Genomic DNA, 57,671 nt, shown 5'->3' on the forward strand with positions numbered 1-57,671 from the left:
TCAGCGTCTGCATCCGCCGAAGCCGAGGCAGAAGCCGAAGCATCTACGTTAGCTTCAGCATCCGGGTCAGCAGCAGCGTCTGCATCAGCATCAGCATCCGGGTCAGCGTCGTCATCTTCTGTGACGCTCAGAGTGTCTGTCGCGGAAGCAGTTGGATCAGTATCGTCGGTTCCGGTGACGGTCAGGTCTCCGGCCTCCGTACCCTCAGGCACAGTCCACTCGGTGCTGAAGTTGCCTTCGGAATCGGTCTCGACGCCCTCGAGAGTGTCAATGATGTTGCCCTCGGAATCAGTGATCTCAACAGTGACAGTCGAGTCAGGGGTATAACCCTCACCACTGATAGTCGTCGACTCGCCAGCAGCTACCTCGTTTGGATCCACCGTGAGGGAAGGATCAAGTGCCACAGCCGTACCACGTACGGTCGAGGAAGCAAGATTCACCTGCGCAAGGGGGCCTGCGGGAAGCAAGCTGATCTGCAATGCGCGGACGGTCGACGAATCTTCACCAAGGTCACCAACCTCGGGCTGCACATTGACAGTCAACGCAACAACCTGGTTCACGATCTCGAGCAGCGGGCCGACGATCTCAGTAGCTAATGGTTCCGTAATGCCGTCGATTGTGCTCTCAAGTTCGACTAGCTCTTCAAGAGTGTCGCCCACAATCCCACCGACCAGGTTCAACACCAGATCACCGAGCTCCCCAACGTTGTTGAGTCCGAGTGCACTCAGCAGTGTGCCGATTGCACCCGATGAGTCCACAACCAAGCTGTCTTCAGCCGTACCGTCAAGCAAGGCGCCAATGGAGGTGTCCAAGGTCACTGTGACACTACCTGCGAGGATGATGTCAAGACTCGTTGTCACACTAATTGAAGTCGCCGAAACCGTATCTTCGATGTTGGTGAGGATTTCAGTCACGACGTCGGTCACCGCCTGGGTGATGCCGTCAGCGATAGCTGCCAGCACCGGGCCGCTAAGCAGCTCCGAGTTTGCGGGCATGTCGTTGAGGTTCGGCAAATCGGGATTGGCCGCAAGGAGCGTCTCCAGATCAACCGTGACTGCACCTGTCGCAAGATCGACCGTGACTCCGCTGCTTTCGCCTACGACATCCGCTGGCAGCAGCGCTGAAAGATTGGGCGGAGTGAAATCGACGTCGGCGTTGAAGTTCAGAAGTCCCAAGTTAAGCTGAGCTGCCAAGGCGTCCGAGATTGCGCCTGACAGTCCATTCAGGTCGCCCTGCAATGCGTCCACGGTGGAGAGAAGATCCGTGTACACATCACCAATAGCAGGACTCTGCAAATTAAGCGTCGCGCCGGCGATCTGGTAATCAGTAGTTGGCGTGCCACCGTCGATCTGCTCGATGCTTGATGACAAAGCGCCAGTCTCGAGACTCAGATCACTAATCAGGTTCTCAGTGGCGCCATCGGTGACTTGAGTCAACAGCTCACTGAGATCAACACTGGCGTCAGCGGGAAACTCTTCAGAGCCACCGACTGATATGCCGCCCTGGTCACTCACTGCACCTGAAGCAGCGCGCGCGAAGCCGTCATCCTGAGCCTCGCCATACTGGTTGACAGCACCCAACTGGATGACACCATTCGGACCGAACAACTGGAGCGAATCGCCGAGATTCACACCAATTGCGTTGAGCACCTCAGCGCCCAGCGGATTCGTCACGATCGGGTGGTCACCGCTGGGGTTTTCTGCGAATGCACCGTTGATTTCAGCGATGCCGTCGAGATCGATTCCGGCAGCCTCGCCGCCCAAGAACTTGCCAAGGGCTTCGGATACATCGTCCGGCGCAGCGTTGGCCGGAGCGGAACCGCCCAAGGCTAGGCCTGCTGCTACTACGGTTGCCCCCATCACTGAAGCGCATCGCTTCAGCATGCCTTGGGGTGGTGGATTTCTTCTTCGTTTCCTTTTAGGCGCGTCTAATGTCTTCCCCATGGAAGAGCTTCCCCCTGTGTACTGTCGTGTCTTGCGGAGCCCCAACCGGGAATCGATCCCGGGACCTCAGTCTTACCAAGACTGCGCTCTACCACTGAGCTATTGGGGCAACGGCAGTAAACAGTAACACTGCTGCCGACACTCCCTCAAATTCAAAGGTGCTCGCCGGGAAAGCAGCCCCCGTTTTCTCATCGACAGAGGAGCAGAACCTTACAGCGCACGCACCTGGGGCGGTGGTACGGTCCGTATACCGGCCTGCCGCTGACCTGCGGCGTAACGGACCCGTCGGCGAGACTTTCAGGAGTTCTGATGCCACAGTTCCACTACGAAACCTATCTGCCATTCTCCCGGGAGGATGTCTTTACCTGGTACACCCGGGCCGGAGCGCTGACGCGGCTTCATCCGGCGTTCGCTGGATCAGTCCGTCAGGAACCCCCGAACGGGCCGGTCAACGGCTCAGGCTCCGTCATCACACTCAACCTCCCGGGCCTGCTTGGCACAAGCGCCACCGCAGCCGCCAAGACACTCAGCTCCATGTTGCCGTTCGCTGTCCCGAGCAGCATGAAGTGGACATCCCGCCATGAGGACTTTGAGCAGGGTCGGAGTTTCAGCGACGTGATGGTCTCCGGCCCTATGCGTAGTTGGCGCCACTACCGCGAGTTTATTGACGATGGCTCTGGCACAATGCTCCGCGAAACCGTCACCTACGAATTCCCCGCGTTGTCTCACCTCCCCCAGGCAGTCACCAAACAACTGCACCGGGTGTTCGAGAACGAACTACTCCGTGTATTCGATTTCCGGACCCGACAAACCACCGAAGACTTGGCCTTCCACCAGGCACACGGCACCTTGGAAAGCCAACAGCACGACGCCGCAGCCAACAGTGCACAGATGCGAGACTTCCCTCGCGTCGTGGCAGTGTCCGGGGCCTCCGGCATGGTCGGCCCACAGGTATGCGCCCTCCTCGGCGGCGCCGGCATCAAGGTTCGTCACCTTGTGCGACGCGATCTCAGCAGCCCCAACACCAGCGCAAGGCGCAACAGTGAGGACATCGCCTGGGACCCCGAGAATCAAAAAATCGACGACGCCGCACTGGCAGAGGTTGACGCTGTTATCCACCTGGCAGGGCACCCATTGGCATCACGATTCACCGCGGAACACAAGCGAAAAGTTCGTGACTCCCGAATCAAGGGCACGACGCTCATCGCGGATTCTCTGGCACGCGCTGAGGAGACCAACCCGCGGGGCCGGACCCTCATCAGCAGTTCAGCGATCGGTTGGTATGGGGCCACCTCCGCTGACCGGGCTCACGGCCACGAGGTGCTCCACGAAGATATTGGAGTCGGCACCGACTTCCTGGCCGGTGTCTGCGACGCCTGGGAGAACGCCGCACGCCGGGCTGAAGATGCAGGTGTTCGGGTGGCCATGCTCCGCACCGGCATTGTTCAGTCGCCATCCGGCGGTGCCCTGCAACAATTGCTGCCGATCTTCGCGGCCGGGGCCGGTGGGCCACTAGGTGAGGACCAGGTGCAGAGTTGGATCAGTCTCGATGATCTTGCATCGCTGACAGTGCATCTGCTGCTGAACTCCGAAGCTCGAGGGCCGGTCAATGGTGTCGCACCAAACCCGGTGACCGCACACGATTATGCGAAGACACTCGGCAACGTGCTGCGCCGACCTTCGGCAATCCCCGTACCCGCCTTCGGCCCCAAACTGCTGCTTGGGGCTGAAGGCGCCCAAGAGATTGTGTTCGCTGATCAGCATGTTAGTGCTGAGAAGGCACTGCACCTGGGATACGGGTTCCGGCACCCCGACCTGGAGACAGCTCTGCGCCACATCCTCGGCCGCCATTAATCACCGAAAAGCGGTGGGGCTCAGAATTCGACGTGACCCTTGTCCCCCATGCTCGGAGTGCTGTCTGTTACGGCTGAGGCCACCAGTTTCACAAGAGCAACGGCCTTGCCTGGCCCTTCCCAGTACTGGGCGGTTTCCGGATCCACGCTTATCAGCCAAGCCTCTGAATCGTCAGCACCCTTGGCGAAATAGGCCTTGGCACCCAGATCCTCAAGCTCTTGCTTCTTTTGCGCATCATCCACCACTTCAGCCGTACCGGCGACCGATATCCAGGTCTTGTCGGCGACGAAAGCAAGGTTCACATGACCATCCCCGAGGACGTCATCGACCTTCTCCGACTCGGCTGGGCTGAAGAACCACAGACGGTGGTGCTCATCGATATGTGAGACTGACATAGGCCGTGACACCAGTCTTTGTGATGAGTCCACTGTGGTGAACATACAAGTACCGATGTCGTCGATGCGGGCAATAAGGTCTTTAGCGCTGAGTTCAGTCATTCTGCAGTGTAGACAGAGTGAACTGGACAGCAGCTCGAGACTCGCCTCTGAGATCCTTGACGAGACCCCAGAGACGAGACTCGGAACAAGGGCCTAGCGGTCGCGCCAGCGCGGCTTCTTGGTGGCTTTCTTAGCAGGCCTGTCCGCATCAAACCCGCTGCGTTTTTTGCCGGCGTCGAATCGTTTGCCTGCGCTTGGGGCACCTTGAGACCCGGAATCACGCTCGAGCCGAATGAGCTCTCCACCGATCCGTGTCTTCGACAGGGCGGCCCACTGATCTTTAGTCAGGGTCTCCGGCAGCTCCACGAGAGAGTGCGTGGGGCGAATGTCGATGCTCCCGATCTCGCGAGCAGATAGACCAGCTTCATTGGCGATGGCACCGACAATATGTCCTGGAGCGACCCCAGCCTGACGACCCACTGCAATCTTGTACATCGCATTTCCTGGACCAGCCACTGAAGGGGAGCCCTTCTGGCGAGGACCGCGATCGCGAGCCCCACTGTCACGGGGACCCCGGTCACGGGAGGCTCCACGGTCTTCGCGTTCGAAGCTCTGCGAAGCTGCGCGGGCCAGGTCGTCTTCTGCCTTCTCATCCAGCAGCAACGGGCGACCATCGTGCACCACAGCGACTAGGGCCGCAGCGACGTCTTCAGCTGGAGTGTTGTGCTCATTGACGTAACTGGTGACCAGGTCGCGGTAATCCTCAAGGTCTTCAGTGGCGAGGGTCTGCGTGATCCGCTCAGAGAAACGATCCAAACGGGAGGCGTTGACATCAGCAACCGTGGGCAGGTTCATCTGCTCGACTGTCTGGCGTGTGGCCTTCTCAATGGACCGCAGCATACGCCGCTCTCGGGGTGTGACGAACAGGATCGCTTCACCGGAGCGTCCCGCTCGGCCTGTCCTGCCGATACGGTGCACATAGGACTCAGTATCCAGCGGGATGTCGTAGTTGAAGACGTGGCTGATCCGGTCCACATCGAGACCACGTGCTGCAACATCTGTTGCCACCAGGAGGTCGATGCGGCCGTCCTTGAGTGATTCAACAGTCTTCTCCCGCAGGTTCTGGGGGATGTCACCGTTGATCGCTGTAGCCCGGAAACCACGGGCGGTGAGCTTGTGCGCGACCTCTTCCGTAGCAGAGCGTGTCCGGACGAACACGATTGCGGCCTCGTGGGGTTCGGTCTCAAGAATCCGCACCAAAGCTTCTGGTTTGGCGTGATGCTTGATGAAGACGTACCGCTGGCGCGTGTTCGCACTCGTGGTCGTCTTGTTCTTGACCGAGACTTCGATGGGATCGTTGAGGTAGTCCTCAGAGATCCGACGGATCGCCTTTGGCATGGTGGCCGAGAACAGCGCTACCTGCTTAGTGTCAGGGGTCTGGGCGAGGATCTTGTCGACTTCCTCGGCGAATCCCATGCGAAGCATCTCATCTGCCTCATCAAGGATCAGGTGCTTAACCTCACTGAGGTCCAAGGAACCCTTCGACATGTGGTCGATGACGCGGCCCGGTGTACCAACAATGACGTTGGCACCCCGGCGAAGTCCCTGCAGCTGCGGGCCGTATGGAGCGCCGCCGTAGATGGGCAGAACAGATATGCCCTCAAGCTGCGCCGCGTAGGTGGAGAACGCTTCAGCGACCTGAATAGCCAACTCGCGGGTGGGGGCCAGAACCAGAGTATTGGGCAGGAACCCAAGGTCGCCGGCCTCATGATCTGCCGCCATATGAGTCAGCGCTGGCAGCGCGAAGGCGGCTGTCTTACCGGTGCCCGTCTGGGCAAGCCCGACGACGTCCCGGCCAGCGACCAAGTGAGGGATGGTTTCTGCCTGGATGGGAGACGGAGTTTCGTATCCCATCTTCTCGATCGTGCTCAGGACCTTCGGCGATAATCCGAGGTCGCTGAACGCTAACTGGTTGGGCTGAGGTGTTTCGGTCACGGTGACTCCTTGTCACAGTTGTGCGGCTTGATCCCCGCGTTGTGCCTCAGAGTGCATGATTCTTCAGACCACTTGTGCTCGAACTGCTGGCGCTCGGCGCAGCAGTGCATGGGCACAGCAGGATTCATCATGTGATATCACGCTGGACATTTCACGGGGACGGACCACGAGGGTTTTCCGGAATCGACCCGTGACGAAAACAACGCTCAACTGGACCTACCGACCGGGGACCGGGCGAGCCAGGAGTCTGCACAGATAAACGGGATTATCCGGAGAGTGCTTAGATAGTCTACGCCATATGAGGCTCATGTACCGCATCGGGCTCAGCAGTGCCGGGTGGCGGGCATTGTGCGGGCCACCCGGCACTGCAACTGTGAACTCCTCTGGCACGAGGATGACCGTCACCTCATATGAGGCATATCAGTCTGAAGGTCTAGCGGCGCTGAGACATTTCCCGACGCAGGTTTTCCAGCTCCGTGGTGGTGGCTGCAGTGTTCTGCGCGGTGCGGATCATCGACACGTAGAGCTCCAACGTCAAACGGATCAGAATGAGGTAGAACGGCGCGGCAACCAAGACCAGCAGTAGGGTGAGCAGCCCTCCAGCGGCGGACTCAGTCATGGTAATAAACGCCGCAATGATGCCTACCAGAGCCAGCACACCAATCAGCACCAGTGCAACACCGTAGATGACCGCTGCGAATTTGACGGTGACAAAGCTCTTGAAACTGAAATCGAAGAGTGCCTTGAAGAACCCTGCTGCGTTTGGCCCCTGATCCCGCGGCGCTTGGTATCCACCGAACTCAGGCGGCTGGTGCTGCTGAGGCTGCTCAGGGTATGGGGGCTGGTGGGGCTGGTCCCCGTTCGGGGGTGTAGGTGGCTGTGTCATGGTCTCTCCATCATCATTCAAATGCGACTGTCCGCAGCACAGCAGTGCCACTAACCTTCACCCTACACAGTCGGTGCCGCCCGCCTCCAGCGCCTCATCCACGCCGATTCGGCACCATCGCGCGGACGCAACGTGCTCGTTCACTGTCTAGACGTTTGGGGTTTCCTCACCGATGGTGGTGGAGGGACCATGGCCGGTGTTGACCAGAGTATCTGCGGGCAGTTCGAGAAGCTGAGTGCGGATGGACTCAACGATGGTGTCGAAGCTGCTGTAGGAACGCCCGGTAGCCCCTGGTCCACCCTGGAAGAGCGTGTCTCCGGAAAACAGCACGGGGCTCTCTCCCAAATCTTCAGAGTAGAAACAGGTGGAACCGGGTGAGTGCCCAGGTGTGTGAATCGCGCGCAGAGTGGCGCCGGCGACGCTGAAGGTATCTCCGTCGGCAATCTCAACATCAGGAGCTGAATCCTGATGCACCTGATTCCACAGCATCCGGTCCTCAGGGTTGAGATGGATGGAGCCCCCCATTTTTTCCTTGACGTCCAGTACCTGGCGGATGTGGTCGTCATGCCCGTGGGTGAGCAGGATTGCTGCGACGTTCCTGCCGTTGACGGCTGAGACCACGGCGTCGACGTTGTGTGCGGGGTCGATCACGATCACCTCATGGTCATCGCCGACGATCCAGACGTTGTTGTCCACATCCCAAGTCCCACCGTCCAGAGAGAAGGTGCCGGAGGTTTCAAGGTGTTCGATTCGTGCATTCATAGGTGCTCCTACTTCTCGTGGCTGTCCGCTGATCTCATGCTGTGAGCTCGACGACCGTGCGCAGCACGTCTCCTCGGTTCATAGTGTCGAAGGCTTCTTGAACCTTGTCCAGGGTAGTGCGCTCTGTGACGAAAGCATCGAGGTCCAGCCTGCCCTGCTGGTAGAGATTCACCAGCATCGGAAAGTCTCTAGAAGGCAGGCAGTCGCCGTACCAGGAGGATTTCAGTGCTCCTCCACGTCCGAAGAGGTCGATCATCGGCAGTTCAATAGTCAGGGATGGGTCAGGAACACCAACGAGGACAACTCGTCCAGCCAGGTCTCGGGCGTAGAACGCCTGCCTATAGGTTTCGGGCCGGCCGACGGCGTCAATCACGACATCTGCCCCGAAACCGCCGGTGTGCTCACGAATGGCTTCCACTGGATCGCTCTGCTGGGAGTTGATTGTATGCGTGGCACCAAGTTTCTCTGCCTGCTCCAATTTACGGTCATCGATGTCCACTGCGATGATCGTGGTAGCTCCGGCGAGTTTGGCACCGACCACTGCTGCCGTGCCCACACCTCCCACCCCGATGACTGCCACGGACTCCCCGCGTTTGACGGCAGCAGTGTTGAGCACCGATCCGATGCCGGCCATGATCCCACAGCCCAGCAGGCCAACTGCCGCATTGGCTGTCTCTGGTATGTCATCGATGACTGTGCACTGCCCTGCTGCCACAAGCGTCTTCTCAGCGAAGGCTCCGATGCCCAAAGCCGCTTCAAGCTCAGTGCCGTCGGTGAGGGTCATCTTCTGCGTAGCGTTGTGAGTGTCAAAACAGTACTTCTGTTCGCCCTTCCGGCAGGCCCGGCATTCACCGCAGACAGCGCGCCAGTTGAGAATCACTTTGTCTCCGACCGCTACAGAGGTGACTCCCTGTCCGATCTGAGAGACCCTACCGGTGGCCTCATGCCCAAGGAGGTAGGGAAAGTTGTCTCCCACCTCACCTTGCTGAAAGTGCTGGTCGGTCTGGCAGACCCCGCACGTCAACACATCAACAACGACTTCACCCGGCCCGGGGTCGGGAATGATGATCTGCTCAATGGCAGCGGGGGCGTTTTTGTCTTTGACAACCACAGCGTCGACGGTGAGAGGCATGGAGCGCTCCTTCTTGGGGGGGGTGTGCAGGTGCGACAGAACAGACTTATGATGTTGACAATTCGAGTCCGATGTCACGCTCCACGTGACGTTCGTCTTCGCGGGCTTCTTCGGCGCAGGGTTCGAATCGGATGAATATTGCTTTGAACCCTGGCGTGTTGGACTCCCTGGCCACCAGATCCCGGTGCACCAGGGCGTTGGCCTCCGGGTAGTACGCGGCGGCGCAGCCTTGGACTGTGGGGTAGGCGACCAGACGGAAGCGTTCAGCCCGGCGCTCCTCATCCCGGAAGACAGAGACCACATCGACCAGGTCCCGGTCAGCGAAACCTGTGGCCTGAAGATCTTGCGGGTGAATCAGAATGACCCTCCGGCCCCCAGATATTCCGCGGTACCGGTCATCAAGTCCGTAGAACGTGGTGTTGTACTGATCGTGGGAGCGCATAGTCTGCAGCACCAGGTGACCGGGTGGCGGAGTCAAGTACTCAAGATCCCTGACTGTGAAGTGGGCGAGCCCGTCATCAGTGGCGAAGGCCCGGTGGTCCCGGGGAGGGTTCGGCAGTACAAATCCGTATTTGTCACGGACACGTTCGTTGAAATTCTCCGTCCCGGAAACCACTCGGGAGCAGTGGTCACGGATGACGTCATAGTCTTCGGCCATCGCTTGCCAATCCACCGGGTGATCATCGCCCAGAATCGACTGGGCCATGCGGGCAACAATGACCGGCTCGGCAAGCAGGTGGTCCGAAACAGGTTCTAGCCGCCCCTGCGTGCTGCTGATCACCGACATCGAGTTCTCCACTGACAGGAACTGAGCACCACCGGGATGCTTATCATCTCGATCAGTGCGCCCGAGAGTCGGCAGGATTAGGGAGGTCCTGCCGTGCATCACATGTGAACGGTTGGGTTTGGTGGAGATATGGACGGTCAGACCGGTGCGCTTGAGTCCCTGCGCCATCAGCGCGGTGTCGGAGTTGGCCATGGCGAGGTTGCCGCCCAGGGAGACGAAAACGTCAATTTCACCTTCGGCCATTGCCTTCATGGTGTTGGTGGAGTCGTGGCCGTGGTGTCGGGGAGAGGTGATGCCGAATTCGGCATCGAGCCGGTTGAGGAAGCCTTCGGTGGGTTTCTCCCAGATGCCGAACGTGCGGTCACCTTGCACATTGGAGTGTCCACGGACGGGGCAGGCCCCCGCACCGGGCTTACCGAAGTTCCCCTGCAATAGGAGGAGATTGACGATCTCTTTGATGGTGTCCACCGAGTGCGGCTGCTGGGTGATGCCCAACGCCCAGCAGAAGATCGTTGCTTTTGAGGAGGCCAGGGTCTCGGCCGTGGCCTCGATCTGGGACCGGCTCAGGCCAGTAGCCAGTTCGGTTTCTTCCCAGTCGAGGTTTGCGCGGGCAGCGCGGTAGCCCTCGAAGCCCTGAGTGGAGGACTCGATGAAGGCGGAATCGACGACGCTGCCAGGGTTGGACTCTTCTTCCTTCAGCAGCAAGTGCCCCAGTGCCTGGAAGAGTGCTTGATCTCCGCCCACGCGGATTTGCAGATACTCGTCACTGATCCGTTCCCCTCCCCCCATGAGCCCCTTGGGAGTTTGGGGGTCCTTGAACTTCAGGAGCCCAGCCTCAGGAAGCGGGTTGACTGCGATGACCTTCCCGCCGTTCTTCCGGCACTCAGCCAGGGAGCCGAGCATGCGCGGGTGGTTGGTTCCGGGGTTCTGTCCCACCACAAAGATCAGCTCTGCGTTCTCGATGTCTTCCAGGGAGACGGTGCCCTTGCCGATGCCGATCGTGGGCGTCATCGCGGTGCCTGAAGATTCATGGCACATATTGGAACAGTCCGGGAGATTATTGGTGCCTAAGCTCCGTGCCAAGAGTTGGTACATAAAGGCCGTCTCATTGGCGGTGCGGCCTGAGGTGTAGAACGCACACCGGTCAGGCTCTGTGGCGCGGACGTGCTCACCGATGAGGTCGAAGGCGGCGCTCCAGGAGATGGGCGAGTAGTGCTCTTCGCCTTCCCGAATGATCATGGGTTCAGTGATCCTTCCGGACTGTCCGAGCCAGTACTCGGTCCGTGTCTCAAGCTCACTGATGGGATGTTGCGCCCACCATTCGGGGGTCACGACACGCTGAGTGTTTTCTTCTGCAAGTGCCTTGACGCCATTTTCGCAGAATTCGACTTTCTTGCGGTCACCGGTGATGGACTCGGGCCAGGCGCATCCAGGACAGTCGACGCCGCCGGGCTGGTTAACCCGGTACATGGAGCGCAGCGTCCGGCTGACTCCGCCCTGTTCCAACCCGCGGTCGAAGGAGACCTTGACTGCTTTGAGCCCGGCGGCGGACACCTTGGGTTGTCCGACTTGCAGTGTTGTTTCGTCGATATCGCCGAACTCGACTCGGCGTCCCCGTGCTTTAGACATGGCCTGCGGATCCTTGTTCTCTCATTCGACGCTGAATGTGTCCTGAGCGGTTAATTCTAGTCTGCCCTCGACCCGATGGTCATGGGTGTAGACGTTAGCGCTCTTTCCGCGGGAGAAGCCGACCAGCGTCAAGCCGGCTCGTTCGGCAAGGTCAACTGCCAGAGAGGACGGAGCTCCAACGGCGCTGAGCATTTCAATCCCAGCCAGGGCTGCTTTCTGCACGAGCTCGAAAGATGCCCGGCCTGAGACCTGGAGCACCGTACCTGTGAGCGGCAGGCGGTTTTCCATAAGTCCCCACCCGACGACTTTGTCCACAGCGTTGTGGCGGCCCACATCTTCGCGCAGACAGATCAGGTGCCCTTCAGCGTCGAAGAGTCCTGCCGCGTGGACTCCCCCGGTCTTGTCGAAGATCTTTTGTTGGTCTCGCAGAGTGTCAGGAAGCTTCAGCATGGTCTCGGCGCTGATGCTCAGCTGGGGACCGCGCTCTGGGGCAGGGGGGAGCGTCTTCTCTACTGCGTCGATTGAGGTGGTGCCGCATATGCCACATGCCGACGTGGTGAGAACATTCCGTTTTTCACTGATCGAAGGCCTCATCACAAACGGGTCCAGGTCACAGTCGATGACGTTGTAGGTCTGGTTGCCGAATTCATCGGCACCGGCACAGTACCGCAGGCCGCGCAGTTCTTCTGAGCGCCCAATCAATCCTTCAGCCACCAGGAACCCAGCGACAAGTTCGAAGTCGTGGCCGGGTGTGCGCATGGTGACGGTAAACGCCTCACCCGCAAGCCTGAGCTCCAAGGGCTCCTCAACTGCGAGCAGGTCAACCTTGCTGCGGGAGGTGACACCGGGCTGGCGGGGCTGAGTGGAATCCTGCGCATTGTCAGACTCGCGGAGGATCCGTGTGATCCGCTTGCGCTGGGTGATGCGGCCCATGGGGTGACTCCTCCCGTATCGTTATCAACTGCTGGTGCGGGCCCAGCCGCCAGGTCGGTAGGGGCTTCCCGGCACTGGCAGGCATTCCACATGTTCACCAGTAGCCAGACCACCGGCCGGGATGACGGCGAATGCGTCAGCCTCCGCTAATCCCCTCATCATATGAGAGCTGGCGTGGGGCAAGGGTTGCACAGTTTCCTGGGTGACCTGCACTGGTACCAGTCGCACTCCGGTGCGGGGCCCCTGGAGCGTACTGCCTGCACTGCACGTGTGCGAGGTGAGGGTCGGTGTGACCGCTCTGAGCGCCCTGATCAGGGGATCTCCCAGGACGGTGAGCGCCGCGAAGCCGGCTAGTGGATTTCCCGGCAGCCCGAGGATGTACGTGCCGTTGCAGTGCGCCAATAGGCCCGGGTGTCCGGGGCGCATCGCCACGGAGCCGACGAGGATCTGGGCTCCTATGCGGGTCAGCGCCGGGCGCAGGACATCCGCGGGCGAACCGGCTGTGCCCCCTGTGGTGATGATGATGTCAGGAGCGTCTTCTTCCATCAGATCCACGAGGGCGGCGGCGTCGTCGTCGATGCGGTCCATGCCTACTAGTTCGGCACCCATGGCTCCGACCATCGCAGGAAGCGCGAGGCCGAAAACGTCACGCACCTCCCCCGGCGCGGGAATCCCCGAGGTGATGACCTCACTGCCGGTGAGAATCAGCCGGACTCTTGGGGGCGGTACTACGGCCAGTTCGTCATAGCCGGCGACCGCTGCAGTAGCTGCCCGGGTGGCGGTCAGGATTCGACCCGGTTCACAGAGCACCTCTCCGGTGCGGGCCTCTGCAGCCTGGGGCCTGATATTGCGGTTCGGCTCCAGGTCAGGGGTCTCCGGGTCTGCACGAAGCTGCGCCCCCTGCTCGTCGCCGTGCTCGATGTAGCCATGTTCCGAGCGCAGCACTGAGTGGGACCCTACTGGGACGGGAGTTCCGGTGACTACGGCGACAGCCTCTCCGGCAGCGAGCGGATCCAGCACAGTTCCGGGACGCTCCGCGCTGTCACTCCTGAGCCTCCACCGCGGCTGTTCCGTGGTGGTGACGGCCCAGCCATCCATAGCTGAGGTCGCAACATGCGGAATGTTGAGCTGCGCAGTCACCGGTTCGCTCAGTACACAGCCGATTCCTTCCGCCAACGGGCGCCGTACCGCGGGCAGCGCTTGAGCAGAAGCCGCGATGCCTCTGGCCTGATCAAAGGGGACGGGGGAGGTCACTTGGAAGTCGCCTTCAGCCGGTACTGGGTCACTCTGAGGTCTGGGAGCGTTGCACCAGCAGCTGGCGTGTGATCTGTGTGGCGGCGGTGAACGCCTTCTTGTAGTCCGCTTGTCCAGAGGCTTCGGCCAGGCCGGTGACGTAGCCGATCACGAACGTGGTCACCGGCGCAGCGGGTCGGACCACAGTGTGGGCCGCTTCTCCGGCGAGTGTGAGGAGTTCCTCGATGTCGATGTCAGTGTCTTCGATCTCAAGATGGCGTATGAGCTCTTTGACCCACTGTTCGATCGGTTCGTGGATGGACTGCTCGGTGTACTGGGGACTATCGGCGTCTGACATAGTGCTCCTCGCGGGGCTTGTTTCTGACGTCACAGGACGGTTCTGACCAGGTTCTCACAGAACCCTGGTGTCTAGGTCCTGTCTGTGGGCGGCTCAACGGGCAGGGCGACCCCGAGGTGCCGGGCGTCATCGGTGGTATCGACATCTTGGCCAAGGCCTTCCGGCAGAAGGGGGTGCGCAGTCGGGGCGGCGCCGATCAGCCAGCGCAGCGACCGACCGGTCTCTTCTCCGGGCGCCAGTTGGGCCACACGGCGGCTGAGCCAGGCGCGGTCTACGGCGGAGCTGAGCATCTGGAACTGGCCCCTCTGGTCTCGTGGGACTACGGCATCTTCTCCGGTGTCGTGCAGGGCAGGAAGCCAGTCCAGCAGCCAGTCGAGCAGCGGCCCGGGGTCCACCGTGTCCACTGACAGCAGCAGAAACACTTCGGCTGGTTGGGCGGGGCCCGACTGGATCAGGGCTCGCACTCCGGCACAGACGGCCGCTGCGGGTCCAGACAGTGGTGGGTCCTCACGGGTCAGGAGGATCTGTCCCGGAATGTGCCCGCGCAGATGCTCGGAACCGACGACGACGCCTGGTATTTCCCGCTCGAGGAGCGCATCGGTCCAGTGCGCGATCAGGGTTCGACCCTCCCGTTTGAGGAGGGCTTTCTCCAGTCCTCCGAGCCGGCTTCCGGCTCCGCCGGCCAGCAGCACCGCTTGCGCGCGCATCATCTCAACCGCAGGGCGCCAGCCACCTTAGAGGCCGGCCAGCGACTGTTCCAGATCGTCAATCAAGTCGGCGACATCTTCGATTCCCACTGAGAGGCGCAGCAGGTTCTCGGGCACTGCGAGCTCCGTACCGCGCACTGAGGCGTGGGTCATCTCATGCGGGTAGTTCATGAGAGATTCGACGCCGCCGAGAGACTCAGCCAGGATGAAGTATTTGGTAGCCTCGGCGACTTTGCGGGCTGCTGGTTCACCTCCTGCAAGTTGGATGGAGACCATCCCGCCGAAACTGCGCATCTGTGCGGCGGCGAGTTCGTGACCGGGGTGGGATGCCAGACCCGGGTACAGGACCCGCTCGATGGCTGGGTGTCCTTCGAAGTGCTCTGCGATGGTCTGTGCGTTGGCGCAGTGCCGGTCCATACGCACTCCTAGAGTCTTGAGGCCCCGGGTGGTGAGGTAGGCATCCAGGGGTCCAGATACTGCACCGACAGCGAACTGCTGGAAAGCGATTTTCTCAGCCAGGTCATCAGCTGCAGCGGTGGAGCCCAACACAGCGGCACCTCCCACCACATCCGAGTGACCGCCGATGTACTTGGTGGTGGAGTGCACCACCACGTCGGCTCCTAACCGCAGAGGCTGCTGGAGGTATGGGGTGGCAAACGTATTGTCCACAACCAGCAGCGCAGAGTTGGCATGTGCCATCTCTGCCAGCGCTGCGATGTCTGTTACAGCCATCAGCGGGTTGGAGGGGGTCTCTACCCAGAGGAGAGTGGCGTCGTCGTCCTCAAGTTCGGATGCCACACGGTCATGGTCGCTGAGGTCCAGTGGTGTATTGGACACGCCCCATGCGGAGTGGATCTTGTCAAAGAGCCTGAAGGTTCCGCCGTAGGCGTCATTGCCCATCACGATCCGCTGTCCCGGGCGCATCAGCCCGCGGATGATCGCATCCTCTGCTGCCAGGCCTGAGCCGAAACTGAAGGCGTGCTTGCCGCCTTCGAGCGCAGCCAACTGAGTCTGAAGTGCGGTGCGGGTGGGGTTGCCTGCCCGGCCGTAGTCATAACCGTTGCGCAGGTTACCGATGCCGTCGGGGGCATAGGTGGTGGAGAAGTGAATCGGCGGAACCACTGCGCCGAAGACTTGGTCCACCTCCTGGCCGGTGTGAATGGCGTGGGTGGAGAATCCAGGGGTGGCCTTGTGCTCACTCATCGATGGTGCTTTCCTCTCTTTTGGCGCCTGAAAGGTGTGCCAGCAGGTCATTGCGGGTGAGGACGCCGACGATATCTCCACGGTCGGCGACCAGCAGAGTGGGATTGGCGCGGAGTTTGGTCAAAATATGCGGAATCGGTTCAGTGATTCCGACCAGTGGGAGGTTGTCATTGAGGTGGTCCGAGACCAGGTCATCCGGTCCGGCGTGGCCTTCGATCACGTCCTCGGACAAGTGGGCCACATCTACCACTCCGTACACTTCACCGATCCGGGCGGCCCCGCCCGGCCGGTCGATGACCGGCACAATGTCGACGCCGTAGCGGTTCATCACGCTCACCGCTTCGCGGAGTGTGGTGTCTCGGGTGATGGAGATGACCTCTGGAAGCGCATCGGAGAACAAGTCTCGTTTGGCGCGCAGCAGGGCCGCTGCTGTGGTCGAATGATCAATCCCGGCGTTGGGGGCAGCCTTCGCTGAGCTGTCGCTGGCGATCTCACCGTCACGGACCGCTGCACTGATCTCCTCAGTGGACTTCACACTGATCTCTGTTCCAGTGGAGGTGGAGACCACTTCACCGAATCCGTGATCAATCATCCACTGATCGTTGAAGATCTTGGCCAGATAACCCCGTCCAGAGTCTGGTAAAACGGCGACGACGACGTCGTCGGGTCCAAGATCCTTGGCCACTCGCAACGCAGCGGTGACGGCCAGTCCTGAGGAACCGCCCACGAGCAGCCCTTCTTCGGTGGCGAGTCTGCGGCACATGGAGAAGGATTCGGCGTCGGTCACCGCGTGTTTCTCGTCAGGGATTGCGGGGTCGTAATTGGGCACCCAGATATCCTCGCCCACACCCTCCACAAAATACGGGCGGCCTTCTCCGCCGGAGTAGACCGAACCGTCGGGATCAGCGACCACTACCCGGACAGGGCCGGAGGCGCGGTCTGCGGAAACCTCTTTGAGGTAGCGGCCCGTGCCGGTGACGGTGCCACCGGTGCCTGCGCCGACGACAAAGTGAGTCAGCTTGCCCTCGGTATCAGCCCAAATCTCCGGTCCGGTGGACTCGTAGTGGCTGGCGGGCGCTCCGGGATTGGAAAACTGGTCTGGCTTGAAGCCGCCTTCGATCTCGCGAGCCAACTGGTCAGAGATGCCGTAGTAGCTCAGTGGGGATTCACCACCCACACCTGAGGGCCCGACCACCACATCGGCTCCGTATGCGCGGAGTACGTCACGCTTCTCCTTGGCCACTTTGGGTACCGTCACGAAAACCGCTCGGTAGCCCTTCTGCTGGGCTACAAGCGCCAGACCCACGCCGGTGTTTCCGGAGGTGGGTTCAACCACCACACCCCCAGGGCCCAGTTCGCCAGACTTTTCAGCATCTTCGATCATCTTCAGGGCGATCCGGTCCTTAATGGACCCGCCCGGATTGAGGTATTCGAGCTTCACCAGAACAGTGGCTTCGATACCTTCAGTGACGTTGTTCAGGCGCACTAAAGGGGTGCGTCCGATCAGGTCGACGACAGACTCGGCGTATCTCATGACCTTCAGCGTACCGGCGAGCTTCCCAGCGCCCCAGCCCTGCGACTTGTAACGCAATATCACGGTCACTGCGGCCCTCGACGAACCAGCTGAGCGTCACCGAGTTGCTCGAGCCCACACTGTGCCATCCTGGAGCGATGACAAGCGCGGCAGCACACCCCCGGTTGGTGGTGGATTCGGAGGTGCACATCGACCTCTACGAGCCCTTTGATCTGCCGCGGACCCTGGGCGTCCTGCAGCGCGGCTACGCCGACCCGGCCATCCGTGTAGACCCCGGCGCGTTCAGCGGTGGGCCCCGGGGAACCCCGGGGGCTGGTGCCTGGATGGCTCTGCGGCAGTACGACGCCGCCGGCCGACACCTGGGTGCCGTGACTCTGCGGTGTGACCAGCTGGACACCTCGCGGCTGCGAGTTTATGCCGTCAGTGAGAGCGAGAAAGCCCTCAATTCTGCACTGGAGATGGTTCCAGCACTGCTCGGGGCGGAGGATGACTGGAGTGAGTTCGAGCTTTTGCTCGAGGCACTGGGAGGCCACATCTCCGCCACTCTGGCGCAGGTGCGCCGCCGACATCCGGGAGTCCGGCTACCCGCCACGGGGGCACTGTTCGACCAGCTCGTGACCGCGACGCTGGAGCAGAAGGTAACTCACCGTGAGGCTCGGCATGGGTGGCGGCAGCTCCTGCGGCGGCATGGCGATCGGGCACCAACATCAGCGTCTTTTGGGACCCCGGACTGGCTCCGGCTGCCCCTCACCGGTGTACAGCTGAAACGCGTGCCAAGCTGGGAATGGCACAGAATGTGGGTTCAACCGCCCATGTCACGGACGATTCAGCGCCTGGCGGACCGGGCGAGCAGCATTCACCGTTTGGGCGCTTCAACCCCGCTCGAGACCACGAGGATCGGTGAATTGGCTGAGCAGCTCACCGCGATTTCTGGTGTTGGCCAGTGGACCACCGCCGAAGCGCTGCAGCGATCCCATGGATCGGCTGATCTTCCGGCCGTCGGGGACTACCATCTGGCGCACTTCGTGGGCGAGGCGTTGACTGGCAAGCGGACTGACGATGCGGGGATGCTGGACCTGCTGGAATCATTCCGCCCGCATCGCCAGCGCGTGATCCGACTGCTTAAGTTGTCAGGTTTTCGGGGCGAGCGCTTCGGTCCGCGGCTTGCGCCGGAGGATCACCGGGCGCGTTAGCCTTCCTGGGAGGCGTCGCCGTCGTCCTGCTCAGCGACCTGCTTATGGACTTCCTCCATGTCCAAGTCCTTGACGGCAGTCACCACCTGGGTGAGCTGCTCGGCGTTGAGCGCCCCTGGCTGGGAAAACACGAGGACTTTCTCACGAAAGGCCATCAGCGTAGGAATGGAGCTGATCTTCGCGGCCGCGGCGAGCTCTCGTTCCGCCTCGGTATCTACTTTGCCGAAGGTAATATCCGGGTGCTGCTCCGAGACCTGCTCGTAGACGGGCGCAAACTGCTTGCACGGCCCGCACCAGTCGGCCCAGAAGTCGATAAAGAGAATGTCGGAGTCCTCCAGCGTCTGCTGGAACACCTCTGAGGTCAGTTCAGTGGTAGCCATGGCCGCCACGATACGGCACTCACCCGTATGTGGGGAGTGCTGAAGAGGCTTTAAGCAGCCGGCGAAGGATGGAATACGTCAGCGGCCCGGAGTCTTCACTGAAGACTTCCGGGCCGCTGAGCGCTTGCGCTGCGAACGCTCAAGTGGCGGGTGAGGGATTCGAACCCACGTAGGCTGTGCCAGCTGATTTACAGTCAGCCCCCTTTGGCCGCTCGGGTAACCCGCCGTGAACAGCGCACCCATGCGCAAGCACCGGTCAACTTTACCGCACCATACCCGCAATTCTCGAATTGAGGCGAGGAGTAGGATGACAGGCAGAATTCCCACCAGAATCGGAGACCGTTGACATGTCTGAACTCGATGCCGAAAAGCTTGCGGGCCGGCTTACGGACCGGGCTCCGGCAGGAATCGCTGACCAGATCGGCCAATTGATTGAGGCCAAGGTCCTACCGGTGGACTCTCGCCTTCCGACTGTTCGTGACCTGGCCCAGGAGCTGGGCGTCAGTGTCGGAACAATTGCGCAGGCCTGGAGTCATTTGCGTGAGCAGGGCTTGGTGGAGACGCGCCGCCGCGGCGGTACGAGGGTCCTCCCCCGGGCTCGCCGCCGCGCAGAGGACTTCGCCGGACCCGGGGCGCCGCTCAAGCGCCTGGGCATTATGAGCTTTGGTGTGAGTGCCGCTGATCCTGCATCCGCCCTGGAGGCCACACTGCGCATCATTGCTCACGCCGAAGACCTAGGGGTCGACACCGCGGTGCTCTCGTCTGCTGACGGCGAGCATGGCATTTCTTCCCCTGTGGCGGTGCTTGCTGCAGCTACACAGCGCACTGTGCGGATCGGGTTGGGCACCACGAACCGAGTTCCAATAGGACAGGGGGAGACTGGGCTCTCGGTGGACTTGGCGACAGTAGACCTGCTCTCCGGGGGCCGCCTGATAGGGATGGATCAGCAGGTGCACCTGTTGCGCACCGCGATCCCTACCGATACCGCCAGTCGCGAGCAGGAGGCTCGGTACCGAGAGGTCGCTGCGGCACTGCCAGAACATGCGCTGATCGGCACCAGTGATGAGATCGCGGATGCTCTGTTGGCTGATCCAGACTATGTCGGTGCGGAGGAAGCCACGTTCGTGCTTCCGCGGAGTCTCGATGAAGCCGACTGCACACAAATCCTCAACGATGTCTCCACCAGGCTCGGTCCGGCGCTCGGGTGGTCCCCCTCCCCGCACTGAGCACAGTGCCTCACCGCACCGGCACAGCAACGCCCACGGTCATTCAGAAGAGTCTCTCCGTGGCGAGCCTGGCTCCGGCAGCAAGTGCCTCAAGCTTGGCATCAGCGATAAGTGGGTGGATGCGCCCTCCTAGACCACAGTCCGTCGAGGCGATGACATTCTCCGCACCCACACGTTCAGCGAACCTGACGATGCGCTGGGCCACCAGCTCCGGGTGCTCCACCACGTTGGTGGCGTGAGAGACGACACCGGGCACAATCACTTTGCCCTCAGGCAGCGTCACCCTGTCCCAGACAGTGAACTCGTGTTCATGGCGAACGTTGGCGGCCTCGAACGAGTAGTACTTCGCGTTAATCTGCAGCATCAGGTCTACGATGTGTCGGAATTCGATATCAGTAGTGTGTGGGCCGTGCCAGGACCCCCAACACAGGTGGAATCGAATCTGATCTTGCGGCAGGTCCCGCAGGGCGTAGTTCAAGGCGTCAATGCGTAGCTGCGTAAAAGCCCGGTAGTCCTCCACGGCCGGTTCCGGGGCGATCTGATCCCAGTTTTCCGCGATGGACGGGTCATCGATCTGCAGAATCAGACCAGCTTCGATCACCGCCTTGTACTCTTCGCGGAGCAGATCCGCCCAGGCGTAGATGTGAGCTTCTTCATCACCGTAGTACCGGTCGGCGACCCTAGCTCCGGAACCTGGTGACAAGGACGTGATGAATCCAGTCTCCAGCCCGGCTGCGTCCAATGCCGTGCGGAGGTTCCGCACGTCGGACGCGATCTGGGCATGGCCCTTGTACTTGAGCGGGCCGGTGGTCGCAGGAAACGGGGTAGCTGTGGATCCGGTGCCTATGCCGGTTGCCGGATCATGATAGGCCTCACGGAACCGGACCCAATCGCGACGGTGCGGGAAGCTGGTGAGTCTCACATTGCGCGGTGAAGACTCCACCGGTGGCTGGGTGAAGATGTCCTCGCCTGTGACCTCCAGGCCTTCTGCGCGTTGGAAGATATAGGACCACCAGGCGCCGTAGTCCACCGCTGAACTCATCGCTTTGCCGAACTCGCCGTCTCCCGGCACAGTGATACCTTGAGCCTTCTGCCGGGCGACCAGATCTTTGACCGCCTCGGCAAGCAAGTGCTCAAACTCCTCGGTGCGTTTCAGGGTCAGCCCATCTTCTTCGAATTCGCGGGCAGCGTTGGCTTGAATGAGCTCAGTGGTCCGCGGAAGTGATCCCGCATGTGAGACAAGAATCTGGTGTCGGGAATCCTGGATGACGGCAGGCATGCGGCTGCGTCCTTTCAAAAAGTCGCGCTCTGCCGTGGAATCCTGCGGCCTCGTTGTCTGGGAGGCTGCGAACCCCTCGACACAGCTTCAGGGTGCGTGGTCGGGTCCGCAGCGTTGCCGGCCGAATCGGATTACTCCGGGGGCCTGGCGCGAGGCTTCGCATGCGCGCTGCTACACAGCAGTTTACACAATTCGACCCAGCAAATGCTTTATGTTCAAAATCTGGCGTTGCTGAGGCATCGTAGTCTGTACTACACATCAATTCGCCGATAGAAGGAGCGACCATGACTAAAGAATCGACGTTCGACATCGTGTCCAAAGTGGATACCCAGGAGGTGGCCAATGCACTGAACCAGGCGTCGAAGGAGATCGCTCAGAGATACGACTTCAAGGGCACCGGGGCCTCCGTTGAGCAGAGCGGCGAACTGATCGTCGTCACAGCCAATGCTGAAGAGCGGGTCAAGGCCGCTAATGACGTGCTGGAGAGCAAGCTCATCAAGCGGGGTATCTCACTGAAGTCCTACGAGCCCTCGGAGCCGAAGCAGTCAGGCAAAACCTACCGGATCGAAGGCCAGATCAAAGAGGGAATCGACCAGGCGACGGCGAAGAAGATCACCAAGATGATCCGCGACGAAGGGCCAAAGTCAGTCAAAGCCCAGATTCAGGGCGATGAGCTGCGGGTCTCGTCCAAATCCCGTGACGATCTGCAGGCAGTCATCACCATGTTGAAGGACTTTGAGGACACCGACCTTCAGTTCATCAATATGCGGTAAGCACTGAGTCAGAGGAGGAAGATGAGCGCCAGCGGTAGGGCGATAAATACCCCCACCACCCAGCCGAAGGCGGCGAGAGTCCGCTCAGCAGCCAATGCAGAGAGCCATTCGGCGCCCTTGATCGGAATCTCCCGAATCCCTGGAATTCCGTAGATCACGGCCGTGCCGAGCACGTTGAAGAACAGGTGGACGAGGGCGGCGGTGAGGGCGATGGTGCCCAACGCTCCGTCGAAGGCGAAAGCGGCTACAAGGGCCGTGATTGTGGTGCCGATATTCGCACCCAAGGCGAAGGGGTACAGCTGGCGCAGACTCAGGGCGCCGGAGCCTGCCAGAGGCACCATCAGAGCCGTGGTGGTGGAGGAAGACTGGACCATCACCGTCACAACCGCACCGGAACCGATGGAGGTGATCGGCCCCCGGCCAATGGCGGTGTTGAGCACCCGCTGTGCTCGACCCACCAACAGCGCCTTGAGCTTGCGGCCTATCAGGTTGATGACTGTCAGGATCAACACGATCGCGACGACGATCATCGCCACCCCGGCCCATACCCCGGGCAACCATTCCAGGCTCCCGGTGATCAACTTGGCCAGCGGCGTCGTCGCTGTCTTCACCACTGATCCGATGCCACCGAAGATCGTAGCGGCGAGCCCACCGTCTGAACCGGACAGCACTGACGCTGAGGCCGTGGCTAGGCGTTCCAGCAGACCGAATGCGATCTCTAATGGCAGGAAGATCGCAACTGCCAGCAGATTGAAGAAATCGTGCACCGTTGCGGCGGCGAAACCACGCCGGAACTGTTCCTTATCCCGAATCATGCCCAGACTTACCAGGGTGTTCGTCAGGGTGGTGCCGATGTTCGCGCCCAAGATGATGGGAACCGCGATCCCCAACGGCAGGCCGCCAGCGACGAGGCCGACGGTCACCGAGGTAGTGGTGGAGGACGACTGGCTCAGTGCGGTCGCGACGATGCCAATCATGAGACCGACAACGGGGTTGGCAGCGAACTCGAAGAGTGAGGCAGCGCGATCCCCGGCAGCGAGCGAGAAGCCGGAGCCGATCACATTGACTGCGGTGATGAGGACATACACGCAGGCGACGACGATCAGCCAATTCAGGACAGTGACAGTCCTGGTGGAGAATCGGTGATGGAGACCTGCGGGAAGTCGGGGAGTAACGGCCGTGCCAGCAGTTGCGCCGGTGGTAAACGTTTCGTGCTTCTCCGGTGCTGGCAGTACAGCCATCAGCTCTCCGTTCGTGCATGGTGAGGGAGTCCCCTCGACGGTACTGGAGCGATCCAGTTGCTCTGTCCCCTGAAGGCTGACAGCCGAAAGTGAATTTCAGGTAAACAAACTGGGAACTTCACTCAAAAGATCCAGACAGTGACGAATGTCTCGCCGGAACACACAGACATAGAATGACGTTGATCCAGGTGAACGAAGTCACCCACGGCGCTTTACGACGGAGGTCAAGGATGCATCATCATCACGGACGGCTGCGCACTGCAGGACTGCTGGCGTTCCTGTTCGCCATGGTGCTTATGGTGGGCGCCATCGTGGCCTATTCCATGCAGAGCCCAGCGGTGCTGTTCATCTTTGCGGGCATCGGCCTGATCTCCGTTGCGTACTCGTACTGGAACTCCGACAAGATCGCCCTCAGGGCGATGCGCGCCTACCCCGTGACCCGCGAACAAGCCCCTGCGCTCTACGAGATGGTGGAAGAGCTCGCTCATCGGGCGCAGGAACCCGTGCCGCGCATCTTCATCTCCCCACAGCCGACGCCCAACGCATTCGCCACCGGGCGCAACCCGGAACGGGGCGTGGTCTGTTACACCGAAGGCATCTTGAATCTGCTCACCCCCCGGGAACTGCGCGCCGTCACCGGACACGAGCTGATGCACATCTATAACCGCGACATCCTCATCTCATCTGTCGCGGCGGCCGTGGCTGGCTTCCTCACCACCATCACTCAGTTCTTCATTCTCTTCGGGGGCGCTCGCGGCCGTGGAGGCGGTGGCGGTAACCCGCTGGCTCTTGTCGGCGGCCTGTTGGCAGTCATCCTGATGCCCATTGCGGCGAGCCTGATCCGTTCAGCCATCAGCCGTACCCGAGAGTACGACGCTGATGCCGATGGGGCCGAGCTCTCAGGCGACCCACTGGCACTGGCCTCAGCGCTGGACAAGCTGCAGAACGGCATTTCCAGGGTTCCGCTGAAGGAGGACCCGAAGCATGATGCTCACGCGCATATGATGATCGCCAATCCGTTTGGGCCCCGAGCGCGCCAGATGTTCTCCACCCACCCTCCGATGGATGACAGGATCGCGCGGCTCAAAGAGATGGCCGGTCAGCGCTGAGCGCGGCTGATCCTCACCATATCTGCGCGGGGGACGACCTTGACCCGCTCACGCTGGACCTCACCTGACTCGGAGGCTTCCGCGCCCAGGGAAAGTTCGTGCTCATCGAGTTTCAGCCATCCTTCCCAGGTGGTGTACTCCACGCCACGGGACTCCAGCAGCTCGATGATCGAATCCTCGTCAGGATTCTGTGCCTGAGGCAGCCGGCCAACATCTTCCAGCAGGCAGCCGATGGTCTCCAAGGCGTCCCCCTTGGTGTGTCCAATAAGCCCCACCGGACCACGCTTGATCCAGCCGGTGGCGTATGTGCCGGGCACGTGCCGGCCCTCCTCGTCGAGAACTCGGCCCGCTTCGTTCAGCAACACACCGCGCTTGGAATCGAAGGGGATGCCATTGATCTCTGACCCGAAGTAGCCGATGGCGCGGTAGACGGCCTGCACCGGATAGTCCTGATATTCACCGGTCCCGGTGACGTTGCCGCTCCCGTCCAGCTCCATTCGCTCGAAGCGGATCCCCGCAACTTTCCCGGTGCCTTCACCGTTGCTGTCCTGCCCTTCAAGGATCTTCACCGGCTGGTGCAAGAAATGCAGATGAAGTTTGCGGGAGGATTCCTCCGTCCGCTCTTCCTGCTCGATAAGCCAGTTCGCGAGAGTGTTCACCATAGTCTTGATCTGATTACTGGACTTGATGGCCTCATCGGAGGCCTCGTCAAAGTCGAAATCCTCTTCGTAGAGGACGATGTCCACATCCTCGGAGTGGGAGAGCTCGCGCAACTCCAGCGGGGTGAATTTCACCTGGGCCGGACCACGCCTGCCAAAGATATGCACATCAGTGACCGGGGAAGCTGCCAGTCCCTGGTAGACGTTCTCCGGGATCTCGGTGGAGAGCAGGTCGTGGGGCTGCTTAGAGAGCACACGTGCCACGTCCAGTGCCACGTTGCCGTTGCCGATGACCGCCACCTGCTCAGCATCCAGAGGCCAGTCACGTGGGTAGTCGGGGTGTCCGTCATACCAGGAAACAAAGTCTGCGGCGCCGAAGGACCCCTCCAGCTCCACCCCTGGGATGTCCATCTCCACGTCCTTGATGGCACCGGTGGCGAAAATGACGGCGTCGTAATGTGCTCTGAGGTCTTCGATGCTGACGTCTGAGCCGATGTCCACATTTCCCAAGAGCCGAACATCACCGCGGTCCATCACCTTGTGCAGGGCTTTGATGATGCCCTTGATCCGCGGGTGATCGGGTGCCACGCCGTAGCGGATAAGCCCAAACGGCGCGGGGTACCGGTCAAACAGGTCGATGGAGAAACGCATGTTGTGCTTCTTCTGGGCCTTAGCCAAGATGTCCGATGCGTAGACCCCGGCGGGACCTGCACCGACGACGGCGACACGTGTGGGCCGGGAGTTGAGAGTCTCAGACACGGTACGGCGGGTTTCCTTTCGATGTACGCAACGAGCGCGCGAATTTACCTCATGACAGTATGCCCTATATGGGTCGTACACCCATATGTCATATCTGGGTTCGCCACTGGGCCTTCCAGTACACCCTCCCTAGTCAACACACCGGGTTGCCGGAGTTCTTCCCGTGGCCCATAAGATGACAACACAGCGATCCGGAAACCGGTTGGCGCACAGCGGAAGGTGGGAAACGAACGAACAATGGCGGAGATGTTCCTAGACAAGTTCAAGGCCCTAGTCCCCCGGTATCTTGATGCTGAGTGGACCCCTGGCGAAGGGTACAGCCGCAGCGAACTCGCAGAGCTGCTGTCGGACTCAGAGTTGCCTGACCGAACGAAGCTTCCGCTCATTCTGGAAGAGCTCTACCTAGCTCTGGGTCAGTGCGATGAGATTCTGGAGGCTTACCACTTCATTTTCGATCCGGACGAGCTGGTCACCGAAGAGGGTTACCTGCTGTTCTTGGAAGATGAGGATGAGCGCTGGGTATGGGGAGTTGAGACCTCTGATCTGAAAGTCCCGGATCCGCTGATCCACCGTCGCAACAACGACAAGCACGAATGGACGCCAGAAGGAGCCACCGTCAGTGAGTTCCTCTTTGACCTGCTTGAGTTCTCCTTCGAGGAGGACTGAGCGTGGCTGAACAGCCCTTTCGATACACGTCGGAACACACTTCCCTCAAGGACACATACGACGACGCGGTGGTCCACTGGGACTCCCACGCGCCAGAGGGCTACGTCTGCCCCTTCTGCCAGTTCGCAGAGGGGGATGTTTCCGACCCGGGGAACCGTTGCGAGTTGAGCGACCTGGTGTATCAGGACGCAGATCTTATGGTCTTCATCGCCTGTGACGGATTCGGCCCCCACGCGGGTCATGCCATGATCATTCCAACCGCCCACCGTGAGGCGCTCTACGACCTCGAGGACGACCTCCTAGCCAAGATCAGCATTTTTTCCCGGCATGTGGCGCTCGCCATCAAACTCGCCTGGGATCCTGAGGGCACCTCCGTCCGGCAGCACAATGAGCCGGCGGGAAACCAACACGTATGGCACTACCACCTACACGTCTTTCCCCGGTATGGCGACGATCTGCTCTACCGGCAGATCCGGCATCCCCTGGAGATCGGCTACCGGGCGCAACTGGCACGGGAACTCAAGCCCGCCCTAGAGAAGGTCCTGGAGCAGAGCTAGCCGTCGCGGTCAACGACGGCGTCTGCGAAACTCAGCAGCGCCGCCTTCACCGTGGACTCCGGCAGGGCCGAGATTGCGTCCTTCGCCTTCTGTGACCAGCTCCGAGCAACCTCCCACGCCTCCTCAGTCACCGGATGCGCCACAACAGCCTGGACTGCCTCAGCCAACTCAGCGTCCCCCGCCAAGTCTCGCTCGACCAGCGCCAAAGCGGCCCGGGCGGCGTCGTCGTTGCTCTGGGCTGCCCGGCGCAGCAGCAGCACCGGAAGGGTGGGCACCTGCTCGCGAAGGTCAGTGCCGGGGGCTTTACCTGACGATGCACCGTCAGCAGTGAGGTCAATGACGTCATCAGCCAACTGGAACGCAATCCCTACGGCCTCGCCATAGGTCTGCAGCATGTGGGACAGTTCTGGGTCCGTGCGCCCGTAGTACGCGCCCAGCTGAGCGGCGGCCGCGACCAGAGACCCAGTCTTGTTGGCGATCACACCTAGGTAATGATCGTAGGGGTCCTCGCCTTCGCGCGGGCCCACCGTTTCTCGCAGCTGCCCCATGACCAAACGTTCAAACGTCTCCGCCTGGATCCGTGACCCGTCGTCGCCAAGCTCGGTCATCAGCTGTGAGGCCCGCGCAAGAATGAGGTCTCCGGTGAGGATCGCCACAGAATTGCCCCAGACGACATGCGCACTCGGGGCCCCACGGCGCAGGGGTGCGGAGTCCATCACGTCGTCGTGGTACAGAGTGGCCAGGTGAGTCATCTCCATCACCATGGCCGCCCGGAGCACCCGATCATCCACGCCATCACCCAGGAGGGAGGTCAGGATGGTCAGGAGGGGCCGAATCCGCTTGCCCCCGGCCTCAGCCAGGTAGCGCGCAGCGGAGTTGGCCAACTCATCAGTGCTGGACAGGGCCGCCAGGAGCTGCTCTTCCATGGCAACAAGCGATTCCGTGACCTGCTGCGTGAGCTGCTCATCATCCGCGAGCACATCGAATCCAGCGGGCAGCTCGATACTCATTGGGGCGGTCTGTTCTCCCGGAAGGTCAGCGGTGTGCACCGGCTGGTCGGCTGCTGCAGCGCCGAGGCTCGCACCTGAAGCTCGTGATTCGGTCATTGGACTTAAGCCTAGCCCTTCCGGTCGGCGGCGCCCTCACCAGGGAGCTCCGCGCTGTCGGAAATGCGGGCATCACTCTGGTGGGGTTTGAAAGCGCGGTGGATGGCCACGATCCCGCCACTGAGATTGCGGTACTCCACCTGGGACCATCCTGCGTCGTCAAGCAGTGCAGCTAGTGCATCCTGGTTGGGCCAGGCACGGATGGACTCAGCCAAGTAGACATAGGCCTCCGGGTTGGAGGATACGGCGCGGGCCACCGGCGGCAAGGCCCGCATGAGGTACTCGTTGTAGATGACGTTGAACGGTTTGTACGTGGGGTCGGAGAACTCCATGATCGCCAAGCGTCCCCCCGGTTTCGCCACGCGGAGCATTTCGCTCAGCGCAACAGAAGTATCGGAAATATTACGCAACCCAAAGCTGATGGTGACCGCATCGAAACTGTCATCGGCGAAGGGCAGGTTCATCCCGTCCCCTGCCACGAACGTCAGTTCTGGGTGCCGTCGCTTACCCACCTGCAGCATGCCGAGTGAGAAGTCACAGGCGACCGCGGTCGCTCCGGCCCGGTGAAACGGCACAGTCGACACCCCGGTGCCTGCCGCCAGATCCAACACGTACTCTCCGGGCTGGACCGCTAGAGCCGCAGTGAGCTGCGTCCGCCATCTCCTGTCCTGCCCCAGGGAGATCACGTCATTAGTGATGTCATAACGTTCAGCGACCTGATCAAACATGGAGGCGACGTCATGTGGCCTCTTTTCTAGGTCGGCTCGGTTCCCTTCGCGGCGATTCACCTCAGTATTCTCCCATGACCCGGGGCACGGCGTTCCCCGGGTGGGCCGCGTAAGATGGGTGAGCCATGATCTCAGCGCCACCCACCCTCCACATCACTGCGCGGGAGGTGGACCTTCGCGGCGGACTGGTGGCACTGCTTTCCCACCTCAACCCCTCGGGAACGTGGATCCGCGGCGGTGAGGGCATGATCGGTCTTGGTATCGCAGCAAGCACAACCGCTACCGGCCCAGGGCGCTTTGATGCCCTAGCCATGTTTTGGGATTCGCTGATCGCGTCGAGGAAACACCTGGACAACCGCCACGGCCCTGTGGCGTTGGTCTCAGTAGCGTTCTCTAAGGACTCTGAATCCGCTTCCCGCCTGCTGGTACCTGAAGTACTCATCCGCCGGGAAGGTGGGAAAACCACACTTCTGATCATCAGCGACACCCCACAGCAGGAGTCCCAGGTCCTGGATCGGCACGGTCTGCGGCTCGAACCCAACGGTCTGCTCCACGCCGCAGGTAGCCTCCCTGCGGCGGACCTGCCGGAGACGCGCCTGCTGCCAGGCGTCCAATCCGAGCGCCAGTACCTGAGCGCCATCGCCGCTGGACTCACGGCAATCCACGACGGGACCGTGGACAAGCTTGTACTGGCCCGCGATGTTCTGGTCACCGCTGAAGCACCCATAGCCACAGGCACGCTGCTGTCCCGGCTGGCCACCGAGTATCCCCAGACGTGGACCTACTGTCTGGGTGCGGGGCCCGACGCTCCACAGACACTGCTCGGCGCCACCCCGGAAATGCTGGTCCGGCTGCGCGGGAGCCACCTGTCTTCGCGAGTGCTGGCGGGGACCATCGACCGGGCCCAACGCACCTCAACCCTGTTACGCGACGCCAAGCAGCACCGCGAGCATGACTTAGCAGTGACCTCTCTGCTCGAACAGCTCCGCCCGATCACCGAAACTCTGCAGTCACCGTCCGAACCCAGCGTTCTGCAGCTGCCCAATGTGTATCACCTGGCCAGCGATATCACGGGCACATTGGCAGAAGACTCTGCTGGGCGCCTCCCCAGTCCCTTGAAGGTGGCCGAAGCTGCGCATCCCACCGCCGCGGTATGCGGAACACCGACGACGACGGCCGCGGACCTCATTGCCCAGTTGGAGGGTGTGGACCGTGGACCCTATGCCGGACCAGTGGGTTGGATGGATGGGGAGGGCAATGCTGATTTCGGCATAGCGCTGCGCGGTGGTGTGTTCGAAGGGGACGTCACACCGGCAGGCGGACACAGCATGCGCATCTTCGCCGGCTGCGGAGTGGTGGCCGGATCCGAACCCGAGTCAGAGCTTGCCGAAACCAAAATCAAACTCAAACCGATGCTCTGGGCCCTGGGAATCGACGCCTGAGCGGAGGGCTTTCCTTCTCCGGTCCCCCGGTGCTCAGTGTGATGGTGCCAAGGCCTGGATCAGTTTGGCGTGAAGGTCTCTGAGCCGGGTGCGATCCGTGCGCAGCTCAATGATGCGGATTCCCACCCGATCATCCGGATAGGCCAGTGCCCGGCCAAGCTCCTCCAAATCTTCGGCAAAGAAGTACTCGTGCTGGAAGGCATCCGCGAGCGCCTCGATATCCACGGTCTGCGGAGTGCCGAAGAGCCTTTCGACGGTCTGGCCTTGTCCCGCACGGCGGCCCACTTCACCGTGTTCCAATTGATCGAAGATAGCCCCGCCGGCGTCGTTGATCACCACAATGTCCAGATGGGGCGCCTGCTCCGTGGAGGGAATCAGCAACGCGTTGGTGTCGTGCAGAAAGGTGAGGTCACCCACCATGGCGGTAACGCGTTGCCCCGCTGCCAGTGCCACACCTGAGGCTGCCGAGACATTGCCGTCAATCCCGGAGACACCACGCAGTGCGTAGACGGGCCGTGATGTGACAGAGCTGCCGGTCACACCGGGCAGCGATCGGGTCAGGGCAGCGGCCAGGTCAACATCTCTGACAACAGAGGATGACCCCAGCAGAAGTGGTGTCCTGACCGTCTCAGCCACGAACTGCGCCGCGCGCACCGAACTGAGGCCTCCGGCGGCGTCGTCGTCCTCACGGAGCACGGTGTCGATGATGCTCTGAGCCTTCAGCCCGGCATCCTCCCAAGCACGGGACCAGGCGGCCCCGGGCCGTCCGGCAAAGTCTGCAAGCTCCTGGCGTTCGGTGATGACTCGGCGAGCAAGCCGGGAATCATGCCAGGGGCTGGCCCGAGGCTCGTACTGAACAACCTCCACGTCGTCCCTCGCAATGAGCTTCTGCACCGGCCGGGTGAGTGTGGGACGCCCGGCAACGACCACCCTCTCAACGGCGGCGGTGAGCTCCGCGGCGCGAGAACCCGGAGGGGACTGCAGCAACAGCCGATACCCCTGTACGGGCGTCAGGTCAGTCCAGCGGGCCCCTGATGTGGGTTCCGCGAGCATTGGGTGGCCCAGCCGACTGGCGAACTCAACGGCTTCCGACGGCGCCTGGTCCCCCATGACGAACAGGACACGGCCCGGTTCCTCCAGCGCTGGATCGCCTCCTGCGACCGCGTCACCAAGGTTTTCTGCCCCGGCGGTTTCGGCAGGCCAGGGGAGGTTCTGCGAGGTTCCGGCTCCAGCGGTCGCCGCGCGGTAAAGGCGTGCGCGTTCGCCGGACGGAATGACGCCTTTGCGCGCCCAACGCTGCGTGCCCGCTGCGCTGGGCGATTCGGCGGGAATCAGGGGGTCGGTGAAACCTATGTTCAGGTGGACCGGACCGGCGGCTGATCGGGAGCTGACGGTGGTGGCGGCGCGCAGCAGGAGAGCAACCTGCGTCTCGGCGGCGAGCATGTCGTCGCGGGAGACCGGTTCTAGGCGCAGGCTTCCATCGTCGATTTCAGCCTGCTCAAGGTGGAGCTCATCGCGCACCCTGCCGGCGAACATTCCCTGCTGCCAGACGGTCTGGTTCGCGCCGGATCCGTGCAACTGCTCAGGCCGGTCTGCGGTGATCACTACCAGCGGCACCCCGGACATATCAGCCTCCATCACAGCAGGCAGCAGGTTGCCGGCGGCTGTCCCTGACGTGGTGACCACTCCCGCCGGTTCCCCGGTGGAGAGGGCGATCCCCAAGGCTGTGAATGCTGCTGAGCGCTCATCTGTGCGAACGTGCAGCGTGAGCGCTCCGAGTTGTTCGGCCTCCGCCAGAGCATAGGCCAGCGGGGCTGAGCGTGAACCGGGGGCCAGCACCACATGCCTCATGTTCAGAGCCATGCCGCGGAGCACTCGTCGGGCCAGCCTGAGCGATTCGGCGTCGTGGGAATCATCGAACTCCCGGAACGGACCCCTCTCAGCTGCCATGGAGTACATCGTAGGCGGCTGCGAGCCGGTCGAACCACCACGCCTCGCGCGGCCCGGTCACCCGGTGCTGCTGGATCAGGGCTGGCACCGGGTCCGGTGAACGGACAACGACGCCGCCGGCAGCGTCCGCTGCCACGGGCACCCGGATCACACCGCCGTGTGGAACGAGCGGTTCCGCGACCACTTCCCCGTCAAAGAGACTGACTGTCCCCAGGCCGCAGGCGTACGGTAAGGCGGGCAACTGTGCCGCCAGAGCCAGCCCTGCGGTGAGACCAATTGAGCTGTCCAGCGCCGAGGAAACCACTGCGGGCAACCCGGATCGGTTCACAATGTCGAGAACTCGTTCGACTCCACCCAGCGGAGGGACTTTGACCACCAGGAGGTCTGCGGCACCCAGCGCGGCCACCCGGAACGGGTCATCAGCCTTACGGACGGCTTCATCGGCGGCGATCCGGACCGGCAACCCCCGCCCCTGCAACTGTTCACGAAGATCCGCCAACGGTTCAATCCCCGCGACCGGTTGTTCTGCGTATTCGAACATCTCCCCGGCGATCTCCACGATGACTGACAGCTGGGTGAGCGCCTCCGAAATGCTCCAAGCGCCGTTGGCGTCTATCCGGATTCCGGCATGGGGCAGCAGCCGGCACACTTCAGTCACGCGGGCGGCGTCGTCCCCATCGGTCTGGCCGGGTTCAGCAACCTTGATCTTCACCGCTGGGATGGAGTCTAGGATGCCGTATCTTTTCAGCACACCTTCCACGTCAGCGGGGTCCACTGCGGGGACCGTAGCATTGATGGGCACTTCCGCGCGCACCGGAGCTCCCAGCCCCGCCCATGCCGCGTGGACTGCAGCCTGCAACCAGTGTGAGGACTCTTCTGGACCGTATTCGGGGAAGGGGCCGAACTCAGCCCAACCGGCTGGGCCGCCGATCAGCATGACTTCGCGCCGGGTTTGACCCCTGAACCGGGTCCGCATGGGCAGAGAGACAATGACGGCGGCGTCGAGCAGTTCCGCGCGCTCCGGAAGTTGGTGTTGTTCCACGACTTCAAGTCTATGGTCGCAAGTTCACAGGGTGAGCTGGGAGAATAGCTCCATGCCTTCATCCTCCTCCGCGCTGCGCGCGCCCGCGCGGCGCACCGGACTGTGGATCGCCGCACTCGTGGTCACAGGAGTGCTGTTTCTCGTCGTCTACGAATACTTTGTCCGCACCGAATCTGGACAGTTCCTTGACAACGTGATGCGGATGACCGCCGACCACTTCGACCACCCGTTGCCGTATCTGAACCCGCAGAACCGGTGGATCGGCGTCTTCATCATGGCGCCGCCGGCCATGCTCTTCGCCGGCATCGTACTTGCCGGGCGGAAGTACCTGGCGGGCATCATCGCAGTGGGGACTGTGCTGGCTTCCAATATCTCCACCCAGGTCCTGAAGTACGGAATGCTGGACCGACCGGATTTGACGGACAACCCCACCTATTGGATAAACAATTCTCTGCCGAGCGGCCACGCCACCATGGCTGCCTCAATCGTCGTCGCTGTGTTCCTGGTAGCCAGCCCGAAGGCCCGGCCAGCTATCGGTGTCCTTGGTGCGCTCTGGGGCGGCGGCTGGGGTGCCTACCTGTTCATTGAAGCCTGGCACCGGCCCTCCGATATGATCGCCGCCTACCTGGTGGTGGCGGCCTGGGGGCTGGTCGGCGGCTGGCTGATCTTCCGCGCCGCACCGCGGGACAACACGGTGATCGCGGACGCTGAGCCTGAAGTTGCCGCGGCAGCAGGGGTGAGCTGGTTCCTGGGAATCGTCCTGACGCTCAGCGGAGGGCTGTGTCTGGTCTTCGCTGGAGGATGGGCCGGGCTCGAGCGCTCTGTGACAGAGCCCACTCTCTGGGCGTGGGCCGCGGGTACTCTGCTCTCGTTCGGACCAGCGATGCTCACAGCAGCGGTAGGGATCAACTTCTTCAGCGCGGAGACCGGCCGACGGATGCGCGGGGCGGATGTGCCTCCTCTGCAAGGAACCCGCGTGGTCTACCAGATCCCGCCAGAGCTTCGACCGCTCTACGACCGCGTATGACGGCCGCTCCTGCGCTGTCGCCCGAGCCGGTCCACCAGACACTGACCTCCTGGTACCAGCAGGCTGCGCGCGAACTCCCTTGGCGCCGCGAAGACTGTTCCCCCTGGGGCGTACTGGTGTCCGAAACCATGCTTCAGCAGACGCCCGTGTCCCGGGTGCTACCGCGGTGGGAGGAGTGGATGCGCCGCTGGCCGGAACCGGTGGACACCGCTGGGGCACCACTTGCAGAACTCCTCACCGTGTGGGACCGGCTGGGCTACCCGCGGCGCGCGCTGCGCCTTCAGCAGGCGGCTCAGGCCATTGTGGAGTTCCACGACGGAGAGGTCCCACAGACGGCGGATCAGCTGCGCGCTCTGCCAGGGGTGGGTGAGTACACCGCGGCCGCCGTGGCCTGCTTCGCCTTCGGGCAGCCAGAGGTGGTGGTCGACACCAACATTCGGCGTGTGCATGCACGGATTTTTTCCGGTCAAGCGCTTCCTGGGAAGACGTTCACCGCCGAACAGCGCCGACTTGCCCGCGATGTGTTTCCCAACCCTGAGGCCGATGGCGGCCAGCTGGCCTGCACGTGGAATATTGCGGCGATGGAACTCGGGGCGCTGATCTGCACAGCACGCTCCCCCGCATGCTCGGAGTGTCCGGCAGCGCAGCTGTGTGCATGGCGGATCGCGGGTTCACCACCCCCCACGGAGGAGCAGAAGACCCGGGGCCAAAGCTGGGCCGGGACAGACCGCCAGGTGCGCGGAGCCATTATGGCCGCACTGCGGACCGGTGGGGCCCCTGAACGCGAAGAACTGCTCAGCGACCTCCAACTGCCGGCAGCGGACCTGGATCAGCGGCGCCGGTGCCTGGAGTCCCTGGTCGCTGACGGGCTTGCCGAGGAGCTCCAGGGTCGGGTCGCGCTGCCCGGGGCTCATCCATCATGTTGAGTGTCTCGGAATGTGGGGAATACCCCCTATTCGGGGCCCAGTTTCCCCTATTCCGAGACGCTCATTGGTGCGGGAACCGTGCTGCGACACTGTTTTGCGGATCTAGACTTCTGGTGTGAGGACAATTCTTGAGCACCTGCGGCGGGCGCTGAAGACCACGCGCCGGGTGGTCGTTGACCGCACTCGGGCCGGTGGTATCCGTTCCCGTCGCTCGGTGCTACCCGCACTGCAGATGACGGTCGCTGGCGTCGGCGCCTATGTGATCTCTGAGCAAGTGCTGGGGCATGAGACGCCACTGTTTGCTGCAGTGGCCGCTCTGATTGCCATGGGGTTCACCAAAGAACCCCGGCTGCGCAAAGTCCTCGAAGTCGCCATCGGTTGCACCTTGGGCGTGCTGCTGGCTGACATGCTGGTGCTCGGCCTCGGGACGGGCATCCTGACGGCGGTTCTTGCCGTGTTCACAGCGGTGATGCTCGCCCGGTTCCTTGACTCTGGTTCCGTATTCGCCATGCAGATGGGCCTGCAGGCGCTACTTGTGGTCATGGTCCCCGTACCGGCTGATGCCGCTTTGGGTCCCTTCACTCGTTCGGTGGACGCGGTCGTCGGCGGGACCATTGCACTCCTCATCACATTGTTGACTCCTAAGGACCCGCGCGGTGAACCCGTGCGCGAGCTGAGGAGCGTGGCAGACCAGTTCACTCTTTCGCTGCGGGAGACAGCGGCCGCACTGCGCTCCTCCGATTCGCGGCAAGCGTGGCATGCGCTGATTCGGGCCCGTGGGTTGCAGTCGCAGGTTGACGAGACCTCGAGTGCGCTCTCAGCGGCTAAGGAGCTGACCCGCTACTCCCCCGCCCACCGGCGCCACCGGCATTACATCCGCCGGATCGAACACACCGCTGAGAAGCTGGATTTGGCGGTACGGAGTCTGCGGCTGATGACCCGCCGCGCGGTGAGCACCATTGACCACGCCAAACTCTCTGATTCAGGCACAGTCCAGTTGGCCGCTGTCATCGAGCAACTGGCGGACGCGTCCGCTCCGTTGGGCCAAGCTGCCAATGAGACTGGCCCAGGTTTCGACCGCTGGATGAACGCCGCTCGAGGCTCTTTGGCCGCTGTAGCGACACGCCTGCACCCGCAACGATTGGACATTCACGATCTCGAAGGAGAGGCACTGGTCCTGCTGGTTCGCACAATGGTGGTGGACCTTCTCGAGGCTGCCGGATATGAGCACGACGACGCCCTCACCTATTTGCCCGACCTGTAGAGCCGGCTGCACAGGTCACCTGGTCAGTGACTCCAGCAAGCCTTCGACACGTGCTTTGATGTCATCGCGGATTCTCCGCACAGTCTCGATGTCTTTGCCAGCGGGATCTTCAAGTGGCCAATCCTCGTACCGCTTCCCCGGGTAGTAAGGGCAGTCGTCACCGCATCCCATGGTGATGACCGCGTCGGACTCCTGGAGCATATCTGCGGTGAGTTCATTGGTGGACTGTGCGGCGATGTCGATTCCCAGCTCTGCCATGGCTTCAACCGCTACCGGGTTGAGCTGATCGGCAGGCTTAGTGCCTCCGGAGTAGACCACAACGCTGCCAGCTGAGAGCTCGCGAAGGAACCCTGCAGCCATCTGGGAGCGCCCTGCGTTGTGCACACAGACGAACGTCACCGCAGGTTTGCCGGATTTGGGTGTGTGCTGATTCTCTACAGCGGAGGGACTCGACATGAGGTGTTCCTTTCTTAGCGGGTGTTGACTGGCGCAGAATCGCGTTCAGCCGGGATGCTCATGGGTATCGCCCGTGCGCTAAAGAACTTGCGTGCCCACAGGGCTACATACACCAGACCTACCAGGACAGGCACTTCGATGAGGGGCCCGACGACGCCGGCGAGAGCCTGGCCGCTGGCGGCACCGAAGGTGGCGATGGAGACGGCGATCGCCAGCTCGAAGTTGTTCCCTGCAGCGGTAAAGCTCAAAGTGGTGGCGCGCTCGTAGCCCATACGTAGGATCCACCCAATCACCATGGAAGCTCCAAAGGTGACCACGAAGTAGATCAGAAGTGGGACAGCGATCCGCACCACATCGAACGGTTGGCTCAGGACCTGGTCACCTTGCAGCGCGAAGAGCACCACAATGGTGAACAGCAGTCCGTACAGGGCCCATGGCCCAATGGCTGGCAGCACTTTGGTCTCATAGGCGGTCCGGCCCATCCGGGCCTCACCGATGGTCCGAGTGAGGAAACCCGCCAGCAGCGGAATCCCTAGGAAAACGAGTACCGAGATGGTGATCGCCCCTATGGAGAAGTCTGTGCTCGTGGTCTCCAGCCCCAGCCAGCTCGGCAGCAGCTGCAGATAGAACCAACCCAAGAGCCCGAACATGAATACCTGGAACACTGAGTTGATGGCCACTAGGACGGCGGCCGCTTCACGGTCTCCGCAGGCCAGATCATTCCAGATGAGCACCATGGCGATGCAGCGCGCCAGGCCCACAATGATCAGGCCAGTTCGGTACTCCGGGAGGTCGGGGAGAAAAATCCAGGCTAGGGCGAACATGAAGGCTGGCGCGAGCAGCCAGTTGATCACTAAGGAGGTGATGATGAGGCGTTTGTCTGAGATGACTCGACCCGTTTCGTTGTACCGAACTTTAGCCAGCACGGGGTACATCATGACCAGCAGGCCGATGGCGATCGGTACCGAGACGCCAGCGATCTTGACTGACTCCAGCGCCTCGCCGAAGAGGGGCACTGCAGCGCCGATAAGGAGGCCGAAGCCCATTGCCCCGAGGATCCATAGCGGGAGGAACTTATCCAGCAGGGAAAGCTTCTGAATGACAGTGCCTGCTTCTGGAGCTTCAGAGGTCGTCACGAGTGCCTTATCGTTGAGAATGCATGGGTATCATCGACAACTGTCGATATGTCGAGTATCGTCCAATACATCGATACATGTCAATCTACCTGTTCTCACTCCGGAAGGGCTGTGCCGCAACAATGACCACAACAGCGCCGAACTCTGTTGCACCCGCTGCCGAGGACGCCTCAGCCTGCTGCGCCCCCATACCCGGCACTTCCGCTCTGCAGGCCGAGACGGCGGCAGATCTTGCAGTCAGGTTCAAAGCTCTCGGCGACCCCAATCGTCTGATGCTGCTGGCCACGATCGCAGGTGGAGAATCTGCGGAGGCCTGTGTCTGCGATCTCACCGAACCGTTGAATCTGGGGCAGCCCACTGTCTCACACCACTTGAAGATCCTGGTCGATGCAGGGTTCCTCATCAAGGAAAAGCGTGGGACATGGTCTTATTACTCTCTGGTTCCCGGTGCCCTGAGCGGGCTCTGCGGCGATCTGTGCTCTGAATCTGTCCTGGGTGGCCTCATGAGCACTTCCTCGCCCGCTGCACCTGCTCCCGACCAAGACTGCTGACTACTTCTCCCCCAAAACCAGGCTCAGAGCCTCCGCGAGGGACCCGACCTCGCGGACCGTCATGCCCTCGGGGATGCTGTTGTTCTCTGTAGAGCCTTTGCTCTCTGGAGTCCGCGGCACGATGGCGTGCGTAAATCCTAGCCGCTGAGCCTCCTGCAGGCGCCTGCTGAGCCCCTGGACCGGCCTGACTTCTCCAGCAAGGCCAACTTCACCGAAGGCGAGGAACCTGTTGGGCAGGGGTTTCTCCAAGGTTGCTGAGGCCACCGCGAGAGCCACCGCCAAATCTGCTGCCGGTTCGGTGATTTTAACCCCACCCACTGTGGCCACATAGGTTTCGGACTTCATTAAGGTGGCCAGCTTGGCCCTTCGCTGCAGCACCGCCAAGAGCATTGAGACCCGTGGTGAATCCAACCCTGAGACTGCTCTGCGTGGCTGCGCGGCCTGTGATTCTGCAACCAGAGCCTGCACCTCCGCCGTCAGCGGCCGGCGGCCTTCGAGCGTGATGGTGATGCAGGTCCCGGGGACCCGTTCAGTCATCGCGGAGACGAACAATCCGCTCGGGTCTGCCAGGGAGACCAAACCGTCCTCGGTGAGGTCGAAACAGCCGACGTCGTCAGTCGGCCCGTAGCGGTTCTTTCCGGCGCGCAGCAGACGAAGCCGCGAGTGTCGCTCGCCTTCGAATTGGCAGACGACATCCACAAGGTGCTCCAGCATGCGCGGACCGGCAATATTGCCCTCTTTGGTGACGTGACCCACGAGAATCGTGGTCATATTGCGCCGCTTAGCGGACTCGATCATGGCTGCTGTCACTTCTCGAATCTGAGTCACACCACCGGCGGCACCATCGACTTCCGCCGATGACAGCGTTTGGACGGAGTCCATGATGGTCAACTGTGGTCCACCCTGGGCAGCGCCGGTTTCTTCGATCTGACCCAAGGCTTGGCCCAGATCCGACTCGGCCGCCAGGTAGAGACCGTCAGCGACTGCACCGATCCTTTCCGCACGCTTCTTCACCTGGGCGGCGGACTCTTCCCCAGTGAGGTAGAGCACCGGTTGGGAGGTGTGTTTCCGCGCCACATCGGCAGCGGCTTGCAGCAGCAGCGTGGACTTGCCGACCCCGGGCTCTCCGGCCATCAGGATGACTGCGCCGGGCACCAGTCCTCCACCGAGGACCCGGTCGAGCTCACCGATCCCGGTGGGTCGGAATTCAGCGACTGATGAGTCCACCTCCGCGATCGTTCTGGCGGGAGTGTCCACAGAGCGTGAGGCTCCAGTCCGAGCCTTGGTCTGGCCCTTCTCCGCGACTGTTCCCCAGGATTGGCACTCAGGGCACCGGCCGACCCATTTGACGGTCTGCCACCCGCACTCAGAGCACTCGAACCCCGCGGAGGATTTGTTCTTAGCCATGCGCTATACGGTATCCGTTCCCCCAGAAGCCCTAGGTGTGGCCGGCATCAGTGTCTGGGCATGAGAGAGGCCGGGCCGACTCACAGATTCTGTGGACCGGCCCGGCCTTATCGCTCCGGTTCTGCTCAGCTTTCGATGGCTGCCGGCTCTTCGGCTGCCTCCAGCTCGTGCTCAGTCGGCACAGTCCAATCGAATGTCAGCTCACGGTCCGGCCCGGTGCCCTTGACACCGATGCTGATCTCCGCGCCGTGCGGGATCTCACCGTAGAGGATGCGTTCTGAGAGCTGGTCTTCGATCAGGGACTGGATAGCCCGGCGCAGCGGACGTGCACCCATCGACGGGTCGTAGCCCCGGTCGGCCAGGAATTCGCGAGCTTCCTGGGTGACCTCCACGCTCATTGCTTGCTCTGCCAACCGTTTCCGCAGCCGGTCCATGAACAGGTCAACGATCTTGACGATCTCCTGCTGCTCCAGTTGCGGGAAGACGATCGTGTCGTCTACGCGGTTGAGGAACTCGGGGCGGAAGTGCTGGCGCAGCTCTTGACTGACTTTGCCCTTCATCCGCTCGTAGTTGGTCGCAGTGTCCGAGGTTGACGTGAAGCCTGTTGTCACACCCTTGGAGATTTCGCCTGTGCCGAGGTTGGTGGTCATGATGATGACCGTGTTCTTGAAGTCGACAACCCGACCCTGAGAGTCAGTGAGCCGCCCATCTTCAAGAATCTGCAGCAGAGAGTTGAACAGATCAGCGTGTGCCTTCTCCACTTCGTCAAAGAGCACCACAGAGAACGGACGACGCCGCACCTTCTCCGTCAGCTGACCGCCCTCCTCATAACCCACGTACCCCGGAGGCGCGCCAAAGAGCCTAGAGACAGTGTGCTTCTCGCTGAACTCGGACATGTCCAGTGTGATCATCGCTTCTTCGTCACCGAACAAGAACTCTGCCAGCGCTTTAGCCAGCTCGGTCTTGCCCACACCGGTAGGCCCCGCAAAGATGAATGAGCCAGAAGGACGGTTGGGATCCTTCAGACCTGCGCGGGTTCGCCGGATCGCACGCGAGAGGGACTTCACGGCCTCGTCCTGGCCGATGACCCGCTTGTGCAGTTCCTCTTCCATGCGCTTGAGCCGGTCCGACTCGGCCTCGGTGAGCTTGAAGACTGGGATACCGGTCGAGAAGGCGAGCACTTCAGCAATCAAGTCGCCGTCAACTTCAGCGATCTCATCCATTGAGCGTGATTTCCAAGCTTCTTCCTTCTGGGAACGCTCTTCAACCAGCTTTTGCTCTTTGTCACGGAACTGCGCAGCACCTTCGAAGTCCTGCGCGTCGATTGCGGCTTCCTTCTCCCGCTTGACCTCTTCGATTTTGCCGTCGAACTCCTTCAGCTCCGGCGGCGGAGTCATCTTCTGGATGCGAAGACGGGCACCGGCTTCATCAATGAGGTCAATCGCCTTGTCGGGAAGGAACCGATCGTTGACATAGCGGTTGGCCAGATTTGCGGCCTGCTCCAGTGCCTCTTCTGTGATGGACACTTTGTGGTGCGCTTCATAGCGATCACGCAGTCCGCGCAGGATCTGCACTGTGGTTTCCACAGAAGGCTCATCAACTTGGATGGGCTGGAAACGGCGTTCCAGCGCAGCATCCTTCTCGATGTGCTTGCGGTATTCGTCCAGTGTGGTGGCGCCAATGGTCTGCAGTTCTCCACGAGCCAGCAGGGGCTTGAGGATATTGGCGGCGTCAATCGCACCTTCTGCGGCGCCGGCGCCCACCAGAGTGTGGATCTCATCGATGAACAGAATGATGTCCCCGCGGGTCCGGATCTCTTTGAGCACCTTCTTCAGGCGCTCTTCGAAATCACCGCGATACCGAGAACCGGCGACCAATGAACCGAGGTCCAGAGTGTAGAGCTGCTTATCGCGCAGCAGCTCTGGAACATCGCCGTTGACTATGGCCTGTGCGAGGCCCTCAACGACGGCCGTCTTGCCGACCCCGGGCTCACCAATGAGCACAGGGTTGTTCTTGGTCCTGCGGGACAGCACCTGCATGACACGTTCGCGTTCGTAGTCACGGCCCACCACCGGGTCCAGCTGCGCTTCTCGTGCAGCTGCAGTGAGATTGCGACCGAACTGGTCCAGAACCACAGAGCCTGCAGGCGTTCCGGAAGCCCCACCCTGTCCAACTCCGGCTCCAGCCTTCTCCTGCTGTTCACCGCCGGAGTAGCCGGAAAGCAACTGGATCACCTGCTGGCGCACCTTGTTGAGGTCAGCATTCAGCTCCACCAACACCTGAGCGGCGACTCCCTCACCTTCTCGGATCAGTCCGAGAAGAATGTGCTCCGTACCGATGTAGTTGTGCCCCAACTGAAGAGCTTCACGCAGTGAGAGCTCGAGCACCTTTTTGGCACGCGGGGTGAAGGGGATGTGCCCGGACGGGGCATTCTGGCCCGGTCCGATCTTCTCCTGAACCTTCTCCCGAACACCCTGAAGGTTGATGTCCAGAGACTCCAGCGCCTTAGCAGCAACGCCTTCACCTTCGTGGATCAGACCAAGCAGGATGTGCTCTGTGCCGATGTAATTGTGGTTGAGCATGCGGGCCTCTTCTTGGGCCAGCACGACGACGCGACGTGCGCGGTCAGTAAATCTCTCAAACATAGCCAACTGACGCTCCCTACAGCATTGTCTTCCGAGAGTCCAAGGCTACGGCCATTTGCCGTCGACTCACCTACCTGTTCGCCACAGGGAAAAGACTGACCCCCGGGGCGAGCTCATGCTAGCCCGCGCCGGGGGTCAGTCTTACCCGTAAGTCTCAGCGTTTTTTGGCGTTGCGGTACGCCTCGACGATGTCCCGGTGCAGGCGACCCCGCTTGGCGACCGTGTAGCCGTGAGACACGGCCCACTCGCGAATCTTCTTGGCCTCATTCTGAGGTGACGGAGGCGGAACAGCCTCGGCCTTGCGAACATACTTCTTCAAGGTGTCGCGGAGTGCTTTGGCGTTGTCCTCTGACAGGTCAATGGAGTAAAACCTGCTGTCAAGACCGAAGTGAACAGTCTCCTTAGCTGGTGTTCCATCAAGGTCATCAACCAGGATTTCTTGAACTTTTTTCGCCATGAGCGATGCACCTCACTGCAGAGTATCGACAACCCAGGAAACTGTGCTCGCTGTCTGCACACTCAGGGCTGCTAAATGATTATAAGTGGCCAGGGACCAATTCTCTGGCGACGGCATCATTCTCGCAGGGAAAAACGAGGTCCGTCAACTCTGTATGACTCTGCAAGAATTCAGCTTGGTTTGTTCACTGATGGGCTTCTGCATCCCGGCCAGTAGGCTCATTAAACTCTTGTCGCACGGCAGCTTCGGTGGCCCGCTCATTGCGGTCAGCGCGGAAGATTGCGCGCATTGCCAGCCAAAAGACCAGGCCCACACCTATCGACGGAGCGAGCACTTCGAAGTATGTCCAGAAATCATCCATTGTGGCTCAGCTTTCCGGCTTGAGGAGGGGAAATAGAATTGTTTCACGAATACCTGATCCCGTGAACAGCATCACAAGTCGATCAATTCCCAAACCGATTCCACCCATCGGTGGTGCCCCATATTCCAGCGCCCGTAGAAAGTCTTCATCTACCTGCATTGCCTCTTCATCTCCCCCTGCTGCTCTCTGGGCCTGCGCCACCAAGCGTTCTCGTTGAATGACAGGGTCAATAAGTTCAGAGAACGCTGTGCCGGTCTCCATCCCGGCGATGATGAGGTCCCATGCCTCAATAACACCAGGCTTCTCTCGATGGGGGCGGGCCAAAGGCTGGGCGGCCGGTGGATAGTCACAGACAAACGTGGGCTGAAGCAGGGTCGGCTCCACAATTTCACCGAAGAGCTCCAGGACCAGCTTCTGGGCGTCCCAGGCAGGATCGACCCTTACTTCGCGCTGCTCCGCAATGGCGCGCAGAGTGTCGGCATCGGTATCCGGGGTGATCTCCTGCCCCACAGCCTCGGACAGCCCTGGGTAGACCGACAGCCAAGCCCATTCCCCGCTGAGATCGACGACGCCGCGCTCGGTCTCAATCTGCAAGCCCTTACCTGCCGCCTCTGCAGCATTGAGGATCATCTCCTGCATTCGCTCGGCCATCACATACATGTCACCCCAGGCTTCGTAGGATTCCAGCATGGTGAACTCTGGGGAGTGCGTTGAGTCGACGCCCTCGTTGCGGAAGACGCGACCAATCTCGAAGACCCGGTCAATACCGCCCACCACGGCGCGCTTCAGGTAGAGCTCCGTCGCGATCCGGAGAGTCATGGGTTGGTCGAAGGCGTTGAGATGGGTGCGGAATGGCCGAGCCTGCGCACCTCCGTGGATGAGCTGCAGGATCGGCGTTTCGACCTCCACATAGTCACGGGAGTGCAGAGTGTCACGGATGGCTCGAACAATGGCCGCACGGGTGTAGACCATCTCGCGGGCCTCATCGCGCACAATCAGGTCTGCATACCGCTGGCGCACGCGAGTCTCCTCATTGAGGTCCGCGTGCAGCACTGGCAGTGGCCGGATCGCCTTCGAAGCGATGGCGAACGAATGCGCCATTACGCTGAGTTCACCGCGACGCGAGGTGATCACCTCGCCGCTGACCTGGACCTGATCCCCGAGATCGACGGCTGCCTTCCACTGCGCCAAGCTGTCTTCTCCTACCTCGGCGAGCGAGATCATCGCCTGCAGTCGGGTACCGGCACCCTGTGGGCCGCCCTCCTGCAGCGTTGCGAAGCAGAGCTTCCCCGTATTCCGGATGAACATCACACGCCCGGTGACCGCGACCGTCTCACCGGTCGAGGCCCCGGGCTCGAGGTCGGGGAAGCGACGGCGCACCTCCGCTAAGGAAGCACTGCGCTCCACTGCAACCGGGTAGGCCGGCACACCCTTCTCCAGCAGGCGCGCGCGCTTGTCCATGCGCACAGCGCGCTGGTCGGTGGTGTCTACGTCGGTCGTGGTGGAAGTCTGCTCAGTCACCCCGCCAGTTTACGTCTTCTACTGCGAGTAGAAGAACTACCAGATCGTCACCCGCTGATCAGGTGAAAGGTACATACCGTCACCCTCAGCGGTCCCGAAGGCGCGGTGGAAGGCGTCTACATTCTTCACCGGTTGAGTAGCGCGGAACTCGGCGGGAGAGTGCGGATCAACGCTCAGAAGTGTCAGTGCGCGCTCAGGCCGAGTGACATTGCGCCACCCTTGTGCCCAGGCGAAGAAGAACCGTTGGTCGCCGGTGAGATCTCCCACGGCGTCGTCGTCATTGCCTTCAGGACCCTCCACCTCGGTAATGTCGACACCCTGGTTTCGGGCAGCCAGCCATAACTTGTACGCCTTGTGCGCGATTCCTATGCCCCCCAGATCGCCGATGTTCTCACCCAGTGTGAGTTCGCCATTGACTGTGTGCTCATCATCCAGAGCTGTGGGGCTCAACCTGTTGAACTGGTCAACCAGCTGCGCGGTGCGCTGCTCAAACGCCTCACGGTCCTCAGCGGTCCACCAATCAGTCAGGGAACCGTCAGCGCCATAGCGGGAACCCTGATCGTCGAAACCATGACCTATTTCGTGCCCGATGACTGCACCGATTGCACCAAAGTTCTGGGCCATGTCCCGGTCTACTGAGAAGAACGGCAGCTGCAGGATCGCCGCAGGGAAGCAGATGACATTTTCCAGCGGGTGGTAGTAGGCGTTAACTGTCTGCGGTGTCATATGCCATTCGTCGGGATCAGGACCCTCATCGATTTTGGCGACATCCCGGTCCCACTCCTTCTCAGCGGCCCGGGCCACGTTGCCGACGACGTCATCAGCGACCTCAACATCTGAGTAGTCCGTCCAGGTGGCGGGGAAGCCGATCTTGGGGCTGAAGGAGTCCAGCTTCTCCAGCGCCTTCTGACGTGTTTCCTCGCCCATCCACTCAAGCGTGCCAATGGACCGACGGTAGGCCTCAAGCAAGGCGGCAATGAGCTCATCCATGGCCTGCCGAGCCTGTTGCGGGTAGTGCCGAGCCACATAGATCTGCGCCACGTCCTCGCCCAGGTGACCATTGGTCAGCGCCACGCCCCGCTTCCACCGCTCCTTCAGCTGAGGGGTGCCGTTGAGCGTTCTGGCATAGAAATCGAAGTGCTCATTGACCACCTCGGAGTGCAGCAGCGGTGCTGCCCACCGCAGAAGCTGAGCGCGAAGCCAGTGCTTCCAAGTGTCCAGCGAGTAATCGGTCAGTACGGCCTGGAAGGCGGGCAACACATCCGGTTGGCCTACCACGATCTCCGCTGACTGGGCATCCGAGAGCCCCCACCCTTCAAACGCCTCGCTGATCAGCGGCATCAGCTCCTCGACGTCAGTCCGCGTCATCAGGTTGTAGCGCTTCTGCGCATCCCGAGTGGTCACGCGGTCCCAGTGGTGGGATGCCAGCTGCGTTTCCAGGGCGAGCACCTCAGATGCTGCTTGGGCAGAGTCTTCGACTCCGGCAATGGAAAGGAACGTCCCGAGATGGCCCTGGTACTTCTCGCGGATCTCAGTGTAGGTATCTTCCCGGTAGTAGGCCTCGTCCGGAAGGCCCAGACCACCCTGCATGACATGAAAGAGCTCACGTTCAGGGTTGCCTGCATCCCGAACCACGCCCACCGTCACGAGACCATCAAGTCCCTGGCGCTGCCACTGGGCGACCAGTCGCAACAGCTCCCCCGGTGTTGAGGCAGACTCCACCTCATCCAGGCGTTCCTGGATGGGGCCCAGTTTCAGCTCTTCGGCCCGCTCCGCATCCATGAATGCGCGGTAGAACGTGCCGATTCGCTGCTGAATATCACCGAATTCGGGGTCCAGGTCGGCGACCCTTTCGGAAGCTGTCTGCGCAGCTTCGTCAAGGATCGCGCGGACGTCTGCCTCGGCTTTGTCCCGCAGCTCGAGGAACGACCCGTATGCATCCAGATCATCGGGAATCTCAGCAGTTTTCAGCCACTCGCCGTTGACGTGGTAGTTGAGATCATCCTGCGCTCGGACGGAGGAGTCGATGTAGGGAAAGTCGGTCTTTGTGCTCATGGATCCACCCTACGTCAGCCACTGAGGTGCTGGAATGTTGCCTTCTGGATCACTGGGGCGGGGACAACGCAGGTCGCAGATCCATAGTGTCGATCAGCCGCACCGGGCCGACTCGGGCAGCGATCAGCGCCAGCGCAGGCTCGTGGATCACACCATGTGCTATCTCCTGCAGGTTATTGGGATCGACGACCACCAAATAGTCCAGATCGACACCGCCCGAGGCCCGAAGGTGATCGCGCAACCCCTCAACGTCCAGCGTCTTACCCGACTCCGCCCGCGCAGCCAAGGTGAACAGTGCCCGCGACAGACTCAGGGCGGCGTCGTAATCCTCATCGCTAAGCCGTACGTTACGGCTGGAGAGCGCCAGCCCGTTTTTATCGCGGACGATCGGCAGCACCCTGATGCGCACCGGGAGGTTCAGATCAGCCACGAGACGGCGAATAACGGCAAGCTGTTCGGCGTCCTTCTGCCCGAACCACGCTTCACATACTGCGGGCGCTGGCGGGTGAAGAATGGTGAAGAGCTTTGTCACGACCGTCGCCACCCCATCGAAGTGCCCAGGCCGGGAAGCGCCCTCCCACCGTTGGCCGAGCTTCCCGGTGTTGACTCGGATCAGGGGGCCCTCCGGATACCCCGGGTACATCTCTTCCAGGCCGGGGGCGAAAACACAATCAACACCGTGTTGGGCGAGCAGCTGAAGATCATGGTCGAGTTGGCGGGGGTAGTGCTGGTAGTCCTGAGGGTCGTCGAACTGCAGCGGGTTGACGAACACACTGGCGAGCACAATGTCTGCGCTATTCCGTGCTGCGCGCAGCAGTCCGGCATGCCCGGAGTGCAGGGCACCCATCGTAGGGACGATGCTCACAACGGGCTGTTGCTTCGGTGAATCTTGGGCTGCCCGTTCCACGGCGTCGCGCATAGCCGTCACGGTGTGGAAGACCTGGGTCACGCACTTATCCTAGTGCCGTTGGTGGCCTGCGGCAGGAGGTTATTCTGCCAGGAGGTCGAGCAGTTCAGCCGCCTGTGCTTCCGAGATTGTGCCCAGCGCCAGAGCCCGCTGGGCGGCGGACTGCGCCATCGCAATATAGGCACCGCGCGCATCGGAGGGCAGACCCGAGCCGGCCAGCTCCCTGAGGTGCTGGCGAACGGTTCCTGTATCCCCTCGTGCCACCGGGCCGGTCAACGCTGCTGTCCCCGAAGCAAGGGCATTATCCAGCGACGCCTGCATCAACGGACCCAGGACACGGGAGGGATCCTCGATCCCGATGCGTTCGAGCACTTCGGCTGACTGAGCGGTGAGTATGTTGAGGTGATTCGAAGCATGGGCCAGAGCTGCGTGGTATGCACCTCGGTGCTGTTCTTCCACCACAACCGGCTCGCCACCCATTTCCACGGCGAGCGCCTGGGCCACCGGCAGCACCTCGTCATTGGCGGTGACCGCGAACGCGCTGGTGTGGAGTCGCTGCAGGTCCATACTCATGCCACTGAACGTCATAGCCGGGTGAACGGCCAACCCGATAACTCCCGCCTGTTCAGCAGGCGCCAGCACACCGGTGCCATAGCGGCCCGAAGTGTGGATCACCAGCTGACCCGGCTGGAAGTGGCCGGCCTCAGCGATTCCGGCCACCAGCTCACCCAGGACGTCGTCGGGCACGGCCAGCAGGACCAGCTCAGCACGGCGCACGATCTCCGAAATTTCCAAAACCGGCACCCCGGGCAGAAGATTCTCCGCCCGATCTTGGGAATCAACCGAGACCGCGTGCACGCCGACGACTTGGTGGCCCGCTTTACGCAGCGCGGCACCCAGTACCGAGCCGACCTTTCCTGCGGAGATCACGCCGACCCCCAACCGACCTTCCCTGGCCCAGGGCGGCAAGTCAGCGGCGTATGGATCGATCGGTGCAGGCATCCTCACTGGTCCTCACGTTGTTTGAGCGCAAACACGTACATGGGGTGCGCTTTCGGCGAAAAACCACCAGTCAGCGCCCACGCAAGTCTATGGGGCGGGCGAGGCGGTGGCGTCGTCGAGCTTCTCTACCGCTTCAGCCACGGTCTTTTCGAACTCCGCCAATTCTTCCGGCATCATCCACTGATTGCGGTCGGTGAGGCGACGAGCCACAGCTGCGTATCCGGTCTCCTGGTCGAACAGGTGCCGTACCTGTTCCAGGTCCTGATTCTTCGCCAAAGCTGTGATGGGCCCGGATGGAATATGGATGTGCAGGGTGGCGACCTTCCGCCACCGAGCAAGGGGACCCTGCTGCAGCGCCGTCGATTGGATGCGCTCATGCGGGACCATCGTCAGCCGCCTAGTCATCCGCCCATCGCGGAGCAGGATGGCGCTGGGGGTGGTGAAGAAACCGCGGCGCTTGCGCACCAACGGGTCGAAAGCCCTGGCGCGAGCGGGCACCTGCGTGAAGCCCAGTTCCGTGCCGGTTCCGCTGAGTCCCTCCATGAAGACCTGTTCGGGGTTCTGCACCTTGAGGTCGGGAAACATCTCTGCGGTCAGGCGCATCACGTCATCGCCGGTGCCCACTGGAAGCAGCGTGGTGCGCGAGTCGAGGCCGTAGCCGGCGACTGTGACTATCACCTTGTACCAGCCGAACGGACGCCACATCAGCCCCTGCTGGATCTGGATCGCCTGTACTCGGCCGGGGGGAACGGTCTGCGTGTTCGTCGTGGTCAACCCGTACTTCAGTCGCAGACCTGCTTCTGTCATGGTGGCGGTGAAGTTCCATCCGCCGGTGAGCTGGCCCCAGAATCCGACTACTGCGCCAAAGATGATGGGAATGCCTACGGCCGGCTGGAGTCCTACTTCCATGACCAACGAGGCGTCCTCCTCCCCGGTCAACCACACAATCGCTGTGGTGACGCCGAGGTAGGTGAGGTAAATGCCTGCGGCGATCACAACCACCACCCCGCCCGGTCCACAGACCATGGAGGCGATCAGTCGCCAGATCGGCACCCGGGCGATCTGGCGGTCGGGCACCGGCGTGTGCGCGGGGCTGTGAGATACATCCGGCGCCTGTTGCACGGAGTGTCTTGGGATGTCGGAAATGAGGGAGAAATCGCCGTTATTTCCCACATCCCCAGACGCGGAGTCTTCAGGTCCGGGCTCTGCTGGCACATCATCGGCCACAGATGCCGGTGCGCGACCGGCGGCTCGGTCCATGATCTCTGTCCGCAGGTCCTCGGCCTCTTGCTTGCGCAGGAACGCCAAAGTCGCGGCGGTGCCGTCACCTTCGGCAACTTCGAACCGCAGCTCTGCGAGTCTGGCGAGCCGGGCCAGAAGCGGTTGACGCAGGTCAACGGCCTGTACACGGTCGATGCGGGCCTTGCGGTGCTGCCTGACGAAGATGCCGGACTTCACCATCACGTGCTCTTCGGTGATCTTGTACCGGGTGAACCACCAGGAGAGGGTGAAGCCGACAAAGATCAGCAGCGCCAGAGCGAGGAAGGCTCCACCACCGATCAGGTACGGAAGGGGGTTCGACTGGACATTGTCGATCAGCTCGCCGCTCCGCCACGCCGTCCAGAGGTTGGACCACATTTCCCAGTTGTAGGCGAAGAAGGCCGCAGGAATGGCCACGATCGTGACCCATCCGCGCACCAACGGGCTCAGCGGATGGACCTTAGTCCAGGTTTCGTCGAACCACACTTCTTTGCCGGACTCTTCCTCCATCAGAGACCAGCCAACCGTGCTTGTCCGCGGGCGGCGAGCTCATCACGCAGCCTGGCCCCCTCAGCCCGCACGGCACCGGGAATGGTGGCATCAGTGGCGGCTGAAGCAGTCTTCAGCTGCACGGTGCACAGTCCCAGCTTTCGCATGATCGGTCCAGCTTCAATGTCCACGTACTGCAGGCGGCCGTAAGGCACCGCCACCACACGTTGCCACAGAAGTCCGCGCCGGATGAGTAGGTCATCGGCCCGTTCGTGATAGCCGATGGCGCGAACTCTCCGCGGAACGAGAATCAGGTCCACCACCGCCCAGAGCGTCAGACCTCCGATCACCAGTATCTGCAGCCAGAGAGCGAAGTCCATCCAGATCCCGGTCCAGCTCAGTACCAGCGGCGCGGCGACAATCGCGAAAGTGACCAGCCACCCAATGATCCCGGTGATGTACTTGACGGTGATGTACTTCTCATCCACACGTGTCCATTCAACCCCTGTGGGGTCGATGGCCTCAGAGTGCAGCATTGGGCTCCGTTCCATTGTCGTCGAATCGTGTCTCACCCTGACCGAGGCCGCGGTCGGGTGGAAGTTTGCACAGCGTCTCCACCACGAACCCCGTGATGACCCATACCATTCCGCCAATCACCACGACCAGGGCGGAGGTGACGTTGGGCGTACCGGCACCAGCGGCTGGAGCCAGGTCAATCAGAACGCCTGCATGCCACCCGGCAATCAACGAACCAGCATATGCACAGGCTTGTCCGGCCGCCACTACACGCACGGCCTGCAGGGGGTGCATCCTGCGGGCGGGCCGCGACCGGTTGGGGCGTTTCTCACTGCGCGCCCGGTCTTCGGCTTCCTGGATTCTGCGCTGGTCACGCCAAACGATCAGTCCTAGGGCCACGACGATGAGCCCGATGGCGCCGAGGGTCACGGCAGAGGAAAGCGGCAGCACCGGGGAGCTGAAGCCGGCTGCAGCCATCAGGACCGTCGCAAGGTAACCGGCTAATGCAGCGACGACGACGATCACCAACAGCCACAACGGTCGCAGCTGCGTCACGTCTCGAGCCTCACCACGTCGTCGTAGTCCTCCGCTTCCTGAGCCAACTCCCGGACAGGCCGCCCGCTGAGCAGCGCCACGGGGTCCATCCAACTCCACGGCAGCAGCACAAAGGCTCGGCTGGCGGCAGAGGGGTGGGGGACTTGCAACCGCGATGAGTCGATGGTCGCCGAGGCAAAAGTGACTATATCGACGTCGAGTGTGCGGGGCCCGTGCCGCTCTGCCCGAACCCGGTTGTGTTCGACCTCAATCTGTTGAGCCAAATCCAACAGGCCATGGGGGGAAAGCCTGGTTTCGATTTCCACGACGCGGTTGAGGAAGTCACGCTGATGGTCCGGTCCGCCCACCGGCTTGGTCCGCGCCATCGGTGAGACTTTGACGACGACGACATCTTCAGCTTCCTCGAGTGCCCGCACAGCTGACTCTAGAGTGGCCCAAGAATCACCGAGATTGGAGCCTAAAGCGAGCACACTTCGCACCGGAAAGGCCGCTGGCAGGTCAGGGTCGCGATAGTGATCAGTGACCGTGGCGTCGTCGTGCCCCAGTTCGGCCAAGGATGTGCGGTCATAGTGCCCCAGATGGGCCGTCGGGGTGGTGAGGGTGAAGCCCTCGTCCGCCGAGAGCGGCGACTCGGCGGAAGCCGCCGAGGTGGTGGGCTCCTCGACGAGTTCTGCGTCGTAGGTGCCGGAGACCTCCTGGCGTGGTCGCTCCAGCGCGGGGCTGGAGGAAACCTCGGAACGGGTGCGGTGGATGGTCACCGCGACATCGTCGAAAGTCTGAGTGAGGGGGGCTTGCGGCTTGTGCACGGTCACTGCGGCAGCCTCAATACGCGCATCAGACCTGATGATCGCGGTGGTCAGAGTCTCAGCAAGCGTCTCGATCAGCACGAATTGCTGATCTGCGACGATACCCTCAATGAGATCCGCGACTGCTGCGTAGGAAACGGTGTCACGGAGGTCATCGCTTCGGCCAGCAGAACTTAGGTCTAGGCGGAGTTCGGCGTCGATGACCAGAGGCTGTTCTGCGATCTTCTCCTGGTCGAGAACACCGATGAGTGCGGACAGCTGCAGGCCGTTCAGCCGAATCACGTCGTACCCCATAGTCCAAGGCTACGCCACCGGTCCCGTCGCGTTGAAGCCTGCCGTGCAGACATGGGCAGTGCGGCGAGCCGGGCCCGTGCTCAGGTCTCGAGTGCCATCCAGTTGGATCGGACCAGGTCTCTGCACAGCCCGGCGTCGGAGGCGGCTGCGGCATCAATGATCGCTTGGTGCTGGGCCAGGGAGGCGTGGGCCCGCCCTGAGTCAAAGTGCAGGTACTCGGCCCGCCTGAGCACCGGCATCACCTGCTCCAAATGCTCGGCGAGCACTGGGTTCTGGCTCCCAGTGGTAAAGACCCCGTGGAAGGTGTCGTCAGCCTGCACGCACTGGTCAGCGTTCTGGGTGCCCACTCCATGGCGGAGGGCTTCATTGGAGTCTTGGAGCTGCTTCAGGTTCTTGGGACGGAGGTTTGGCACGGCGAGGAAGGCGGCCAGGGCGTGCAATTCGGCCGCCACGGCCCTGGAGTGGGCTACGGCATCCCTATCGTAGGGCGTGACCATAGTGGAACGGCCCGGGATAGCAGTGACGAGGCCGGTCCGTTCCAGCCGCAGGAGCGCTTCTCGGATGGGAGTGCGGGACACCCCGAGCCATTGCTGGAGTTGTGCGTCGATGAGCTTTTCCCCGGGTTGCAGCGCCCCTGTGACGATGGCGTCGCGGATTGCGCGGTAGACGTCGTCGCGCAGCAGCGACCGCTGGTGCACGGGGTTCGTTGTCGGCACGGGCATGCCAAGAATCCTATGTCAGGCAGGGATTGTGCCTGTTAGGCGGCCCACCGTTGACATACTCACCGCTGCGATATTCAATATATTGCAAGTGTTGGCGCGATAAGCCGCCTCTCCAGTGATGTCTATCCAAGGAGGCCCCCCGATGGCCCTGTCTGACTTTGACCGCTATCCCCTGACGTTCGGGCCCAGCCCAGTTCACCCCTTGGAGCGGCTCAGCGAGCATCTTGGGGGTGCGAAGATCTGGGCGAAACGCGAGGACGTCAACTCCGGTCTCGCATTCGGCGGCAACAAGACACGCAAGCTGGAGTACATCGTGCCCGATGTTCTGGCCTCGGGAGCCGACACTTTGGTGAGTATCGGTGGTTACCAGTCCAACCACACCCGCCAAGTGGCCGCAGTCGCCGCCAAACTCGGGCTGAAGGCTCGGTTGGTGCAGGAAAAATGGGTGGACTGGCCAGATGCAGTCAATGACAAGGTCGGCAACATTCTGCTGTCCCGACTTATGGGTGCGGAGGTCTCACTGAGCCCTTCGGGTTTCGACATTGGCATCCGCTCCAGCTGGCAAGAGGCGATCACTGAGGTTGAAGAAGCCGGCGGGACCCCCTACCCGATTCCAGCTGGCGCCTCTGAGCACAAATTCGGCGGTTTGGGCTTCGCCAACTGGGCCTATGAGGTCGAACAGCAGGAGAAGGAGCTGGGTGTCTTCTTTGACACCATTGTGGTCTGCACGGTGACCGGATCAACACATGCTGGGATGATTGCTGGTTTCGCCGGTCAGGACCGGCCGCGCCGGGTGTTGGGCATCGACGCCTCCGCCACGCTGGAGAAGACGCGGGATCAGGTGTCGCGAATCGCTCGGCATACTGCTGAGCTCATAGGGTTGGACCGCGAGCTGCGGGAAGACGAAATCACAGTCCTGGAGGGATGGGCGGGTGATCTCTACGGCATTCCTGTGGAGTCCACAGTGGAGGCCATGCGAACCAGTGCTCAGCTGGAGGGCATGATTATTGACCCGGTTTATGAAGGTAAGTCCATGGCTGGGCTGATCGACCTGGTCCGGTCGGGGCAGATCAGCGGCGACTCCACGGTGCTTTATGCGCATCTGGGCGGTCAGCCAGCCCTGAACGCGTACTCCGGGATTCTCTGAGACGGGGTTCCTGTTGAGCCGCTGCCGGCGGGAGGCTTCACGCGATGGCGCCGTGCACAGCGAGAGCATCAGCTGTTGGGCGTGGGTCGTGCACACGGACTGCCCAGCAGCCAGTCTGCGCTCCGTGGAGACTAAGCGAGGCCGTGGCGACGTCGCGCTGGCCCGCTGGGCGGGGCTCCCCTTGAGAATCTGCGAGTAATTCGCCGAGGAAGCCCTTGCGTGAGACGCCCAGGAGAACCCGGTGGCCCAGTTCGGTGAATTGCGACAGATGACGCAGCAGCTGCCAGTTCTGGACATGGGTCTTGGCGAAGCCGATCCCCGGATCAAGAATGATCCGCTCCGCGGCGACGCCCGCGTCAACATAGCGTTGGCGGATCGACATCAGCTCCGTGATCACCTCACCGACTACGTCGCGGTACTGCGCACGGTCCTGCATGGTGAGGGCATCTCCCCTGTTGTGCGTGATGATCACTTCGCAGCCATAATGAGCAACCGCGTGAGTCATCGCAGCATCGGTGAGGAGACCGGAGACATCGTTGATGATGAGCTCTGCTGCCCGGTCGCCGGCCAGGCGCAGGGCGGCCTCCGCAGTGGAAGGGTGCCTGGTGTCCACTGAGATGATCGAGGGAAGGTCCAGCAACGCCTCCAGCACGGGCAGAATCCGCTGTTGTTCGTGGGCAGCAGACACAGGGTCGGCCCCAGGACGGGTGGACTCACCACCGACATCGATGATGCTGGCTCCCCGATCCAGCAGCCGCTGAGCCTCGGCTGCTGCGGCGTTGACCTCGACAACGCCGTATGGTGCGTTGATGAACCGGCCACCGTCGGAGAAGCTGTCTGGGGTGACATTGAGGATTCCCATAATGTGCATCGTGAGGGTCCTCAGCTGTGCAGGATGAGGCTCATGGCCTCAGAGCGGGTGGCAGCATTTCGCAGAGCCCCGCGCACCGCGGAGGTGACGGTTTTCGCGCCCGGCTTTGAGACTCCCCGCATGGACATGCAGAGGTGTTCAGACTCAATCACTACGATCACGCCCTGGGGCTGCAGGTGCTCCATGAGCGAATCAGCTACCTGGGTGGTGAGCTGCTCTTGGACCTGGGGGCGCTTCGCGAAGATGTCCACCAGCCGAGCGAGCTTCGACAGGCCCGTCACCTTGCCCTCCTCAGCAGGGATATACCCCACATGGGCTTTGCCGTAGAAGGGCACCAAGTGGTGCTCGCACATGGAGTAGAAGGGTACGTCCCGCACAAGCACGAGCTCCTGGTGCCCAATATCAAACGTGGTGCTCAGCAGTTCAGCTGGATCCTCATGGAGGCCTTTGAACGCCTCAGCGTAGGCCTTGGCCACCCGCGTCGGAGTCTGCCTCAGGCCCTCCCGGTCGGGGTTCTCGCCGATCGCCAGGAGAATCTCCCGCACCGCGGCTTCGATGCGGGGCAGGTCGACTGCGTCCGACATCACAGGTCCTCCCTCATACGGCGGCGCACACTGCCGACACATCTGCCACATACAGGCGGATTTTCTGGGCCTCATCCGCCGACGAATGGCGGGGTCCGGTCTCAGCCATGCTCGCCCTCGATCACCAGGGGACGGTCCGGGCTGGATTCCCAGACCTCACGGATGGGGCGCTTGGTGACATTGGTGAAGATCTCAGCGACCTCCTGGGCGTTGAGGGTCTCGACCCGCAACAACTCTTCGGCCAGAACATCCAGGATGTGCCGGTTCTCAGTCAGCGCCCAGTAGGCCTCATCGTGAGCCTCATCGATGATGCTGCGCACCTCGGAGTCGACGATCGCGGCCAGATCCTCGGAGTATTCCTTGCCGGAGGTCATTTCCTTGCCCAGGAAGGGGCTGGAATCCCCGGAACCCAGCTTCACCGAGCCGACCTTAGCGCTCATACCGTACTCGGTCACCATGCGGCGTGCCGTATCGGTGGCTTTTTGAATGTCATTAGCTGCCCCGGTGGAGGGGTCTCGGAAAACAATCTCCTCTGCCACTCTGCCGCCCATCGCATAGGCGATGGTGTCCAGCAGCTCATTGCGGGTGGTGGAGTACTTATCATCCTCGGGGATCACCATGGTGTAGCCCAGCGCCCGGCCTCTGGGGAGGATCGTGATTTTCGTGACCGGTGCCGAGTAGTTCAGCGCGGCTGCGACGAGTGCGTGGCCGCCCTCGTGATAGGCGGTCACTCGACGTTCGTGGTCCTTCATCAGCCGCGTACGCTTCTGCGGTCCCGCCATGACCCGGTCGATTGCCTCGTCGATCGCCCGATCATCGATCAGGTCGGCGTTGGAGCGGGCAGTCAGCAGGGCAGCCTCGTTGAGAACATTGGCCAGATCAGCGCCGGTGAACCCCGGGGTCTTCCGTGCGACTTGCTTCAGGTCTAGGTCCGGCACCATGGGTTTGCCCTTGGAATGGACGTGCAGGATCTGCTTGCGGCCATTGAAATCTGGCGCCTCTACCGGGATCTGCCGGTCAAAACGACCTGGCCGCAACAGGGCGGGGTCGAGCACATCGGGCCGGTTGGTGGCCGCGATAACAATGATGTTCGCATTGGCGTCAAAGCCGTCCATCTCCACCAGCAGCTGGTTAAGCGTCTGTTCACGCTCGTCATTGCCGCCACCTACGCCGGCTCCGCGCTGCCGTCCGACGGCGTCGATCTCATCG

General features: G+C 61.7%; 52 protein-coding genes and 2 tRNA genes (1 of these 54 running past the window's edge). 13 read left to right on the plus strand and 41 right to left on the minus strand.

Features of this window, described 5'->3' with window-relative positions; genetic code table 11:
• Both FH975_RS14440 and FH975_RS14445 read right to left on the minus strand, forming a co-directional pair.
• The coding region (locus FH975_RS14440; RefSeq protein ID WP_162321923.1) for a choice-of-anchor G family protein at positions 1-1,883 on the minus strand (1,883 nt) is incomplete at its 3' end.
• 97 nt (positions 1,884-1,980) lie between these two features.
• Positions 1,981-2,052: transfer RNA gene (locus FH975_RS14445), tRNA-Thr, on the minus strand.
• Between the two features lie 200 nt (positions 2,053-2,252).
• Here FH975_RS14445 and FH975_RS14450 point away from each other — a divergent pair.
• Positions 2,253-3,797 (plus strand): TIGR01777 family oxidoreductase, encoded by a 1,545-nt coding sequence (locus FH975_RS14450; RefSeq protein WP_162321924.1) that lies wholly within the window; start codon positions 2,253-2,255, stop codon positions 3,795-3,797.
• Positions 3,798-3,817: 20 nt separating this feature from the next.
• On the opposite strand, the gene FH975_RS14455 is transcribed toward FH975_RS14450, so the two are convergent.
• The 12 genes from FH975_RS14455 to FH975_RS14510 form a co-directional block, all read right to left on the minus strand.
• Positions 3,818-4,294 carry a pyridoxamine 5'-phosphate oxidase family protein gene (locus FH975_RS14455; protein ID WP_162321925.1) on the minus strand — a complete coding sequence of 159 codons (477 nt, stop codon included), beginning with the start codon at positions 4,292-4,294 and terminating at the stop codon, positions 3,818-3,820.
• Between the two features lie 93 nt (positions 4,295-4,387).
• A complete protein-coding gene (locus tag FH975_RS14460) occupies positions 4,388-6,229 on the minus strand; it encodes a DEAD/DEAH box helicase (protein ID WP_328821909.1) in 1,842 nt (613 codons plus the stop codon).
• Between the two features lie 433 nt (positions 6,230-6,662).
• On the minus strand, positions 6,663-7,115 hold the full coding sequence (locus FH975_RS14465) for a DUF4282 domain-containing protein (protein WP_153078317.1): 453 nt from the start codon (positions 7,113-7,115) through the stop codon (positions 6,663-6,665).
• 147 nt (positions 7,116-7,262) lie between these two features.
• Entirely contained in the window at positions 7,263-7,877 is a 615-nt protein-coding gene (locus FH975_RS14470) for an MBL fold metallo-hydrolase (protein ID WP_153078318.1), read from the minus strand.
• A 34-nt stretch (positions 7,878-7,911) separates the two neighbouring features.
• Positions 7,912-9,009, minus strand: a complete 1,098-nt coding sequence (locus FH975_RS14475; protein WP_162321926.1) for an S-(hydroxymethyl)mycothiol dehydrogenase — start codon at positions 9,007-9,009, stop codon at positions 7,912-7,914.
• A 46-nt stretch (positions 9,010-9,055) separates the two neighbouring features.
• Positions 9,056-11,425 carry an FdhF/YdeP family oxidoreductase gene (locus FH975_RS14480; RefSeq protein WP_162321927.1) on the minus strand — a complete coding sequence of 790 codons (2,370 nt, stop codon included), beginning with the start codon at positions 11,423-11,425 and terminating at the stop codon, positions 9,056-9,058.
• Positions 11,426-11,446: 21 nt separating this feature from the next.
• The gene (gene fdhD, locus FH975_RS14485) at positions 11,447-12,358 is read right to left on the minus strand and encodes a formate dehydrogenase accessory sulfurtransferase FdhD (protein WP_162321928.1); all 912 of its coding nucleotides are present in this window, start codon (positions 12,356-12,358) and stop codon (positions 11,447-11,449) included.
• A 24-nt stretch (positions 12,359-12,382) separates the two neighbouring features.
• Complete coding sequence (locus FH975_RS14490; protein ID WP_162321929.1) at positions 12,383-13,612, minus strand: molybdopterin molybdotransferase MoeA; 1,230 nt, start codon at positions 13,610-13,612, stop codon at positions 12,383-12,385.
• Between the two features lie 28 nt (positions 13,613-13,640).
• Positions 13,641-13,949: a DUF6457 domain-containing protein gene (locus FH975_RS14495; RefSeq protein ID WP_162321930.1), complete on the minus strand. Its 309-nt coding sequence runs from the start codon at positions 13,947-13,949 to the stop codon at positions 13,641-13,643.
• A gap of 71 nt (positions 13,950-14,020) precedes the next feature.
• Entirely contained in the window at positions 14,021-14,659 is a 639-nt protein-coding gene (gene mobA / locus FH975_RS14500; RefSeq protein WP_162321931.1) for a molybdenum cofactor guanylyltransferase, read from the minus strand.
• Between the two features lie 24 nt (positions 14,660-14,683).
• Entirely contained in the window at positions 14,684-15,859 is a 1,176-nt protein-coding gene (locus tag FH975_RS14505) for a cystathionine gamma-synthase (protein ID WP_162321932.1), read from the minus strand.
• On the minus strand, positions 15,852-17,393 hold the full coding sequence (locus FH975_RS14510) for a pyridoxal-phosphate dependent enzyme (RefSeq protein ID WP_153078326.1): 1,542 nt from the start codon (positions 17,391-17,393) through the stop codon (positions 15,852-15,854). The genes FH975_RS14505 and FH975_RS14510 overlap by 8 nt, the downstream gene beginning before the upstream one ends.
• Before the next feature lie 137 nt (positions 17,394-17,530).
• Here FH975_RS14510 and FH975_RS14515 point away from each other — a divergent pair, with 137 nt between their 5' ends.
• Positions 17,531-18,586: a DNA-3-methyladenine glycosylase family protein gene (locus tag FH975_RS14515; RefSeq protein ID WP_235928762.1), complete on the plus strand. Its 1,056-nt coding sequence runs from the start codon at positions 17,531-17,533 to the stop codon at positions 18,584-18,586.
• Here the strand turns inward: FH975_RS14515 and FH975_RS14520 are convergent.
• Together FH975_RS14520 and FH975_RS14525 are read right to left on the minus strand one after the other, a co-directional pair.
• Positions 18,583-18,966 carry a thioredoxin family protein gene (locus tag FH975_RS14520; protein ID WP_153078327.1) on the minus strand — a complete coding sequence of 128 codons (384 nt, stop codon included), beginning with the start codon at positions 18,964-18,966 and terminating at the stop codon, positions 18,583-18,585. The genes FH975_RS14515 and FH975_RS14520 overlap by 4 nt on opposite strands.
• Positions 18,967-19,110: 144 nt before the next feature.
• Positions 19,111-19,192: transfer RNA gene (locus FH975_RS14525), tRNA-Tyr, on the minus strand.
• 121 nt (positions 19,193-19,313) lie between these two features.
• Between FH975_RS14525 and FH975_RS16980 the strand changes: the two genes are divergently transcribed.
• The gene (locus FH975_RS16980) at positions 19,314-20,192 is read left to right on the plus strand and encodes an LLM class flavin-dependent oxidoreductase (protein ID WP_162321933.1); all 879 of its coding nucleotides are present in this window, start codon (positions 19,314-19,316) and stop codon (positions 20,190-20,192) included.
• Positions 20,193-20,235: 43 nt separating this feature from the next.
• On the opposite strand, the gene FH975_RS14535 is transcribed toward FH975_RS16980, so the two are convergent.
• Complete coding sequence (locus FH975_RS14535; RefSeq protein WP_162321934.1) at positions 20,236-21,471, minus strand: cobalamin-independent methionine synthase II family protein; 1,236 nt, start codon at positions 21,469-21,471, stop codon at positions 20,236-20,238.
• A gap of 284 nt (positions 21,472-21,755) precedes the next feature.
• Here FH975_RS14535 and FH975_RS14540 point away from each other — a divergent pair, with 284 nt between their 5' ends.
• On the plus strand, positions 21,756-22,244 hold the full coding sequence (locus FH975_RS14540) for a YajQ family cyclic di-GMP-binding protein (RefSeq protein ID WP_162321935.1): 489 nt from the start codon (positions 21,756-21,758) through the stop codon (positions 22,242-22,244).
• A gap of 8 nt (positions 22,245-22,252) precedes the next feature.
• Here the strand turns inward: FH975_RS14540 and FH975_RS14545 are convergent, their stop codons facing one another.
• Complete coding sequence (locus tag FH975_RS14545; RefSeq protein ID WP_162321936.1) at positions 22,253-23,485, minus strand: Na/Pi symporter; 1,233 nt, start codon at positions 23,483-23,485, stop codon at positions 22,253-22,255.
• 230 nt (positions 23,486-23,715) lie between these two features.
• On the opposite strand from FH975_RS14545, the gene FH975_RS14550 reads away from it, so the two are divergent.
• A complete protein-coding gene (locus FH975_RS14550) occupies positions 23,716-24,594 on the plus strand; it encodes a M48 family metalloprotease (protein WP_153078332.1) in 879 nt (292 codons plus the stop codon).
• Here FH975_RS14550 and FH975_RS14555 read toward each other — a convergent pair.
• On the minus strand, positions 24,585-26,012 hold the full coding sequence (locus tag FH975_RS14555; RefSeq protein ID WP_328821910.1) for an FAD-dependent oxidoreductase: 1,428 nt from the start codon (positions 26,010-26,012) through the stop codon (positions 24,585-24,587). The genes FH975_RS14550 and FH975_RS14555 overlap by 10 nt on opposite strands.
• Positions 26,013-26,258: 246 nt before the next feature.
• Between FH975_RS14555 and FH975_RS14560 the strand changes: the two genes are divergently transcribed.
• On the plus strand, positions 26,259-26,678 hold the full coding sequence (locus tag FH975_RS14560; RefSeq protein WP_328821911.1) for a hypothetical protein: 420 nt from the start codon (positions 26,259-26,261) through the stop codon (positions 26,676-26,678).
• Between the two features lie 68 nt (positions 26,679-26,746).
• On the plus strand, positions 26,747-27,235 hold the full coding sequence (locus tag FH975_RS14565; protein WP_153078474.1) for an HIT family protein: 489 nt from the start codon (positions 26,747-26,749) through the stop codon (positions 27,233-27,235).
• Here FH975_RS14565 and FH975_RS14570 read toward each other — a convergent pair.
• Both FH975_RS14570 and FH975_RS14575 read right to left on the minus strand, forming a co-directional pair.
• Entirely contained in the window at positions 27,232-28,245 is a 1,014-nt protein-coding gene (locus tag FH975_RS14570) for a polyprenyl synthetase family protein (RefSeq protein ID WP_235928767.1), read from the minus strand. The genes FH975_RS14565 and FH975_RS14570 overlap by 4 nt on opposite strands.
• 107 nt (positions 28,246-28,352) lie before the next feature.
• Positions 28,353-29,129, minus strand: a complete 777-nt coding sequence (locus FH975_RS14575; RefSeq protein ID WP_328821912.1) for a demethylmenaquinone methyltransferase — start codon at positions 29,127-29,129, stop codon at positions 28,353-28,355.
• Between the two features lie 65 nt (positions 29,130-29,194).
• Between FH975_RS14575 and FH975_RS14580 the strand changes: the two genes are divergently transcribed.
• Positions 29,195-30,511, plus strand: a complete 1,317-nt coding sequence (locus FH975_RS14580) for an isochorismate synthase (protein ID WP_162321938.1) — start codon at positions 29,195-29,197, stop codon at positions 30,509-30,511.
• Between the two features lie 33 nt (positions 30,512-30,544).
• On the opposite strand, the gene menD is transcribed toward FH975_RS14580, so the two are convergent.
• Positions 30,545-32,461 (minus strand): 2-succinyl-5-enolpyruvyl-6-hydroxy-3-cyclohexene-1-carboxylic-acid synthase, encoded by a 1,917-nt coding sequence (gene menD / locus FH975_RS14585; RefSeq protein WP_162321939.1) that lies wholly within the window; start codon positions 32,459-32,461, stop codon positions 30,545-30,547.
• A complete protein-coding gene (locus FH975_RS14590; protein WP_162321940.1) occupies positions 32,451-33,503 on the minus strand; it encodes an o-succinylbenzoate synthase in 1,053 nt (350 codons plus the stop codon). The genes menD and FH975_RS14590 overlap by 11 nt, the downstream gene beginning before the upstream one ends.
• A 52-nt stretch (positions 33,504-33,555) precedes the next feature.
• Here FH975_RS14590 and FH975_RS14595 point away from each other — a divergent pair, with 52 nt between their 5' ends.
• The 3 genes from FH975_RS14595 to FH975_RS14605 all read left to right on the plus strand — a co-directional run bounded on the left by FH975_RS14595 (position 33,556) and on the right by FH975_RS14605 (position 36,720).
• Entirely contained in the window at positions 33,556-34,530 is a 975-nt protein-coding gene (locus tag FH975_RS14595) for a phosphatase PAP2 family protein (RefSeq protein ID WP_162321941.1), read from the plus strand.
• Entirely contained in the window at positions 34,527-35,456 is a 930-nt protein-coding gene (locus FH975_RS14600) for an A/G-specific adenine glycosylase (RefSeq protein ID WP_162321942.1), read from the plus strand. Before FH975_RS14595 ends, FH975_RS14600 begins: the two co-directional genes overlap by 4 nt.
• Before the next feature lie 115 nt (positions 35,457-35,571).
• Positions 35,572-36,720 (plus strand): FUSC family protein, encoded by a 1,149-nt coding sequence (locus tag FH975_RS14605; RefSeq protein ID WP_328821913.1) that lies wholly within the window; start codon positions 35,572-35,574, stop codon positions 36,718-36,720.
• Between the two features lie 15 nt (positions 36,721-36,735).
• Here FH975_RS14605 and FH975_RS14610 read toward each other — a convergent pair whose 3' ends face one another.
• Positions 36,736-37,176, minus strand: a complete 441-nt coding sequence (locus tag FH975_RS14610) for an arsenate reductase ArsC (protein ID WP_153078341.1) — start codon at positions 37,174-37,176, stop codon at positions 36,736-36,738.
• A gap of 14 nt (positions 37,177-37,190) precedes the next feature.
• On the minus strand, positions 37,191-38,312 hold the full coding sequence (arsB, locus tag FH975_RS14615; protein WP_328821914.1) for an ACR3 family arsenite efflux transporter: 1,122 nt from the start codon (positions 38,310-38,312) through the stop codon (positions 37,191-37,193).
• Between the two features lie 122 nt (positions 38,313-38,434).
• Between arsB and FH975_RS14620 the strand changes: the two genes are divergently transcribed.
• The gene (locus FH975_RS14620) at positions 38,435-38,863 is read left to right on the plus strand and encodes an ArsR/SmtB family transcription factor (protein ID WP_162321943.1); all 429 of its coding nucleotides are present in this window, start codon (positions 38,435-38,437) and stop codon (positions 38,861-38,863) included.
• Here FH975_RS14620 and radA read toward each other — a convergent pair whose 3' ends face one another.
• The 13 genes from radA to FH975_RS14680 all read right to left on the minus strand — a co-directional run bounded on the left by radA (position 38,864) and on the right by FH975_RS14680 (position 53,860).
• Complete coding sequence (gene radA / locus FH975_RS14625; RefSeq protein WP_153078342.1) at positions 38,864-40,270, minus strand: DNA repair protein RadA; 1,407 nt, start codon at positions 40,268-40,270, stop codon at positions 38,864-38,866.
• A 125-nt stretch (positions 40,271-40,395) separates the two neighbouring features.
• Complete coding sequence (locus tag FH975_RS14630; RefSeq protein ID WP_153078343.1) at positions 40,396-42,915, minus strand: ATP-dependent Clp protease ATP-binding subunit; 2,520 nt, start codon at positions 42,913-42,915, stop codon at positions 40,396-40,398.
• 154 nt (positions 42,916-43,069) lie between these two features.
• Complete coding sequence (locus FH975_RS14635; RefSeq protein WP_153078344.1) at positions 43,070-43,372, minus strand: histone-like nucleoid-structuring protein Lsr2; 303 nt, start codon at positions 43,370-43,372, stop codon at positions 43,070-43,072.
• A 184-nt stretch (positions 43,373-43,556) separates the two neighbouring features.
• The gene (locus tag FH975_RS16360; protein ID WP_194251110.1) at positions 43,557-43,733 is read right to left on the minus strand and encodes a hypothetical protein; all 177 of its coding nucleotides are present in this window, start codon (positions 43,731-43,733) and stop codon (positions 43,557-43,559) included.
• A 6-nt stretch (positions 43,734-43,739) separates the two neighbouring features.
• Entirely contained in the window at positions 43,740-45,254 is a 1,515-nt protein-coding gene (gene lysS / locus FH975_RS14640; protein WP_162321944.1) for a lysine--tRNA ligase, read from the minus strand.
• Positions 45,255-45,290: 36 nt separating this feature from the next.
• Positions 45,291-47,309 (minus strand): M13 family metallopeptidase, encoded by a 2,019-nt coding sequence (locus FH975_RS14645; protein ID WP_162321945.1) that lies wholly within the window; start codon positions 47,307-47,309, stop codon positions 45,291-45,293.
• 49 nt (positions 47,310-47,358) lie between these two features.
• A complete protein-coding gene (gene panC, locus FH975_RS14650) occupies positions 47,359-48,258 on the minus strand; it encodes a pantoate--beta-alanine ligase (protein ID WP_328821915.1) in 900 nt (299 codons plus the stop codon).
• A 39-nt stretch (positions 48,259-48,297) separates the two neighbouring features.
• Positions 48,298-49,218 (minus strand): Rossmann-like and DUF2520 domain-containing protein, encoded by a 921-nt coding sequence (locus FH975_RS14655; protein ID WP_162321946.1) that lies wholly within the window; start codon positions 49,216-49,218, stop codon positions 48,298-48,300.
• 87 nt (positions 49,219-49,305) lie between these two features.
• On the minus strand, positions 49,306-50,988 hold the full coding sequence (locus tag FH975_RS14660; RefSeq protein WP_162321947.1) for a PH domain-containing protein: 1,683 nt from the start codon (positions 50,986-50,988) through the stop codon (positions 49,306-49,308).
• Positions 50,988-51,500 (minus strand): PH domain-containing protein, encoded by a 513-nt coding sequence (locus tag FH975_RS14665; RefSeq protein ID WP_153078480.1) that lies wholly within the window; start codon positions 51,498-51,500, stop codon positions 50,988-50,990. Before FH975_RS14665 ends, FH975_RS14660 begins: the two co-directional genes overlap by 1 nt.
• On the minus strand, positions 51,490-52,038 hold the full coding sequence (locus FH975_RS14670) for a DUF3180 domain-containing protein (protein ID WP_162321948.1): 549 nt from the start codon (positions 52,036-52,038) through the stop codon (positions 51,490-51,492). The genes FH975_RS14665 and FH975_RS14670 overlap by 11 nt, the downstream gene beginning before the upstream one ends.
• A complete protein-coding gene (gene folK / locus FH975_RS14675) occupies positions 52,035-53,138 on the minus strand; it encodes a 2-amino-4-hydroxy-6-hydroxymethyldihydropteridine diphosphokinase (RefSeq protein ID WP_162321949.1) in 1,104 nt (367 codons plus the stop codon). Before folK ends, FH975_RS14670 begins: the two co-directional genes overlap by 4 nt.
• 80 nt (positions 53,139-53,218) lie before the next feature.
• On the minus strand, positions 53,219-53,860 hold the full coding sequence (locus FH975_RS14680) for a GntR family transcriptional regulator (RefSeq protein ID WP_162321950.1): 642 nt from the start codon (positions 53,858-53,860) through the stop codon (positions 53,219-53,221).
• A 142-nt stretch (positions 53,861-54,002) separates the two neighbouring features.
• On the opposite strand from FH975_RS14680, the gene FH975_RS14685 reads away from it, so the two are divergent.
• Positions 54,003-55,007 (plus strand): 1-aminocyclopropane-1-carboxylate deaminase, encoded by a 1,005-nt coding sequence (locus tag FH975_RS14685; RefSeq protein WP_162321951.1) that lies wholly within the window; start codon positions 54,003-54,005, stop codon positions 55,005-55,007.
• A gap of 37 nt (positions 55,008-55,044) precedes the next feature.
• Here FH975_RS14685 and folP read toward each other — a convergent pair whose 3' ends face one another.
• From folP to ftsH, 3 genes are all read right to left on the minus strand, one after another.
• Complete coding sequence (folP, locus tag FH975_RS14690; protein ID WP_162321952.1) at positions 55,045-55,878, minus strand: dihydropteroate synthase; 834 nt, start codon at positions 55,876-55,878, stop codon at positions 55,045-55,047.
• Positions 55,879-55,889: 11 nt separating this feature from the next.
• On the minus strand, positions 55,890-56,462 hold the full coding sequence (folE, locus tag FH975_RS14695) for a GTP cyclohydrolase I FolE (protein ID WP_153078481.1): 573 nt from the start codon (positions 56,460-56,462) through the stop codon (positions 55,890-55,892).
• A 101-nt stretch (positions 56,463-56,563) separates the two neighbouring features.
• On the minus strand, positions 56,564-57,671 hold the 3' portion of the coding sequence (gene ftsH, locus FH975_RS14700; RefSeq protein ID WP_162321953.1) for an ATP-dependent zinc metalloprotease FtsH. Its footprint extends 800 nt past the window's final position; 1,108 of the gene's 1,908 nt are visible here — the last part of the coding sequence; the start codon falls outside the window, past its right edge; the stop codon is at positions 56,564-56,566.

The organism is Nesterenkonia haasae, assembly GCF_010119385.1.
Taxonomy (GTDB): domain Bacteria; phylum Actinomycetota; class Actinomycetes; order Actinomycetales; family Micrococcaceae; genus Nesterenkonia; species Nesterenkonia haasae.

Bases quoted from the DNA above. Each gene is read 5' to 3' on its own strand.
- FH975_RS14450 (WP_162321924.1), top strand. From the start codon at position 2,253: ATGCCACAGTTCCACTACGAAACCTATCTGCCATTCTCCCGGGAGGAT.
- FH975_RS14455 (WP_162321925.1), bottom strand. From the start codon at position 4,294: ATGACTGAACTCAGCGCTAAAGACCTTATTGCCCGCATCGACGACATC.
- FH975_RS14465 (WP_153078317.1), bottom strand. From the start codon at position 7,115: ATGACACAGCCACCTACACCCCCGAACGGGGACCAGCCCCACCAGCCC.
- FH975_RS14470 (WP_153078318.1), bottom strand. From the start codon at position 7,877: ATGAATGCACGAATCGAACACCTTGAAACCTCCGGCACCTTCTCTCTG.
- FH975_RS14475 (WP_162321926.1), bottom strand. From the start codon at position 9,009: ATGCCTCTCACCGTCGACGCTGTGGTTGTCAAAGACAAAAACGCCCCC.
- FH975_RS14480 (WP_162321927.1), bottom strand. From the start codon at position 11,425: ATGTCTAAAGCACGGGGACGCCGAGTCGAGTTCGGCGATATCGACGAA.
- fdhD (WP_162321928.1), bottom strand. From the start codon at position 12,358: ATGGGCCGCATCACCCAGCGCAAGCGGATCACACGGATCCTCCGCGAG.
- FH975_RS14495 (WP_162321930.1), bottom strand. From the start codon at position 13,949: ATGTCAGACGCCGATAGTCCCCAGTACACCGAGCAGTCCATCCACGAA.
- mobA (WP_162321931.1), bottom strand. From the start codon at position 14,659: ATGATGCGCGCGCAAGCGGTGCTGCTGGCCGGCGGAGCCGGAAGCCGG.
- FH975_RS14505 (WP_162321932.1), bottom strand. From the start codon at position 15,859: ATGAGTGAGCACAAGGCCACCCCTGGATTCTCCACCCACGCCATTCAC.
- FH975_RS14510 (WP_153078326.1), bottom strand. From the start codon at position 17,393: ATGAGATACGCCGAGTCTGTCGTCGACCTGATCGGACGCACCCCTTTA.
- FH975_RS14515 (WP_235928762.1), top strand. From the start codon at position 17,531: ATGACAAGCGCGGCAGCACACCCCCGGTTGGTGGTGGATTCGGAGGTG.
- FH975_RS14520 (WP_153078327.1), bottom strand. From the start codon at position 18,966: ATGGCTACCACTGAACTGACCTCAGAGGTGTTCCAGCAGACGCTGGAG.
- FH975_RS16980 (WP_162321933.1), top strand. From the start codon at position 19,314: ATGTCTGAACTCGATGCCGAAAAGCTTGCGGGCCGGCTTACGGACCGG.
- FH975_RS14535 (WP_162321934.1), bottom strand. From the start codon at position 21,471: ATGCCTGCCGTCATCCAGGATTCCCGACACCAGATTCTTGTCTCACAT.
- FH975_RS14540 (WP_162321935.1), top strand. From the start codon at position 21,756: ATGACTAAAGAATCGACGTTCGACATCGTGTCCAAAGTGGATACCCAG.
- FH975_RS14545 (WP_162321936.1), bottom strand. From the start codon at position 23,485: ATGGCTGTACTGCCAGCACCGGAGAAGCACGAAACGTTTACCACCGGC.
- FH975_RS14550 (WP_153078332.1), top strand. From the start codon at position 23,716: ATGCATCATCATCACGGACGGCTGCGCACTGCAGGACTGCTGGCGTTC.
- FH975_RS14560 (WP_328821911.1), top strand. From the start codon at position 26,259: ATGTTCCTAGACAAGTTCAAGGCCCTAGTCCCCCGGTATCTTGATGCT.
- FH975_RS14570 (WP_235928767.1), bottom strand. From the start codon at position 28,245: ATGAGTATCGAGCTGCCCGCTGGATTCGATGTGCTCGCGGATGATGAG.
- FH975_RS14580 (WP_162321938.1), top strand. From the start codon at position 29,195: ATGATCTCAGCGCCACCCACCCTCCACATCACTGCGCGGGAGGTGGAC.
- menD (WP_162321939.1), bottom strand. From the start codon at position 32,461: ATGGCAGCTGAGAGGGGTCCGTTCCGGGAGTTCGATGATTCCCACGAC.
- FH975_RS14595 (WP_162321941.1), top strand. From the start codon at position 33,556: ATGCCTTCATCCTCCTCCGCGCTGCGCGCGCCCGCGCGGCGCACCGGA.
- FH975_RS14600 (WP_162321942.1), top strand. From the start codon at position 34,527: ATGACGGCCGCTCCTGCGCTGTCGCCCGAGCCGGTCCACCAGACACTG.
- FH975_RS14610 (WP_153078341.1), bottom strand. From the start codon at position 37,176: ATGTCGAGTCCCTCCGCTGTAGAGAATCAGCACACACCCAAATCCGGC.
- FH975_RS14620 (WP_162321943.1), top strand. From the start codon at position 38,435: ATGACCACAACAGCGCCGAACTCTGTTGCACCCGCTGCCGAGGACGCC.
- radA (WP_153078342.1), bottom strand. From the start codon at position 40,270: ATGGCTAAGAACAAATCCTCCGCGGGGTTCGAGTGCTCTGAGTGCGGG.
- FH975_RS14630 (WP_153078343.1), bottom strand. From the start codon at position 42,915: ATGTTTGAGAGATTTACTGACCGCGCACGTCGCGTCGTCGTGCTGGCC.
- FH975_RS14635 (WP_153078344.1), bottom strand. From the start codon at position 43,372: ATGGCGAAAAAAGTTCAAGAAATCCTGGTTGATGACCTTGATGGAACA.
- FH975_RS16360 (WP_194251110.1), bottom strand. From the start codon at position 43,733: ATGGATGATTTCTGGACATACTTCGAAGTGCTCGCTCCGTCGATAGGT.
- FH975_RS14645 (WP_162321945.1), bottom strand. From the start codon at position 47,309: ATGAGCACAAAGACCGACTTTCCCTACATCGACTCCTCCGTCCGAGCG.
- FH975_RS14655 (WP_162321946.1), bottom strand. From the start codon at position 49,218: ATGCCTGCACCGATCGATCCATACGCCGCTGACTTGCCGCCCTGGGCC.
- FH975_RS14660 (WP_162321947.1), bottom strand. From the start codon at position 50,988: ATGGAGGAAGAGTCCGGCAAAGAAGTGTGGTTCGACGAAACCTGGACT.
- folK (WP_162321949.1), bottom strand. From the start codon at position 53,138: ATGGGGTACGACGTGATTCGGCTGAACGGCCTGCAGCTGTCCGCACTC.
- FH975_RS14680 (WP_162321950.1), bottom strand. From the start codon at position 53,860: ATGCCCGTGCCGACAACGAACCCCGTGCACCAGCGGTCGCTGCTGCGC.
- FH975_RS14685 (WP_162321951.1), top strand. From the start codon at position 54,003: ATGGCCCTGTCTGACTTTGACCGCTATCCCCTGACGTTCGGGCCCAGC.
- folP (WP_162321952.1), bottom strand. From the start codon at position 55,878: ATGCACATTATGGGAATCCTCAATGTCACCCCAGACAGCTTCTCCGAC.
- folE (WP_153078481.1), bottom strand. From the start codon at position 56,462: ATGTCGGACGCAGTCGACCTGCCCCGCATCGAAGCCGCGGTGCGGGAG.